The organism is Phytopseudomonas punonensis (assembly GCF_900142655.1).
Lineage (GTDB): Bacteria > Pseudomonadota > Gammaproteobacteria > Pseudomonadales > Pseudomonadaceae > Aquipseudomonas > Aquipseudomonas punonensis.
Genome location: NZ_FRBQ01000001.1, coordinates 229,177 through 286,636 on the forward strand (window position 1 = coordinate 229,177; position 57,460 = coordinate 286,636).

Below are 57,460 nucleotides of genomic sequence, written 5' to 3' on the forward strand. Positions count from 1 at the left end.
CGAGCGAGACGCGTCCTGAACGCCCCCGACCAGATGAGAACCCGCATGCGCCAACCGGATATCGAGATCTACCTGAAGGACGCCGATCACCAGGCCATCGCCGCCTGGCTGACCGAGGCCCTTGGCCCGTGCTCCGACTGGCAGCAGAAAGGCCAGACCTTCCAGTGCCGTGCCGGCGACGTGCCAGTGACCTGGCTGCCCAAAGCCGTAGGCAAATGGCACAGCCTCTACTTGGAAAGCGACGCTACGCCGTGGGACGACGACCTGGCTTGCGCCAAGGCTGCCTACGCCGCACTGGACGTGGAAATTCGCTGTGCGCCGGGTAGCTGGGAAGAGGAAGAAAGCGATGAGCAGGCCGATCAGTGGCTGCGCATTAGCGCCGATGGCGTGCAGGAAATTACCTGGCGCACAGGCTGATCGCACCAGCTACTGCAACCCAGGCATCGCTTCGCTCAACCGGAACTACGGCTTGAGCGACCAGCACCGCAGGCGCGCCATTCAGCTGCGCGCCTCATGATCAATTTGTTCGCTCCCTTCTTTTGACGAACTCCTGGCTCTTCTTCTCAACCGCTAGCAAGGTAGGCGCCTCCTGCCACTTCTGCAGCTATTTCTGGCATAGGCGAAAGCGCTCCCGAAGCGCTGTACCGACCCCGCCTATTCCGTAGCGACATTTAAAAATAACTACATAAATCTCAAAAAAAGCCAATTTCGTAGCTTTAGCCGACGATTAACGGTGCGGCATTGCGCCGCAGCACGCCTGTTAGCAAGCTAACAACTTAAAAGACATTTATTTACGATGACCGAATTTTAACGACAAATAACTGCTTTATAGTGATTTTTATTTGAATAATTCAGCATGAAAAATAACAATATCTCCGATAACTTGTAGTCATTAAAAATAAACACTCCATGAATATTGCTTACTAGCCAGCTTCGTTTGCAGAATGCCTGCCGTACGACTTTAGTCGACACGGTACCTCTGCCGCCCTCTGGGTGAATCTGCAACGATCGCAGGAGATGTAAGCGTGCACATTGGTGTTCCTCTCGAAACCCAGGCAGGCGAAACGCGGGTAGCCGCGACGCCGGAAACCATCAAGAAGCTGATTGGCCAGGGCCACCAGGTCACCGTCCAGGCTGGCGCTGGCGTGGCAGCCAGCATTACCGACACGGCCTATGTCGCTGTCGGCGCCAGCATCGGCGATGCAGCGGCGGCGTTCGGCGCCGAGCTGATCCTCAAGGTGGTCGCCCCCAGCGACGCCGAGCTGGCGCTGATGAACAGCGGCGCCGTGCTGATCGGCATGCTCAACCCGTTTAGCAATGAAACCATCGCGCGCCTGAACGCAGCCGGCGTCACCGCCTTCGCCTTGGAGGCTGCACCGCGCACATCCCGCGCACAGAGCCTGGACGTGCTGAGCTCCCAGGCCAACATCGCCGGCTACAAGGCGGTGATGCTGGCGGCCAATCACTACCCGCGCTTCATGCCGATGCTGATGACCGCCGCTGGTACGGTGAAGGCCGCTCGCGTATTGATCCTCGGCGCTGGCGTCGCCGGCTTGCAGGCCATCGCCACGGCCAAACGCCTGGGTGCGGTGGTCGAAGCGTCCGACGTGCGCCCAGCCGTGAAGGAGCAGATCGAATCGCTCGGCGCCAAGTTCGTCGATGTGCCCTTCGAGACCGATGAGGAGCGCGAATGCGCAGTTGGCGTCGGTGGTTATGCCCACCCGATGCCAGCTTCGTGGATGGAGCGCCAGGCTAAGGCCGTGCACGAGCGCGCCAAGCAGGCCGACATCGTCATTACCACCGCCCTGATCCCGGGTCGCAAGGCACCGACGCTGCTGCATGAGGCTACGGTCGCCGAGATGAAGCCGGGCTCCGTGGTCATCGACCTGGCCGCTATCCAGGGCGGCAACTGCCCATTGACCGAACTGGACAAGGTGGTGGTCAAGCACGGCGTGACACTCGTCGGCCACGGCAACCTGCCGGCAATGGTCGCTGCCGATGCCTCGGCCCTGTACGCGCGCAACCTGCTCGATTTCCTCAAGCTGGTGATCGCCCCGAGCAGCGCCTTTCACCTCAACCTGGAAGACGACATCGTCGCCGCCTGCCTGATGTGCAAAGGCGGCGAGATCGTGCGCGTCAATAAATGATGACCGCCCTCTCTTTATGGAGAGGGCCAATCACTACAAAAAAGGATCACTGCGATGGATCTGATTTCCGACGGTATCTACAACCTGATCATCTTCGTGCTGGCCATTTATGTCGGCTACCACGTGGTCTGGAACGTCACCCCCGCCCTGCACACCCCACTGATGGCGGTGACCAACGCGATTTCCGCGATCGTCATCATCGGCGCCATGCTCGCCGCCGCGCTAACCGTCACTCCATTGGGCAAGACCATGGGCACCCTTGCCGTAGCCCTGGCAGCGGTCAACGTGTTCGGCGGTTTCCTGGTCACGCGCCGCATGCTGGAAATGTTCAAGAAGAAAGCCCCGAAAGCCGCGGCGGAGAAGCAGTGAAATGAGCATGAACCTGATCACCCTGCTCTACCTTGTTGCCTCGGTGTGCTTTATCCAGGCACTTAAAGGCCTGTCGCACCCGACCACCTCACGGCGCGGCAATGCCTTTGGCATGATCGGCATGAGCATCGCCGTGCTCACTACCTTCGGCCTCATCTATAAGCTCGGCAGCGAGCTGGCAGCACAAGGCATCGGCTACGTGATCGTCGGCCTGCTGGTCGGCGGCACGGCGGGCTCAATCATGGCCAAGCGCGTCGAGATGACCAAGATGCCGGAACTGGTCGCCTTCATGCACAGCATGATCGGCCTGGCCGCCGTGTTCATTGCAATTGCCGCAGTCGTCGAGCCGCAATCGCTGGGCATCGTTGCCAGCATTGCCGACCCGATTCCAGCCGGTAATCGCCTGGAGCTGTTCCTTGGCGCGGCCATAGGCGCCATCACCTTCTCAGGCTCAGTGATCGCTTTTGGCAAACTGTCTGGCGGCTCTTTTTTCGGGGGGCGGAAGTTCCGCCTGTTCCAGGGCGCACCGGTACAGTTCGCCGGCCAGCACCTGATCAACCTGCTGATCGGCCTGGCCATCGCCGGCCTGGGCCTGTACTTCACGCTCACCGGCAACCTCACCGCCTTCGCCGTGCTGGTGGCCCTGGCCTTCGTGATCGGCGTGCTGATCATCATCCCGATTGGCGGCGCGGACATGCCGGTGGTGGTGTCGATGCTCAACAGCTACTCGGGCTGGGCGGCCGCCGGTATCGGTTTCTCGCTGAACAACTCGATGCTGATCATCGCCGGCAGCCTGGTCGGCTCCAGCGGCGCGATCCTCTCCTACATCATGTGCAAGGCGATGAACCGCTCGTTCTTCAACGTGATTCTCGGCGGCTTTGGCGGCGCGACGGATGCCGGCCCGGCAGCAGGCAGTGGTGAGCAGCGTCCGGTGAAATCCGGCTCTGCCGACGATGCGGCATTCCTGCTCGGCAACGCCGACAGCGTGATCATCGTGCCCGGCTACGGCCTGGCCGTGGCCCGCGCCCAGCACGCCCTGAAGGAACTCACCGAGAAGCTGGCGCACAAGGGCGTGACCGTGAAGTACGCGATCCACCCGGTAGCGGGCCGCATGCCCGGCCATATGAACGTGCTGCTCGCCGAAGCGGAAGTGCCCTACGACCAAGTGTTCGAGATGGAAGACATCAACGCCGAATTCGGTCAGGCCGATGTGGTGCTGGTGCTCGGCGCCAACGACGTGGTCAACCCGGCCGCCAAGAACGATCCCAAGTCACCGATTGCCGGCATGCCGATTCTCGAAGCCTTCAAGGCCAAGACCATCATCGTCAACAAGCGCTCGATGGCCAGCGGCTATGCCGGCCTGGACAACGAACTGTTCTACCTGGACAAGACCATGATGGTGTTCGGCGACGCCAAGAAGGTCATCGAAGACATGCTCAAAGCGGTGGAATGATCCGCAAAGGGGCGCAGCAGAGCGGCTGCGCCCTTTCCAGGTGCAATTTCAGACCAAGAAAAAAGCACAGCAACACTGATTGGTAACGAGAATTGGTGCTCAAAAAAGTAATGAGCTAAGCAACTATGCCGAACAATCGTAACTGTACCGCAATTAAATCACTGAAAAATTAAATAATTTCAGATAAAAAAACTGCCAAACAGGCAAAGTCACGGCAAATTCACAAACACCGGTACAGTTACAAAGTAAATTTGCACAACAGTTACAAAGCAACCTATCTAGTACCAGGCTAATTTACTGCAGCTGTGGCTACTGCAAACCCCGCGCGAGGTCGAAAATAGGCTCCAGAACTTAACCAGTCCCGCCAAAAGCGGAAGGATGCACGCCATGGAACGTACCCTCAGTTCCGATCTGCTTGTCGACACCTCGTCCAAATCTGCCACCAGCCTGCCGCTGAATATTCTCGCTACTCTGCTCCTGTGGCAGCGTCGCATCGTCAGCCGCCGCCAACTGGCGCGTCTGGACCCTCGCCTGCTGGCTGACGCCGGTATCAGCGAAAGTCAGCGTTACGCCGAACTGAGCAAACCGTTCTGGCGTTAATCGCGACACCTGAGCTTCTCCCGCAAAACCCCGCCGGCATGCAGCGCCTGTGGGGTTTTGTCGTTTCAGGGGCACAGTCATCGGACTGCCAACAACGCTACACAAACTGTGCAGGTGTTTCTCAACGGCACGCTGCAGAGCAGGTAGAATGCGGCTTTCCGTGAGCCGTAGAGACCAAGCCCATGCCCATCGTCCGCACCCTCGCCTTTGCCAGCCTGTTCAGCCTCGCTGCCAACGCCTCTGCCAGTAGCTTCATCGTCACCACCGACACCCTGGTCGATGCCCTGGCAGGCACCATCGACACCATGTCCAACGCCACCTCGTCAGTAGTCGACAACAAGGTCGTGCTGGCCGCCAAGGATGACGCCGCGAGCTTCGTCGCCACCGATGGTGCCGTACGTGGCGCGTACCTGGAAACCGCGCTGCAGCACATCCGTGCACGCATGCCGGCGGTGCAGGCCGACGACGCAAGACTGGCCCAGGCCATCCTCGCCAATTAAGCGTGTGTCATTGCCGGAACTGCGGCACAGGTTCCTCGTCCAAGCAGCCAATCAGATCCCTTTCGGAGACCATTCATGAAGCGTCCGTTGTTAGCCGCCACTGCATCGCTGGCCCTGTTCGCCGGCGCCGTTCAGGCCCAGACCCTGGTGGCCACCAGCAACATCATCGTCCGTGCGCTGGATCGCACCATCGACTTCACCTCGGACACCACTACCTCGATCCGCGATATGAAAGTGGTCATCGAAGCCCGTGACGACGCCGCCAGCTTCGTCGCCAGCGAAGGCGATATCCGCGGTGCCCAGCTGGAGGCCGCCTTCGGCGCGCTGCGCAGCCAAGTTCCCGAGGCACAGAACGCCTCCGACCAGGTACTCGCAGAAGCCATTCTCGCGCAGTGATAGCCGCACGTGGCTGGCTCCTGCTGCTGACCTTGCTGGTCAGCACGGCCAGCCACGCTCAACTGCATTTCGCTTTGGATACGTCGGGGCTCAGCAGCGCCGAACGCCAAGCCAGCCAGACCCTCCTCGACGAAGCCAACAACGCTCTACCGCCGCGCCTGCGCGAAGCGGTGGATCGTGACGTCGTGGTGCGTTGGGTCGACATGCCAGAGGACAATTACGGCCGAGCCGGGCGCCTCAGTGGCATCGAGCTCAATGCCAAGCTGCTGCCGGGCCTTACCGACGGCAGCGCAGCGAGCACGCCAAATGGCCGCCCCCACAGCACCGTGCGCCAGGAATTACTGGCCACCGTTCTGCATGAGGTGACTCACCTTTACGACCGCGGGGCTTACTGGGACGCTGAACAGCGCACCCAGCTGCGCCGCTGCCAGCGCCAGAACAGTGACCTCGGCCCGATTGGCCTGCGCGCAGAATGCCGCGGGCAGACCGAGCGTCGCTTCACCCTCAGCGACGATCCGCGCCTGCTCGACCTGGCCGGCTGGCCACAGCGGGTCGGCAAGCGCGGCGAGCGTGAGTCGAACAACGGTCAGGTCGCGCGCAGCCCGGACATCTACGAGCTGAGCAACCCGCGCGAATTCGTCGCGGTGAACATGGAGTACTTTCTCCTCGACCCCGAATACGCCTGCCGCCGCCCATCCCTGGCACGGTTTTTCAGCGCGCATTTTGGCTGGTCGCCAGCTAATCAGGCGCCCTGCGGCAACGGCTACGCCTACCTGAATGCGGGGCGTGATTTCGACAAGCAGGCGCTGGCAAACCTCGACCCGGAACGCATCTATGAGGTCGATTATCTGCTCGCCGAAGCCAACCAGAACATGGCCAGCCGCTGGGGCCACACGATGCTGCGCCTGGTCATCTGTGCACCAGGGCGCCCACGTGGGCCGGATTGCCGGCTGGATCTGGATCAGCACCTGGTGCTGTCCTACCGCGCCTTCGTCAACGATGTGCAGCTGTCCAGCTGGGACGGGCTGACCGGCGCCTACCCGTCACGGCTGTTCGTGCTGCCGTTGGCCCAGGTGATCGAGGAGTACACCAAGGTCGAGCTGCGCAGCCTGGCCTCGGTACCCCTGAAGCTTTCACGCGAGCGCCTGGAGCAACTGGTCGCCCGCGCCGTCGAACAGCACTGGAGTTACGACGGCGATTACTTCTTCGTATCCAACAACTGTGCGGTGGAAACACTCAAGCTGCTGCGCAGCGGCACCGGCCTGCCGGGCCTACAGAACCTCGACAGCATCACCCCCATCGGTTTGCTGGAGGTGCTGGAAGCCCGCGAGCTGGCCGACAGCAGCGTGCTCAACGATTCCCGCGAAGCGCTGCGCCTGGGCTACCGCTTCGACTCGTTCCGCGACCGTTACCAGGCGATGTTCAAAGTGCTGCAGCAGCGCCTGCCGATCCCGCAGGCGCGCGTCGAGGACTGGCTCGAACAGCCGTCCGAGAAACGCCGCCAATGGTTCGAGCAGGCCGACCTGCGCGCCAGCGCTGCCATGCTGCTGCTCGAACAGGCAGCCATGCGCCGCCAACTGCTGCTCTCCCAAGATGAGCTCAAGCAACGCTACCTGACCGGCCGCGCCGCCAAGGATCCGAGCCTCAACAAGGCCGGTGACGCTTTGGAGCAAATCCTCGCCAACACCGGCTTCCTGAGTCGACCGGCCGAGCTGCTCGAAGGCGGTTACGGCCTGCCGCAGCAGGAAGAATGGCAGCGCCTGGAAAGCGAAACCCGCACACGCCAGCAGCAGCTAAGCCTGCTCAGCGCCGACCTCGACGGCGAAGTGCGTAGCCTCCTGGAGCCACAGCGCCTGGCCGAGTTGGAGGCCAATGAAGCTAACCTGAAAATGCTAGGCGACCACCTGCGCAAGTTGCACAAGGAAAGCGGTGGGCTGCAGCTCTAGCAGTCGAGCATTGCGTAAAGCCACTGCAATCGCAGCAAAATGTGTCGTGCTTTGAGATTTTCAGCTTAAGTTGTACAAGCTGATTATCTCTGTAGAACTTTTCACGGTCTGTCCCAGTCGGATTTTCGCCTCCTGATTGGAATAGACGATGCCCGAATTGACTGTTCGCATCGCTGAAGTAGCCACAGGCCACGACGTGCGGTTTCCTGCCACCAGTCGCTTCAGCGAACTCACCTCCTTGCTGCACAGCCCCGTCTTCGATGTCGTGGTGCTGAGCGCCACCGATGCCGAAAACCTGGCCATGCTCCAGGCCTTGCGGCGCCAGCCGGCCTATCGCCTGAGCCTGATCTATTGCAGCAGCCAGGCGCCGCTGGCCATCGCCCTCAGCGACGGCCCGCCACCGGCACAAGCGAGCGTGATCCAGCAGGCCTGGCAACAATGGCGCGAGCGCCTTGCCGTGTTCAACAACGGTCGTGCGCCCGAAGGGCTGGAGGCGCATCTGCTCGCCTACCTGTGGCTGCGCGCACCGGGCACCCTGAAAGCGGTGCGGGCTCCCTCTTCATCCAGGCATTACGTATACCCACTGGTTGAAGCGCTTGGTGATGATCAGGTCAACGGCCTGACGCAGGTACAGAACCTGGCGCAGCGCAATCTGCTCGACAGCACCGCACTGGTCGACCGCATTCGCCTGTGCCGCGGCTGCGGCAGCGGGCACCTCAATTACGTCGACGTGTGCGTGGAATGCAATTCCCTGGATATCGCCCGCCAGCCGTCGCTGCACTGCTTCACCTGCGGGCATATCGGCGCGCAGACCGAGTACCTCAAGGATGGTGCACTGGTTTGCCCGAACTGCTTGACCCGCCTGCGCCACATCGGCACTGACTACGACCGGCCGCTGGAAAACTACAACTGCAACAGCTGCGATGCCTTCTTCGTCGACGCCGACGTGCAGGCGCGCTGCCTGGACTGCGGCGAACACCACGCACCGGACGAGTTGCAGGTGCGCGAGATCCGCGACTACCAGCTCTCCGAAGGCGGCCTGCTCACCGCCCGCCAGGGCCTGGAGCGCAACACCGATCATTACTTCAACGGCCTGTCGGTGGTCGGCGTCAACACCTTCAAGACCCTGCTCGACTGGCAACTGGAACTGATCGAGCGGCACAAGGCGCCGGCCTTCGCACTGCTCGGCATGCGCTTTCGCAACCTCGGCAGGGTGCTCGAACGCCTTGGCCCGCAGCGCGGCCATGCCCTGCTCGACACGCTGATTGAACGCATTCAAGTGGCCATCCGCGACACCGACCGCTGCACCCGCACCAGCGAAGAACAGCTCTGGCTGCTGCTGATGTACACCGACTCCGCCGGCCTGCGCCGGGTGACCGAGCGAATCAATGAAATCAGCGAGCTGTTCGTTGGCGAAGACCTGCAGGACATCCGCCTGACCACCAGCGGTTGCGTAGCGCCCTCGGGCCTGATCGAAAAGGAAGACGCCGAACTGCTGATGGCACGCCTCGCCGGAGAACTCTGATGAATGCGCTGCTCGAGCACCTGCACGCCTGGCTGGGCGAGATCTACGGCGCCAATGGCCACTGGCGGCTGTTTCTCATGGTGTTCCCGTACTTCCTGCTATTGGAAGTGCCGCTCAACCTGATGGTGCTGCTCGGTACCCTGCGCTGGTTCGTGCGCCAGCGCAGCGCCGTGCCGATCCACAACACTTGGAATCCGCGGGTATCGTGCCTTATCACCTGCTACAGCGAAGGCCGCGACGTCGAGCTGACGCTGCGCAGCCTGGCCGAGCAGACCTACCCCGGCATGATCGAGATCATCCCGATCGTCGATGGCGCGGTCGCAAACAAAGCGACCACCGAGGTGGTGCGCCGCTTCAAGGCCGAGCAGCGCATGCCGCGCAACCGGGTGATCCGCCCCATCGCCAAATGGCAGCGCGGCGGTCGGGTGTCATCGCTCAATACCGGGCTGGCGTACAGCACTGGCGAGATTCTCATCAACGTCGATGGCGACACCTCGTTCGACAACGACATGGTGGTGCGCATGGTCAGCCACTTCCGTGACCCCAAGGTGCCTGCGGTGGCCGGCAGCCTGCGCGTGCGCAATGCCCGTCAATCCTGGGTCGCGCGCATCCAGGCGCTGGAATACCTGCTGTCGATCCACATGTGCAAGATCGGCCTGGCCGAGTGGAACCTGGTCAACAACGTATCCGGCGCGTTTGGCGCCTTCCGCCGCAGCTTCCTGCAGCAGATCGGCGGCTGGGACACCCACACCGCCGAAGACCTGGACTTGACCCTGCGCATCAAGGCGTACTTTCGCCGCTACCGCCTGCGCATTCCCTTCGAACCCCAGGCCATCGGCCACACCGATGCACCGGCGACGTTGCGCAGTTTTCTCGACCAGCGCCTGCGCTGGGACGGCGACCTGTTCTTCGTCTACATACGCAAGCACCGCCACGTCTTCACCCCGCGCCTGCTCGGCTGGCCGAACTTCCTGATGCTGATGGTCAGCGGGCTGTTGTTCCAGCTGGTGCTGCCGTTCATCATCCTCGGCTACAGCCTGGTGGCGGTGATCATCCTGCCGTTCACCGCGCTGCTGTTCTATTCACTGCTGATCTACGCGCTGTACCTGTCGATGAGCACACTGCTGTACCTGGGCCTGATGCTGATGGTCAGCGAGCGGCCGCAGCAGGATCTGCGGCTGATCTGGGTGCTGCCGTTCTATCCCCTGGCGATGTATGCCCTGCGCTGCTGGAGCGTGGTCGCCATTCTCAATGAAACCCTGCGGCGCGGGCACGAGGAATCGAGCATGGCGCCCTGGTGGGTTCTCAAACGGGCCAATCGATTCTGAGGCGCTACGACTCAATGACTGCACCACGACCTTCACGTCTGCTGCTGCCGCTGCTGTGCTGCGCGCCGCTGCTGGCAGGCGCCGCACCCCTGACGCTCGAGCAGGCCCTGCAACAGGCCGGCGACAGCGGCCCGGCGGCCAATGCCGAACTGGAAGCGCGCTATGCGGCCCGCGACCAACGCGAAAGCGAATCCGGCTGGGAAATGTTCGGCAATGCCAACGTCGGCCGCTACCGCGAACTGGTGACCGATGACGTGCGCGACGATTACTACGGCCGCAGCTTCGCGGTCGGCGTGCGCTACCCGCTGCTCGGCAGCCTGCGCCGGCGCATGGATGCCGTGCGCGACAGCGAGCGCGACATTCGCCTCGCCGAAATCGAGCAAGGCTATCGCCGCGCTCAGCAGCGCCTGGCCATCCGCAGTACCTATGCGGACTGGTGGCGCGCCAGTGAAGAAAAACGCCTCTGTGAGGGCGTCGAACAAGCCGCCCGTGATGCCGAAGAGCAGGTGCAAACGCGTCTTAAAGGCAACTGGATCCTGCCTTCCGACGCGCAGTTGATGCGCAGCGAATGGACGGCAGTCACCCAGCGTTGCGCCATGCAGCAAGGGCTGCTGGAAGACATCCGCGCCAGCCTGCAAACCCTTGGCGTGCAAGTCGAGGCTAACGACACGCCGATCACCAGCCCTCTGGCAAGCGAACCGCAACCGCTGCAAGCCTGGCAGGAGCAGCTCGAAAGCAACCCAAGGGTGGCCGGGCGCAATGCCGAGCTGGCCAACGCCGAACTGGGCCGCAAGCAGCCCTGGTACAGCGCCATCGAGTCCTACGTCAACGTCGCCCAGACCCTGGAGCAGCGCAGCGGCGCCAGTGACAACGGCAGTGGGCTGAGTGCCGGCGTCACATTCTCCGCGCCCTTCGACCTGCTCGACTACGGCTCGGCCCGTGGCCGCGAAGGCGAGGCGCGCTACCAGGCCGCCGTGCAGGCACTGGAGCGTGAGCGAGGCAGCGTGCTGCGCGAACTCGGCAAGGTGCTGGAACAGCAACGCCGCGAGCTCAACGAATACCAGTGGCGCAGCGAGCGACGTGCCGCGCTAGACACCATCATCGCCGAACGCCGCCAGCGCGGCAGCCTGGATGCCGGTGAAGCCAGCCTGCGTCTGCTGCAGGCCCAGGTCGATCATTACAATGCCGGTTTCGCGCAGATCTCCGCCTGGCACGGCGCCTGGTTGCAGGACTCGGCGCTGCGCCTGTTCGGCGATGACAGCCCGGGCTTCGAACGCCTGCTCGGCAACCGCGTGGTGCAGTGGCAGAGCGACAAGACCGTGATGCCAGCCCAGGTGGCCACACAGGCGCAATGGAATCAGGGCGTGTACATCTGGGACAGCACCGCCCTGCTCGACCCGAGCCAGCGCCCGGGCCAGCTGAGCACCTTGCAGCAAGCCGGCATCAGTCAGTTGCATGTTGGGCTGACCAGCCTGCAGGTCGCCGACATCAGGCGTACTCACCAGGCAATGCGCGAACTGATCCAGGCCGCCCACGCCAAGGGAATGCAGGTCAGCCTGCTGCTCGGTGATCCGGACTGGATGAAGCCCCGCCAGCGTCACGGGCTGATCGACCTGATCGGCAAGCTCCGGGACCTGCCCTTCGCTGCCCTGCATCTGGATCTGGAAGTCGAACAGCTGGGCTGGCCGGTGCCCGACGGGCGCCTGCGCGACTGGCTCGATACCGTGCGCGAGGCCAAGGCCGCGGCGCCCTGGCCGCTCAACCTGTCCAGCCACCCGCGCTGGTTCGACGAACAGGCCAACCGCCAACCCTGCGTGCCCTGCGAGCTGCAACGCATCGGGGTTGGCGAGATCAGCCTGATGATCTACACCCGCAACCCGCAAAGCAGCGCCAACAGGGCCCTGGCCATCGCCAAACAATGGCCAGCCCTGAAGCTGCGCCTGGCGCAGAGCGTGGAGGCCGATCAACCCGCTGATTTGAGCTGGGCCGATGCTTCCCACGAACAATTGCAACAACAGGTAGTGAACTGGCAGAACGCTCTGCGCCCGGCTGGAGTGGGCGGTATCGACTGGCAATCCTGGACTGATTACCCGAGAAGCCGATGAAGATACGTTTCAATAGCCGCAAAGAAAGACACCCAACCCAGGACAACGGCATGGAGGTGCTCTACGCCCCCGGCAAACGCCTGGCCTTCCGCCTGCGCTGGTACCTGATCCTGTTTCTGATCCTGCTGCCCGCCCTGTGGTTGGCCGGTCGCTACGGGCTGGAGCTGATACGCGTGGAGGCGCCAGCACTGGTGCGTTTGCCGAGCATGGAAGTGCGCGCCATGCAGCCCGGCCAGGTGAAAAGCATCCCGGTGCAGGCTGGTGATCACGTGGATGTCGGCACGCCATTGGTGGAGCTCGACAACCCCGAATGGCGCCTGCGCCTGAACCTCCTGCAAGGCGGCGCAGCACCGGCTGCCGCGCCAGCTGGCGACCTTGGCACGCGCAACCGTGCGGTGCTGCAGAGCCTGGTCAGCCGCGCGGCGCAGCGAGTCAACGACACCCGGCGCCTGGTGCAACAGGGCGCAGCCACCCGCGGCGAGCTGCTCGAGGCACAGAACGAGCTGGACAGTCGTCAGGCCGAATTGTTGGCCTTCGAGCGCAGCCTGAGCGGCGCTGGCAGCAGTGAAAGTGAACGCTATGAGCGCCAGCAAGAGCTGGAACGCCAGTGGCTGACCGGGCAGTTGAACCAGATGAAAGTCAGCGCCAGCGAACCTGGCCGGGTCGCCGAAGTGATCACTGCACCGGGCGAGAACGTCGGCCCAGGCACCCTGCTGATGCGCCTTGAGCGCAGCGGCCCGGCGCAGTTGTGGGTGTATTTGGATCCCAAGGATGTCGAGCACGCCACCCCAGGTTCAGCGCTGGACGTACGCCTGCCTGATGGCAGCTGGATCAAGGCCGAGGTGATCAATCCGGCGGAAAGCGCCAACCCGCTGCCCAGCGATCTGCGCCAGCCATTCCGCAGCCCAACGCGCGGGCTGATGGTGCCGGCACGCTTCACCGAGCCGCTGGCCAACGAATGGCGCGTCGACTCGCTGCCCGTGCAGGTACGCTTCCCGAACGAGCACTTCCCCCTGTTCGGTATGCGCCTCTAGGCACCCGACATCCGCCTGCGCAATGCAGGCGGATGCGCCTTTCAGGTCAAAGACTCAGACTACCGCGTCAGGAAACCGGATCACCGCACTGAAGCCCCGTGGGCTGGCATTGCTGAAGCCGATGGAGCCGCCCAGGTGGCGGGTGATCATGCCGACGATGGCCAATCCCAACCCTGCTCCCTGTGGATTGCCCGCACTGTGAAAGCGCTCGCCGAGGCGCGGCAGGCGCTCCTCTTCTACGCCCGGGCCCTGATCGACGACCTGCAGGCGCACACCCTGGCCCTCCCGGCACACACGCACGCTCACCTCGCTGCCCGGCGAAGAGAAGGTCAGCGCGTTGCTGACCAGGTTCTGCAGCAGAATGACGATCAGGCCGCGGTCGCCCTGAATCAACGCGGTTTCTTCAGCATCGAGGGCCAGGTCGATACGGCGGTTGATCGCCAGAGGTGCCAGGTCGGCCAGCTCCTCGCGCACCACGGCGGTCAAATCCAGCGGTTGCAGGTTTTGCGAAGGCGCTTCCAGGCGCGCCATGGTCAGCAACTGGCTGGCGATGCGAGTGGCGCGATGTACGCCCTGCTGCAGGAATGCCAGTGCTTCGTCGCGCTCCTGCGCGCTTTCGGCCTGCAACGCGTTGCGCACATGAATATCGAGAATCGCCAGCGGCGTGCGCAGTTCATGGGCGGCATCGGCGATAAAGCGTCGCTCGCGTTCGAGCAATGCGCGCAGTTGGCTCAAGACGTCATCCAGGGCCAGGCGCATCGGTTCCAGCTCCGGCGGCAGCGGGCCGGCGGGCAAAGGCTCGAGGCTGTGTTCGGGGCGTTCACGCAGTTGCTGGGCCAGGCGCTGCAACGGGCGCAACCCCCAGCCCAGCAGCAGCCAGATGAAGGCGGCCAACAATGGCAAACAGATCAGTGTTGGCATCAGGGTGTGCTGGAGAATCTGATGGATCAGATCCTGGCGCAGATCCTCACGCTCGCCGACCCAGATGCGCAGGCCCTGAGCGGCATCCTCCAGCAGCACCCCGCACCATTCCTGATCGTTGAGAAAGAAGTCGTGGATCCCGGGGGCGGGCGGCGACGCCAGTGGCGGCGCCTGCTCGGAACGCACCAGCAGCGTGCCGTCTGCGGCCCATACCTGGAACGCCAGGTTGATTTCATAGGGATGGGAAAAGATGCCATCGGCCGAGAGGTCCAGGGCGTTGTCCAGCGCCTGCCTGACGAACTGCCAGTCGATCGGCCGGCCGTCCGGTTGCTGCAGCATGCCTTGCAGCACGCGGGCGGCCTGCACCAATTGGGCATCATAGACCGCCTCGGTCTGCCGATGGCTGTCGCGCAGGGCAAGCAGCACCAGCGCCAGGCTGCCGGCCAGCACCAGAGCGATGGTCGGCGCGAGGATGCGTGTGCGGATGGAAATCATGGCGTGCGCTCCACCAGGTAACCGACCCCACGCACGGTGCGAATCAGCTCGCTGCACAATTTACGGCGCAGGTTATGAATAAGAACTTCCAGGGTGTTGCCCGGCCCGCTTTCCTGCCAGCCATACAGGGCATTGGCCAGCCGCTCGCGGGTGACCACCACACCGGGGCGGATCAACAACTGGTGCAGTAGCTGATATTCCATAGGCGTCATCGGTACGCTGCGGCCCCCGTAACGCACCTCCTGGGTGGATGGATCGAGGCTCACGCCGGCGAATTCCAGCACCGGCTGTGCACGCCCTTGGCTGCGGCGCAGCAAGGCACGGATGCGCGCTTTCAGCTCCTCGGGATCGAAGGGTTTGACCAGATAATCGTCGGCGCCAGCATCCAGGCCCTGGATTCGATCATCCATGGCGTCGCGGGCGGTGAGCACCAGCACCGGCACGGCGTTCTCGCTACGCGCGCGCAACTGGCGCAGCAGCGTCATGCCATCCAGGCGTGGCAGGCCGAGGTCGAGCAGCACCAGGTCGAACTGTTCGCTGCGCAGGGCATGGGCGGCTTCGATGCCGTCTTCCAGCCAGTCCAGCGTATAACCTTCGCCGCGCAGGGCGACGCGGATACCGCGCGCCAGGGCGCGATCATCTTCAACCAGCAGGACACGCACGGCACACACCTCGTCATCGATAACGGCGCCATGATGCGCCGCTGGCAGCACGATTGGCAGAGGCAGATGTTACCGAGATTTGCCCGTTAAGGCTTTCCTAAGCTTCGTGTCGCAAGGTGCCTCTGACCACTACCGTCAAGGAGTCTCACCATGCGTTACGTTGCACTCTTCGCCCTGTTGCTGGGCAGCCCGTTGGCCATGGCCAGCACCGAATGCACCACCGCTGATCGCTCGACCTGGCAGGATCCTGAGCAGTTTCAGGCCAAGCTGAAAGAGCAGGGTTACGAGATCAGCAAGTTCAAGATCACCAAAGGCAACTGCTACGAGATCTACGGCTTCGACAAGGACAAGCGCAAGGTCGAGATCTACCACGATCCGGTTAGCGGCAAGGCCATCAAGACCGAGATCGAAGACTGATGCACGCGGCGACGATACGACTCTGGGATCCCTTGATTCGGCTGTTCCATGTGTCGATAGCCGGGGTCTTCGTCGCCAACTATTTCTTTACCGAGGAAGGTGACGACTGGCACACCTGGCTCGGCTATTACGCCTGTGCCTGGCTGACGGTTCGCCTGGTATGGGGCTTCGTCGGCACACGCAGTGCGCGTTGGGCGGACTTCTGGCCGACCCGCGCTCGCCTGCGTGAACACCTGAGCCGGGTGCTCAAGGGCGAGCCGCACCGCCGCCTCGGTCACTCACCGATTGGCGCTCTGGTGATGATGCTGATGATGAGCACCATCGCCACCCTCGGCATCAGCGGCTTTCTGATGCAGGAGGTCGATGCCCTGTGGGGCGCCGACTGGCCACTCACGCTACATGCCTGGGCAGCCAACAGCCTGGCGACGCTGGTGGTCATCCACATGGCCGCAGCGGTGATCGAAAGCCTGCACCTGCGCGAAAACCTGCCGCTGTCGATGATCACCGGTAAACGCCGCGCCCCTTCCGACCATCGCTGAGACTCAACCCATGCTGACCCTGCTTGCGCCTCGCCGTGCCAGCGCCCCGCGCGCCTGGCTGTCGCTGCTTGCCCTGGCCACCCTGAGCTGCGCCCTGCTGCTCGCCGATGATTTTCTGCAGCAACTGTTCACCCCTAACAACCACGCCGAGCTCGAAGCAGGTTACGTAGTGGTGCTGTGGCTGTTCAGCCTGGGGCTATGGCTGTGCAACCTGCGATGGTTGAGCATGAGCATCCTGGCGCTGTTCGCGGTGATGCAATTGATGCAGTTGGCCAATATCAGCTTCTTTGGCGAACCGCTGACCGCCATCGACATCCAGTCGCTGCTCAATGACCCCGGCGAGGTGCGCGAGACCGCAGCCCACAGCCTGGCCCAACATTGGCCGGTACTGCTCTGCGTGGGCATTCCCTACGGCCTGCTGCTGGTCCTGCACTGGCGCTTGCCTGGTCGGGTAAGCCTGCCGCAGAGCCGCTGGGCGCTACTACTGATCGCCGTGGTGCTGCTTTCCAAGCCCTACCGCGCCACCTACCGCAACCTCGACTCGTTCGCCGCCAGCCCCAGCCGCAGCGCCCTGCACAACAACCTCAACGTGTTCTCCGCCTGGGCGGTGCACCTGGCGTTCAAGCCGGAAGTCGAGCTGCCGCCCACCTCCTTCGCGCCCTATGCGCTGAGCCCGAGCATGAGCGAGGCGAAACACGTCTGGCTGGTGGTCGCCGATTCGCTGCGCAGCGATCGCCTCGGCGTGTTCGGCTACGACCGGGATACCACGCCGAAACTGGCCGCCTACCTGCGCGACCATCCCAGCGCCTTCGTGCGCCCGGGCATTGCCGCCGGGGTGGCCACTGATGTAAGCCTGCCCTACCTGATCAACCCGATTCGCGAGCCCGGCAAGGACGCGCTGCTGCGCACCGGCGACATCAACCTGTTCCGCTTCGCCAAGCAGGCGGGCTTTCGCACCCACTGGATTTCCTCCCAGGAATCCAAGCTGCTGGCCAACCTGGGCAGCCGTTACCTGGACCTGTCGATCACCCGCGAAGACCATCCGTTGCGCTTCCTCAAACAGCAGGATCGCGCCCTGCTCGACGTGCTCGACGCCCAGCGCTGGGCCGAGCGCAACTTCGTGGTGCTCAACCTGCGCACCGCGCACCTGCCCTACGCGCAGAACTACCGCCATGAAAAGACGCCGGCGCCCTGGGTTGATGAAGGTCCGAACGGCCAGAGCAACGCCTACGACAACTCGGTGCATTACCTGGACAGCCTGCTGGCCGAGGTGATCGCCGACTTCGACCGCCTGGAGGGCGAGCGCTACCTGATCATCACCGGCGACCACGGCCAGCGCCTCGGTGAGGGCGGCAACTGGGGCCATAACGACCTGGTGCCGGAAGTCAGCGACGTGCCGGTGATCGTCATCGGTCGCGAGGCGAAACCCGAGACCATGGCGACGCTTTCAGCCGAGCGCTGGATAAGCCATTACGAAGCCGGTAAATGGCTGGCTGCGCGCCTTGGCACACGCATCCACAATCCCAACCTGCGCACCAACGAGCACTTCGTGCACGGCAAGCTGCTGTTCACCGACAACTTCATCCAGCGCGTTTGCGAAACGCCGAATGGCCTGGTTCACCAACCGCCGCAACTGCTGAGCATGCTGCTCAAAAGGCCAGAGCAAAGCTGCTAGACGCCGGTGCGGCGCACCTAGCCTTTGGCCGAGCGCAGGGTGATGCGGGTGATCTCGGAGGGCTTGCCCAGGCGTAGCGGAAAGCCGTTCCACAGCCCGGTGCCGTTGCTCACGTACAGGCGCATGTCGCCCACCGCATATTCGCCCGACACGTAGCCCTCGTTGAACGCCTGGGTGACCCAGTGCATGCCCAGCACCTGGCCGCCATGGGTGTGCCCGGATAGCTGCAGGTCGACACCGGCCAGGGCATTGCGCGCAGCGGCCAGGGGCCGGTGGCTGAGCAGGATCACCGCAGCGTCTTTCGGTACGCCGGCCAGTGCCGCGTCGATATCCGGCAGCGGTTGTCCGAAACGACTGGCAGCAGGATCGGTGATGCCGGCCAGCACCAGGCTGGCGCCACGGTCCTCGATGGTCACATGCTCGTTGAGCAGCATCGGCAGGCCGAGCTTCGCGAAGTGCTCCAGCCAATGCTGATACTCGGCGTAGTACTCGTGATTACCCGCAATCGCGTAAACACCCAGGCGCGCGCGTAGCTCGCGCAAGGGCTCTACATCGGCAGTTCGCGCAGCCACGGTGCCGTCGACCAGGTCACCAGTGATCACCAGCAGGTCCGGCTTAAGGGCATTGGTCTTGGCCACCACCGCCTCCATCCACGGGCGCTGCAAAAGGCGGCTGGCGTGCAGGTCAGTGAGCTGAACCAGCTGCAGACCGTCCAGCTCGACGGGCAACTGCGCCAGGGTGATTTCCACCTCGCGCACATCCGGCACGCGCACTGCCTGCCAGACACTCAGCGCCGACAGCAACAACGCAGCGACGCCAACACCTGCGCGCAGTCGAGGCGCGAAAACCACGGCGCGACACCGCGGCAGCAGCGCCAGAATATCCAGCACCAGCAGCACCACCGCGCTGATCAGCAGCGCCCCGAAGGCGCAACCAAGCAGCATCAGCAGCCAGCCCGGAATTTCTGGCGAGGCCATGCTGCCGAAGAAATAGCGGGTCAACAGATGATGCTCCGCCGCTGCCAGAATCAACACGCCGAGCAGCGCCTTGATCGCTCGCGGCCAGCGCTGCAGCCACACCATTCGCCAGAACACATACAGGGCCACAACGCCCGTGATCAGATGGAACACCGTTATCTCGCCCCTTCAGGATGGATCGAAAGCCGCCCACTCTGACATTGCTGCCACCTGCAGGTGCAGTCCGCATTCGTGACATTTTTCGCAGGCAAAAAAAACCGCCTCATCATGGAGGCGGTAACCAAAGGTTGATGAACCGGAGAGACCACCGGCTTCTCTCGAAAGCCCATGGTGTTGAGTTCATCGAGGTGTAGGGTATCGGTAAAGGTCTGAAGCACCGCATCATTTGCGTCGATAGTGATAATCGAGAGCTGCCGTTTGCGGCTACCTTGATGCGGCCAGCAGGGCGCGAACACGCTGCAGGTCTTCGAGGGTGTCGATATCGGTGACGATGCCAGGGTCGTCGACATCCAGCTTCACCACTCGCCCTGCAGCAGCATAGTGGCTAACGACAGCTGCGCCGCCCGCCTCGCCCGCCAAGGCTAGCAGCGCATCGCGGCATTCACGGGAAAACCCTACCGGATGGCCTTTTTGGCCCTGATAGCACGGCACCGCTACGGAGTGGTTCGTCAGCGCCTCGGCAACGCTGCGTATGCTGTCAACGCCAACCAGGGGCAAATCACCCGGCAGCACCAACCAACCGGCAGCGTCGCGGGTTGCATTCACGCCAGCTGCAATCGAATCGCCCATGGCATCACCTGCGGCCTGCTCCACCAGCTGAACCGCCAGGCCGGATCGCTCGACTGCGGCCAGCACGTGTTCGAGTACGGTCATGCCATCCAGATCGGCGTGCAGCTTGCTGCCACCACCACCGGACGCACGAAAGCGTGAGCTGCGCCCGGCTGCCAACACGATCACCACCGGTAGATGTGCTTGCATGGCTATACCGCGCTACGCTCGATGCTGTTGGCGACCCGCAGTACATCGGCCATGGTCGCCAGGGCGATTTCTGCGGGTGACTTGCTGCCCAGCTGCAAGCCGATCGGGGCATGGATGCGCGCGACGTCATCCGGCTTCAAACCGCCAAGGCGCGCCAGCCGTTCCAGGCGTTTGCCACTGGTGCGCTGGGAGCCCATGGCACCGATATAGAACGCTTCGGTGCGCACTGCTTCGATCAGAGTTGGGTCATCCAGGCGCGGATCGTGGGTCAGGGCCAGAATCGCCGTGGCGCAATGCGCGCCCTGCTCCGCGATAAAACGCGCAGGTAACATTTCGAGGGCCTGCACGCCGGGCACCGCCACGTCGGCGATCACCTCGGCACGCGGGTCGCAGACGATCACCTCATAACCCAGCGCCACGGCAAAGCCGGCGCAGAACTCGGCGACCGGCGACCAGCCGGCGAGGAACACGCGCAGCACGGCACCGACGCGGATCGATACCTGCCCGGCACTGCGCTGGATCTTCACGTCGCTCATGCTGCCCGGCCGGCAGCGGCAGCAGCCCTGGCCCAGCGGCACCTCACGCACCAGCAACTCGCCACCGCCGAGCGCCTGCTCGACCTGACGCAGCATCTGCAGCACGGCCTCGCCAGGCGCGAGGTATTCGATCAGCACATCCAGCACGCCGCCGCAGGGCAGCGCGCGAGTCGGCGTCAGGCCGCCCTCGCCGTAACGCACGATTTGATTGCAGGGGGCGAACGAGGCGCTCTGCACGCGCTCGAGAAAGTCTTCTTCCACGCAGCCGCCGGACAGCGAACCACAGGATGCACCAGAAGGCAGCGCCACCAGCATCGCGCCTGGCGACCGCGGCGCCGAACCGAATGTCGAGAGCACGGTGCACAGCCAAACGGCATGCCCCTGCTCCAGCCAACTGCGGGCCTGCTGCACCACCTGCAGGTCAAGTTGCTTCATCGACACCACCTCAGCCATCGCACCCCGCGCGCCAAAATCGGCGTGCTATCGGGCATGCAAGTTGGTAGGTCAGGCCATCGCTTCGGTTCAGTTTTTTTGCGACCAGCCTGCATAACGCAGGCTGCAGTGAAGGGCTTAGAACCTGTTCAAAGTCTACTGCGCGTCGGCACTGCGGCGTTAAAAACATGCTCGGACTGCTCATTTACAGCTCGTAAACTCCGCGTCCTCGCCTATTTTTGCGGGGCCGCCTAGGCCTTGCATTGCTCTAGCTCGCGAGACTTTGAACAGGCTCTTAGACGAAGGCCTGACGCGAGGCGCCGCGTGGCAGGCGATTGCGCCCAGGCAGTTGCTCGAGCTTTTGCTGCCAGGCAGCTTTCACGCTGACGGTTGCCGCCGGTGCCGGCTTGGCCGCTGGCGCCTTGGCGGCACGGGCTGCAGCGCGCAGCTCGGCCAGGGTTGGGGTGCGGTTAGCCGCCACAGGAGCGGTCGTCTTGTCCAGCGAACGCAGGCAGAGTTTGCAGGAAACCTGCGCCTGATCCTCGGTGGTGCTCAGGCTTGCGCCGCTGCGGCCACAGGCAATGGTGTTCGAGGAAGGCGAGTAGTGAATGGCCAAGGTGACATCTCCAGCAGTAAAACGGGGCGGCGATTTTACATATCCGTCGCGGTTTCTGCGCAGTCACTTGTCATGGGATGCAACGAGTGTTCGCTGCCGGGCATTCAGCCCTCGGAAATACCGGGTTGCGGCGTCTTTGTCGGGGTCATCGCTGCGCACATGGCGAGCAGTTGGTCGACGCTCCAGGGCTTGGGAATGACGGCCACGTTGAGGCCATCGAAGTCAGTGGTGCCTTCGAGGAACCCCGAGGAAATGATGATCGGCAGATCCGGGAAACGGTCGCGAATCAAGTGCGCGAGAAAGATCCCGTCAATGTCGCCGGGCATGCTGAAGTCGGTGAGCACCATGTCCACCTGGCCATCGCTGCTGGAGAGAAACTCCCAGGCGTCGTCAGCACAGGGGAAGGCTTTTACCTCGTGGCCTTCGTCTTCGAAGATTTCCACGAGCAGCTCTCTGATCGAGCGTTCGTCTTCGGCTATGACTATCAGTGGCATTGCGCGGATCCGGCAGTAAGGGTCACGCTCTGACCTGCCCGATCGGGCAAGATTTCATTAATTTTTCGTGGCACCGACTGGCGGCCTACAAGGGCCGGATCGCCGCCCGCCGTTGCAGCGGGCGACGACTGGCCAGAACGATCAGGCCAGGCGGAAGCGGCTCACCAACTTCTGCTGATGATCAGCCAGTCGCGCCAGCTCCTGGCTAGTGACGACAGTCTGCTCAGCACCGGAGCTGACCTGGATGGCAACGTCGTTGATTTCCACTACGTTGCGGTTGATGTCTTCGGCCACCGCACTCTGCTCTTCGGCGGCAGCGGCGATCTGCATGTTGCGGTCGCTGATGCTACTCACGCCCGAGGCGATCTCAGCCAGCAGGTCGCCGGCGCGGCCGATATTGCTCGCGCCCGCACGTGCCTTGCCCAGCGTTTCCTCCATGGATTGGGTAGCCAGGTCGGAGCCGCGCTGCAGGTTGGCGATCATCTCCTGGATGTTGCCGGTCGACTCCTGGGTCTTCTGCGCCAGGGTGCGCACCTCGGAGGCCACCACCGCGAAACCGCGGCCATGGTCGCCGGCGCGCGCCGCTTCGATGGCCGCGTTGAGGGCCAAGAGATTGGTCTGGTCGGCGATGCCGCGAATCACGTCGAGCACCGAGGAGATCGAATCGCTCTCGTGCTTGAGGTCGCCAATGATCCGCGCAGTGTCGTCGGCCTGGGTCGACAGTTCACGAATCACCTCGACGGTACGCTCGATTTCCTGACGGCCCTGGGTGGTGCTGATGTTGACCTGACGCGACATTTCGGCGGCGTCATTGGTGCTCTGCGCCACCTCACGAACCGTGGCGCTCATCTCGTTGATGGCGGTGACCACAAGCTCGGTGCCCTGGCGCTGACGCTCCAGGCTGTTGCTGGTCTGCAGGGTGACCGCCGAGCACTCTTCGGCAGCGGTAGCGACCTGAGCCGTGGCCGAGCCGATTTCCTGGACGATCTGCGTCAGCTCTCCAGCCATAGTGTTGAGGTTGCGGCTGATCTCGCCGAACTCGTCTTTGCCGACATAGCCAGAACGGGCCGTCAGGTCACGCTGCGACAGCGACAGCAAAGCACGATTGGCCTCGCCCACCGCCAGCTTGATGTTGCTAATGATCAGGTAGGAGAGCACGGCCACGATGGCCATGGCGACCAGCACGCTGATCGACGTCATCCACAGCATCGCCGACGCTTTGGCACGCGCTTCGGTAGCCAACTCATAAACACTGCCGCCCAATTCGCTTTCCACTTCGCCCATCAGGTCGATGCGGTTGGTGGAGGTCTGGAACCAGTCAGTGGCCTTGACGCCCAACGGCTGGCCAAGCGGCGTTTCGAAAGCCAACTTCTGCAGGCGGGCGACTTCGAGGGCACTGGGCTGCTGCATTTTTTCATCGAGCTTGCGCATGAAGTCGGCCGAGGCATTACGGCGGAAGCCTTCGGAATACGCGGTGAACTCACCCAGGTTGCGGCTGAATGTCGAGAGCAGGTCGGCATCGAAACGATCCTGGTTGAACACTACACCGAGCATGGCGCGTTCGCGGCCGGCGCGCTCCTTCATCTCGATGAACTGGTTGAGCGACGACAGGGCGCGCGACAGTGTCGGGTCGGTGACCGAGCGCTCGACGGCATGGGTGTAGCCGATCAGCTTGCGGATGATATCGGTGAAGCGCGCGCCGGATTCGCGGTTGTTGATCGCCAGCTTGTCGATTTGCCCGCGCATGGCATCCAGGCCGCTCAGCGCGGCCAGGGCTTCACTCAGCCCCGTATCGACATTGCCCAACGAGCGCGCATCGGCCAGGGCGGTATCAGTCTGGCCGCGCATGCGCAGCAGCACGTCCTGCATGTTCTTGCCCTGGCTACCGAGGAAAACGCCACTGGCGCCGCGCTCGCGCTGCAGCACGGTGATCAGCTGGCTGACTTTCTGGGCAACCTCGCTGGCCTCCTGTGTTTGCTCCATCTCCTGCAAGGTCTGGTAGCTGTCGCTGACCTGCAATGCGGCGAGCCAGAGAAAGCCCAACAGCGGGAAAGCGAGGATCAGCAGGAGCTTGAGGCTCAACGGGATGTTTCTGAGCACGGTGTGTCACCTATTCAATGAACTTCGACAGTTTGCTGGCGAAGCGAACGAATTACCTGCTGTCACACCGTCTGCGCGGTACGTTGAACAGGGAGACGCATTTGGCATGCGGCACGAAAAGCAATAGACGAGGTACTAGGCGGTAATCGGCGCGCGACAGGCATTCTTTAATGAAGTTCATCCCGCCATCTGAAAGAAGGCAGTTACTAGCGCCCTAGTCGATATGTTCCTGCCGCTCGTGCGGCAACTGGGGGTCGACTTCTAGCCAGGGCAGCCGGCTCTGCGTCCATATATGTCGGTCGGCGGCGGCCTGCTCGGGGTGATCCAGCGTGGCGATGGTCACGTCCAGGCTGTGCGGGCTGAGGGTGGTGAGCAGCGCCAGGTGTGCGCCGCACGTCGCGCAGAAGTAACGCTCGCAGCTTGGCGAGGAAGCGAAGCGCGCCGGCTCACCCCGTAACCAGGTAAAGGCGGCCAGCGGCACGGTGATCCAGGTGACCAGAATGCCGCCGGTGCTGCGCCGGCAAATCGAACAATGGCAATGGGCGATATCGCGCAACGGCGCCTGAAAGCTGTAACGCAAGGCACCGCACTGGCAGCCACCCTCATGCAAATCACTCATGGCACTCTCCCTGAAATGCTGTGGTATCCCTGCTTGCCTGATCGTACAGCGCTGGCGAAGATGCACGCTCACCACCACCGGGGGCTCCCGTGACCGACCTGCTCTTGGCCCTCTGGCCACTCTTCGCGCTGATCGTCGGCGGCTATGTACTGAGCCGTCGCGGCTTTCCCAACGAGGCCTTCTGGCCCGGCGCCGAACGCCTCAACTACTTCATCCTGTTCCCGGCCTTGCTGTTCAACAGCCTGGCCACCGTACCGTTGGACAACCCACAATTGCCGCGCATGGCCCTGGCCGTGCTGCTTGGTCTGGGTATCGCCTGGCTGGCCCTGTTGCTCGTGCGCCGCCTGCGTGGCTGGCCGGCGGCGCGCTTCGGCGCGTTCAGCCAGGGCATTCTGCGCTTCAACACTTACCTGGGCCTGGCGGCGGTCGGCAGCCTGTTCGGCCAACCAGGCCTGACGCTGGCCGCCTTGATGCTGGCGCTGATGGTGCCGACGGTCAACGTACTTTCGGTCTGGTCGCTGACCGCCGAGCGCGGGGTCAGCGTGCGCAGCCTGTTGCTGCCGATCATCCGCAATCCGCTGATTCTGGCCTGCCTGGCCGGTGCGCTGGTCAACCTGAGCGGCCTGGGCTTGCCCGGCGGCAGCGGTCGCTTGCTCAGCCTGCTGGCCGCCGCGAGCCTGCCGCTAGGCCTGCTGTGCGTGGGCGCCGCGCTGAAGCCCGAGCAGCTAAGCGGCGAGGTGCCGGCCCTGGCTTGGAACAGCCTGCTGCGTCTGCTGCTGATGCCACTCCTGGCTCTGGCCGTGGCTTATGGCCTGCAGTTGCCGAGCATGGAAAGCACCGTGCTGGTGCTGTTCTTCGCCCTGCCCACCGCTCCGACCGCTTATGTGCTGACACGCCAGCTCGGCGGCGACGCCAATCTGATGGCTGGCATCATTACCTTGCAGCACCTGCTGGCCGCCGCTTCGCTTGTTGGCGTGTTGCTGCTGCTCGAAAGACTGCTCTAGCCCGCGGCTCGCACGGGCTACGTAGTCTGTGCGAGCCCGCATGCCTCCCCTCGATTACCTACCTGCAACGAAAGCTGGCTGAAAGCTTCGTGCTCTAGCATCTGCTCACTGACCGACACAGATCGGTCGATGAGCTGCCGCCAGTGAGGCCCGCAGCTGCCGTCAACAAGAACAAAACAGGTAATTAACCATGTTCCGCCCTAGCTCCTCACGCTTGCTCCCTCTCCGCTCGCCTCAACGCTAGCTCCCTCGCGCCTTACCCGCACCTAGCCGAATAACGTCCGGAGAAACACCATGCTCACATTCCTTGGCTTCGCCATGGTCTCGACTTTCATGTACCTGATCATGAGCAAACGCCTGTCGGCGCTCATCGCTTTGATCATCATCCCGATCATCTTTGCCCTGATTGGCGGCTTCGCCTCGCAGATCGGCCCGATGATGCTCGAAGGCATCAGCAAGCTCGCGCCCACTGGCGTGATGCTGATGTTCGCCATCCTCTACTTCGCCATCATGATTGACTCGGGCCTGTTCGACCCGCCCGTTCGCCTGATCCTCAGGATGGTTAAAGGTGACCCGCTGAAGGTCGCCGTCGGCACCGTGGCCCTGGCACTGATCGTGTCGCTGGATGGCGACGGCTCGACCACCTACATGATCTGCGTCGGCGCCATGCTGCCGCTGTACAGCCGCCTGAAAATGAGCCCGACCATCATGGCCGGCCTGATCATCATGGCCGGCGGCATCATGAACATGACGCCCTGGGGCGGCCCGACCGCTCGCGCCGCCAGCGCCCTGCACGTGGATCCGTCGGACGTCTTCGTGCCGATGATTCCGGGCATGATCGTCGGCGCCATCGTGCTGTTCGGCGTGGCTTATCTGTATGGCCTGCGTGAGCGAAAGCGCCTGGGCGTGCTGCAACTGCCCGAAGGCAAGATCACCCAGGACGAGATCAGCGTCTCCCAGTTCCCGGAAGCCCGTCGCCCGAAACTGATCCTGATCAACGCCCTGCTGACCATCGTGCTGATGACCACACTGATCGCCGGCCTGCTGCCGATGCCGGTGCTGTTCATGATCGCCTTCAGTATCGCCATGATCATCAACTACCCGTGCCTGCAGCAGCAGAAAGACCGTATCTCTGCCCATGCCGGCAACGTGCTGGCGGTGGTCGGGCTGATCTTCGCGGCCGGTATCTTCACCGGCATCCTGACCGGCACCGGCATGGTCGACGCCATGTCCAAGAGCCTGCTGGCGGTGATCCCGGACGCCCTCGGCCCGCACCTGGCGGTGATTACCGCACTGGTGAGCATGCCATTCACCTTCTTCATGTCCAACGATGCCTTCTACTACGGCATTCTGCCGGTGCTGAACCAGGCCGCTTCCGGCTACGGCATCAGCGCCGTGGAAATGGCCCGCGCCTCGATCGTCGGCCAGCCGGTGCACCTGCTCAGCCCGCTGGTGCCGTCCACCTACCTCCTGATCGGCCTGGCGAAGATCGAGTTCGGTGACCTGCAGCGTTTCACCCTCAAGTGGGCGATCCTGATCTGCATGACGATCCTCGCTGCAGCCCTGGTGCTTGGCGTGTTTCCGCTGTTCGGTAGCTGATCCGAAAATATTTTGACGAAATTTTCACATCGCTGGCGCTAGACTTCGGCATCCATGCCGATGGCTCGCGCCAGTTTTCTATCACCCACAAGGAACCTCTAATGGAATGGCTTACCAACCCGGAAATCTGGGTTGCTTTCTTGACTCTGACCGCCCTGGAAATCGTTCTGGGCATCGACAACATCATCATGATCGCCATTCTGGTGTCGCGCATGCCGCAGCACATGCAGGCGCGTACCCGCTTCTTCGGCCTGGCCCTGGCGATGGTCACGCGCATCCTGCTGCTGCTCTCCATCACCTGGATCATGCGCCTCACCGCCGACCTGTTCCACGTGTTCGGCCAGGGCATCTCCGGCCGCGACCTGATCCTGTTCTTCGGCGGCCTGTTCCTGCTCTGGAAGAGCAGCACCGAGATCTACCACGGCCTGGAAGGCGAGGAAGAAAGCGCTGAGCAGCCTACAGGCGCCGGCAAGCAGTTCCTCGGCACCATCATCCAGATCGCCATTATCGACATCGTCTTCTCGCTCGACTCAGTCATCACCGCAGTGGGCATGGTGTCCCACGTACCGGTCATGGTTGCGGCCATCGTAGTAGCCGTCATCGTGATGATGATCTGCGCCGGCACCATCAGCGACTTCATCGAGAAACATCCGAGCCTGAAGATTCTGGCCCTGTCGTTCCTCATCGTGGTCGGTACCGTGCTGATCGCCGAGAGCTTCGAAGTCCACGTACCGAAAGGCTACGTCTACTTCGCCATGGCCTTCTCCCTGGCCGTGGAAGCGCTGAACATCCGCATGCGCACCGCCCGCCGCCGCGCCGAAGGCAAGGACGATGTGGAGCCGGTAAAACTGCGCAAGGACGTTCCTGGGCAGTGATCGGCTCGAGTTGATGCGTGAAAAGAAACGGGGCCTTCGCGGCCCCGTTTTTTTTGCGCTAGCTTGATCCAAGACAGGCTCAAAGAACTCGGCTAGGTTTTCTCAATTACCTAGACGTGATCAGCACTCTCCAAAGCAGCACTGCCATGCTCAGCGAGAAAAACACCAGAACGAAAATCGGCCCCCAGTGGCCGACCCAGTGCTGCAGCATTTCCAGCACCACTCCCACCAGCCGGGTGCGGTGACCATCGTAGGATGAAGCCACGTAAGCACCTCGCTGCCAGGTCTCATAAGCCGAGTGCAGCGGCAACAGAGTAAGCGGCAGGAGCAGCAGACCTAGCCAGAAGCCCAATCGGTTAGCACCTCTTGCATACGCCGGCCGGTAACCCTCCTGAATCAGGCGCAGGGTGCATAGCGAAATAAAACTGAAAGCCAGCAGCATCAGATAGGCGCCCAGGGATGCCGGTGACCTGTAGATCGCCAATGCAGCCAACGGCACCGTAACGCCGGTAAAGACCAGCCACAGCAGTAGAAAAAAGTACTTCATCCTTGCCCTCAATAGCGGCACGAAACGCAACTCCCCCGAGACCGGAGTACGTTTTTAAAAGGCCGAAGAAGAACGATTCCTGACCGGGTCTGATTCCTTACAACTATATCAATCGGATGCACCCGAAGCTGCCATTTGGCAAACTCCGGATCCACAGCTACAGCTAACCAATGAGTGCTCGCGAGCTCAGCTGTGACTGGCACCTATCGCATTTCGTCCATCGGCAGTATCCCAAGTACAGGGATCGAATCTGCATATCAGGGAGATGCGTGATGTTGACGTTGCTCAATCTATTATCCGCCATTGCCCTGCTCATCTGGGGCACTCATATCGTGCGTACCGGCATTCTGCGGGTGTATGGCTCGCAGCTGCGCCGTGTGCTCAGTCACAACGTCGGCAAGCGGCCGATGGCCTTCGTTGCCGGTATCGCCGTGACCGCGCTCGTGCAGAGCAGCAACGCGACGGCGCTGCTGGTCACCTCGTTCGTCGGCCAGGGCCTGATGGCGCTGACTCCGGCGCTGGCGATCATGCTCGGCGCCGATGTCGGCACCGCGCTGATGGCCCGGGTGCTGACCTTCGATCTCAGTTGGCTGTCGCCGCTGCTGATCTTTCTCGGCGTGGTGTTCTTCCTTTCCCGCAAGCAGACGCGCGCCGGCCAGCTTGGTCGCGTGGGTATCGGCCTGGGTTTGATGATCCTCGCCCTGCAGTTGATCGTTGCCGCCGCCACGCCGATCACCGAGGCCAAGGGCATTCACGTGCTGTTTGCCTCGTTGACTGGCGACCTACTGCTCGATGCAGTGGTCGGCGCGCTGTTCGCGCTGATCTCCTATTCCAGCCTGGCTGCGGTGCTGCTCACCGCCACGCTGACCGGCTCCGGGGTGATCGGCTTGCCGGTGGCCATCGGCCTGGTGATCGGCGCCAATATCGGTAGCGGCATATTGGCCTTCCTCAACGCCAGTATGCAAAGCCAGGCCGGCCGCCGCGTGGCCCTGGGCAGCCTCTTGTACAAGCTGATCGGCCTCGTGCTGGTGATTCCGGTACTCGACCCGCTGGTGCATTGGCTGGACAGCCTCAAATGGCACCCGGCGGAACTGGTGATCGGCTTCCACTTGCTCTACAACACTCTGCGCTGCCTGCTGATGCTGCCGACCCTCGGCCTGATGGCGCGCTTCTGCAATTGGCTACTGCCAGATCGCCCGGACATGAACGCCGTCGCCAAGGCCCGCCACCTCGACCCTACGGCGCTGTCTACACCGAGCCTGGCGCTGTCCAACGCGGTGCGCGAAACCCTGCGTATCGGCGACTTGGTCGACAGCATGCTCGGCCATCTGCTTGATGCCCTGCGCGGCAGCCAACCGATTCTCGCCAAAGACCTGCGCCGCATCGATGACGATATCGACGCCCTCTACACCGCCGTGAAGCTCTACCTCGCCCAGGTGCAGCAGGAAGACCTGAGCGAAACGGACAGCCGCCGCTGGGCCGAGATCATCGAATTTTCCTCGAACCTGGAGCGCGCCGGTGACCTGATCGAGCGGATGCTCGGCAAGATTCAGGACGAGAAGACCGCCCAGCGGCATGCCTTCTCCGACAGCGGCCTGGAAGAACTCACCGCGCTGCACGAACGCCTGCTAGGCAATTTGCGCCTGGGCCTGTCGGTGTTCTTCTCCGCCGACGCCGATGCCGCGCGGCAATTGCTGCGCGAGAAACGCCGTTTCCGCATCCAGGAGCGCCGGCTCACGCATTTACATGTCGAACGTCTGCATAAGCAGGTGGTCAAGAGTCTGGAAACCAGCTCACTGCACCTGGAACTGATCGACGACATGAAACGCCTCAACTCGCTGTTCTGCGCAAGTGCCTATGCCGTACTCGGCAACCACGAAACCGGTGCCCTGCTCGCCGAAGAAGGTGGCGAATAGTGCTTTCTGCCGGGCGCTCACTGGCGCTGCTGCTGAGCTTTTTGCTGTGCAGCCAACTGTGGGCGGCAGACCGCCTGAAGGTCGAAGGCTACCCGTTGGACAACGGCTTGCAGCTGATCCTCAAGCCCACCAGCGAGCGCGGCCATGTGTCGATCCGCCTGGTAGTCGGCGTCGGCTTCAACCAGTTCGATTGTCGCCAGAAAGAACTGCCTCACCTGCTCGAACACCTGCTGTTCAGCGGCATCGACGACAGTGGTGAAGCCGGGCTTGAGGAACGCATGCAGGCCCTCGGTGGCGACTGGAATGCTTTCACCCGTGACAGCGACACCACCTTCGTACTCGAGGTGCCCGCTGCCAATCAGCGTGCCGCACTCGATCTGCTGCTCGCCGCGCTGTTCAACACCGAATTCACGCCTGAGCGCATCGAGGCGGCCAAGCGGGTGATCGTCCACGAGAACGGCGAACACCCTGCTGCCTGGCAACGGCTGCTGGGCGCCTCGGCCAAACGCAACGACGCCACCGAACAAGTGGCCACCGAACTCGGCCAGGCGTGCACCGAGCAAGACTCCCTCGACGCGCTGGACACCGCCGCCCTGGAGCGCCTGCGCGAGCAGTGGTACGTGGCCAACAATATGACGCTAATCATGGTAGGCGACCTGGATCGCCGACTGCCCGCCTACCTCGAACGCCGCTTCGGTGAACTGCCGCCTGGCCCGATGCCAGAGCTGCGCGAATTGCCAGACAGCACCGGCCACGCCGAGCCTGAACGCACGCTGACCACCGGCCTGGTCGGCGACACGGCTCAGGTAAATCTGATCTTCACCGAGCCATGGGTCGGCGAACTCGACCAGGGCACCTGGCAACTGCTGCGCGACTACCTGCAATGGTCGGTGTACCGCGACCTGCGCCTGGAACACGGCCTGGCCTACAGCCCCAACGTAGAGCGCAGCGCCTACGGCAGCAGCAGCTTCTTCACCATCACCGCCGAGGTTGCACGCGGGGATGTCGAACAGACTGGGCAGCGCCTGCACGATCTGCTGCACACACTCGCCAAGAACGGCCTGAACGACGCCACCCTCGAGCGCCTGCGAGACGTCGCCCTCGCCCGCCCGAACTGGATGGCCCAAGGCAACAGCGCCCTGGCCGATACCTACTGGAGCTCGCTCGGCAGTTACGAAGAAGGCCGCTTCGCCGACCCGGCACCAGAACTGCGCAAGATCCAGACCGCCCAGCTCGATGCGGCGCTGAACCTGCTGCTCAAGCAGCCGAGCTATCTGCGCGTGAAACAACCATTACTGAGCACCACCGGCTTGTATGTCGTAGGTGCGGTGGCGGTGGTGATTCTGTTGCTGGCGCTGATCGGTCTGGTCAGCCTATTGCGGCGCCGCTAACAAAAAGCCCCGGATAAACCGGGGCTCTACGATGCAGGAAACGCGGTCGCAGCTTACTCGATGATATTGAACTCGCTCAGGTACTCCTCGGAGATCTCCAGGCCCAGACCGGGCTTGTGGTCGTCCAGTTGGATGTAACCGTTGACCGGCGCGGGCTCCCCCTTGAACACGTAGTAGAACAGCTCGTTGCCGACCTCGACGTCGAATACCGGGAAGAACTCGGCCATCGGCGAAGCAGTGGTCGACATAGTCAGGTGGTAGTTGTGCATCTGCCCGGCATGGGGGATCACGGGCACCGACCAGGCTTCGGCCATGGCGTTGATCTTGCGCGCCGCAGTGATGCCACCCACACGGTTGGTGTCGTACTGGATCACGTCTACGGCGCGACGCTCCAGAAGGTCCTTGAAGCCATAGGAGGTGAACTCGTGCTCGCCACCGGAGATCGGCATGATGCCCATCTTCTTCAGCTCGATGTAGCCTTCCAGGTCGTCGGCGATCACCGGTTCTTCCAGCCAGCGAGGCTCGAACTCGGCAAGCTTGGGCAGCATGCGGCGGGCGTATTCCAGGGTCCAGCCCATGTAGCACTCGAGCATGATGTCCACGTCCGGCCCCGCCAGTTCACGCAGTGCACGCACCTGCTCGATGTTGCGGCGCATGCCCGCAGGGCCGTCTTTCGGGCCGTAGCCGAAGCGCATCTTCAGGGCGTTGAAGCCCTGGCTCAGATAGCCCTGGGCCTCTTCGAGGAACAGGTCGAGGTTGTCGTTGGCGTAGAGCTTGGAGGCGTAGGTCCAGATCTTTTCCTTGGTGCGCCCGCCGAGCAGTTTGAACACCGGCTTGTTCACCGCTTTGCCCATGATGTCCCAGATGGCGATGTCGATCGCCGAGATCGCCGCCATGCCGATGCCCTTGCGGCCCCAGGCGTGGCTCTGGCGGTACATCTTCTGCCAGATGTATTCGTTGTCGAAGGGGTCTTCACCGATGGCGATGGGCGCCAGGTAAGTGTCGATGATTTCCTTGGCCACACGCGGCGCCAGGGCGCAGTTGCCGATCCCGACGATGCCGTCGTCGGTCTCCACTTCCACCACCAGCCAACCGTGGAAACGGAACGAGCCCATGGCATCGCCCTTCTCGAAGAGGATGTCGCTGGCGTTGGTGCAGAAATGCGCCTGGGGCGGCACGACCTTGCCCTTCCACTCGAAAACACGGGTGCGGATGGATTTTATTTTCATGGTACGGCTCCTTTCACGATAGACGGGCGACCGACAGAGACTGGCTCTCGGCGATACGACGGGGTTGGTTGAGCGGGAAATTGAAAAGAAGTGGCAAACACAGCGAAGCCAGCGCTCTGGCCGATGCCATCGGTGTCATGGTCGATTCCTTGTTGCCGCTTTTTGCCCTGGCGATCAGGGCCGGCTTCTTGTTGGTCTACGGCGGCAGCCGAGCTGCCTGTTGCCGACGACTCTAGCCATGGCGCACGGCGGCGGATAATCACTTATGCGCATTCGGTGATAACCACAGGAAATGCCTGGAGCGGCAAAAGGCGTTCGGGTGTTATCGCCTGTCAGTTCGGAAACTCCACTATTGGCAGCAACCGAGAGCTGGATGCAGGCTTAGGCCGATAGCCAATAACTAGGAGGCGGGAAGCAGGATTTTGGACTTATCGTGGGAGTGCGCAGATCAGCGAAGATATGCCTCTACGCAAGGTGCGTAACGATAATTCTTTTAGAATTATTAAGTTAAATGCTCTGATCGCGTTCATCACAAAGTTCGATTGAGAAGAAGCTTGGAGAAATTGCAGCTTTTGTGGGCCATCTGAGCGACATAGCCGTTCAACCCCATCTGACGATCAAGGCGGTACATGGCTGCATAACGGATCAAGGGCAACCCTGGTTTGGTCGAGATGATGCTCAGCGTTCCCGCATCGACAAGATGTGCAAGACACTGCTTCGGTAGATAACTGATACCAAGCCCTGAAAGTGTTAGCCCTACCTGCACCAGCAGGTTATGACTGGTCAACGTGCGAGGCATCTGTACGTTATGGCTGGAGAGCCAGCGCTCGTAAACCAAGCCCGTACCCGAGCTGGAACCCTGAGTCAGGACTGTGTAGGAGCCAAGTTCCTCCAAGCCAATAGGCGAGCTTGCAGGAGCCATATGTGGCGCGCACATCCAGGCGTTCTCTACGGCTTTCAGTGGCGTAACTATGAACCGTGCATCGTCATAGACATCAGGCACGATGATGAGATCGAGTTGATCGTCACCCAGCTTTCGGAACAGATCACTGCTCAATTCAACCGAAGGCTCTATGTGCACCCGGGGATAGGTCTGGCGAATTCGCTCCACCAGGGCCGGCAACCAAGTCAGTGCCGTTAGTTCCGTCACCCCTAGGCGAAAGCGCTTGACCAAGACCTCGCTTGAGCTGACTCGCTCCACCAGCAGGTCCCTTTTCTCGAGGAGCTCCTTGGCATACTCCAGCAACTCACTGCCCTTTTCCGTCAGCCTGGCCTGGCGCTTGCTGCGGTCGAACAGCTGCACGCCGAATGAATCCTCAAGCTCTTGAATCCGCTTGGATATTGCAGATTGCGACATATACAGCTTGTTCGCCGCTGTTTCAAAACTACCGAGCTCGGCAATCCAGTAGAGCGCCTCAAGTTGCTTGAAGGTAATCATGCCGACTTTCTCATGAAAAAAATCGATCTTACCGCATCATAAAATATCGCTAAAACTATCTTTTTATCCCTCCTAACATCGAGACACGGCCATCAGCCCGATACCGATCAAGGAGAATAAAAATGTTACCCGGCTTGAGAATTCAACCCGCCCCAGCTCTTGCGCCTACCCATCTCGTGGAGGCATTTCGAGATGTGGTTACTCCTCATATCAGTGACAGCATTGGACGTCATATCGGCGCTCGCGGGCTAAAGCGCTACAACCAAACCGGCAAGCTGGTCGGCACCGCCCTGACAGTCAAGACGCGGCCAGGCGACAACCTGTTTATCTACAAAGCCATGACCATGATCCAGCCAGGCCACGTTCTGGTAATCGATGCCCAGGGCGATACCCTGAATGCGGTGATCGGCGAGCTGATCAAGCTGTATGCGCAAAAGCGAGGCTGCGTGGGCTTTGTGGTCAATGGTGCCATCCGCGATGTTGCCAGCTTCGACAGCACACCTTGTTATGCCCTGGATGTGATTCATTGCGGCCCCTACAAGAGCGGCCCAGGCGAGATCAACGTACCGGTGAGTATCGGCGGCATGCTGGTCAACCCGGGGGATATCGTTGTTGGCGATGAAGATGGTGTGGTGGCATTCGCCCAGGAACACGCCGAAGAACTCCTCGCGGCAGCGCGCACGCATGCCGCTCACGAGGAGCGGATCAAGGCAGAGATTGCGACAGGCAACCCGCAGCAATCCTGGCTAGATGCCGTGTTGGAAAAGCACGGACTTACGGTGTGAGGAATTGATCGATGACCACTCAATTGCTTTCCTCGCGCCTGCTCAGCATCCAGCCATCGCCCAGCATCGCAGCCAATGCGCTGGCCAACGAGTTACGCGCTCAAGGCCGCGACATCATCAACTTCACCATTGGTGAGCCTGACTTCGACACCCCGCCGCACATCATCCAGGCCGCCTCTGCTGCCATGCAACAGGGCGACACTCACTACACCGACACCCGTGGCAGCCTAGCCCTGCGCCAAGCCATCGTGAGCAAGCTATTGCGCGACAATGGGCTGGTTTATGACCTTGACGAAGTGATTGCCGGCAGCGGCGGCAAGCACATCATCTATCACGCGCTAGCAGCCACTCTGAACGCGGGTGACGAAGTGATCGTGCATGCCCCCTATTGGGTTTCCTATCCAGATATCGCCCGCCTCAATGCAGCCACTCCGGTGATTATTCCAGGCGATGAAAGCAGCGGTTTCAAACTGACTGCGCAGGCACTCGAGCAGGCCATCACGCCGCACAGCAAGTGGGTCATCCTCAACACACCGAACAATCCATCGGGAGCCGTATACAGCCGCGAAGAATTATTGGCCCTGGCCGAGGTGCTACGTCTACACCCTCAGGTGTTGATCATGTCTGACGAGATCTACGAGCATTTCGTGTACGACAACGCGTGCCACCTCTCCATCGTCAATGTTGCGCCGGATCTCAAGGCTCGTACCTTGATCGTCAACGGTGCCTCCAAAGGTTATGCGATGACCGGCTGGCGTCTAGGCTTTGCTGCCGGCCCCAGCGTATTGATCAAGGCAATTGGCAAGCTGATATCGCAGACCACCACCTGCCCTTCCTCGATCAGCCAGGCTGCTGCAGTGGCCGCATTCGCAGGTGACCAAACGCCCATTGCACAGATGCGCGAAATCTATGCCCAGCGCCGGCAACGAATGCTGGAGAACCTAGATGGAATCGCCGGGCTGCGCTGCGCGTCACCACAGGGCGCCTTCTACATCTTTGCCAATGTAGCAGGACTACTCGGCAAACAATCTCCACAAGGCCAGTACATGGCCAGCGATACAGACCTGGCGAACTACCTGCTGCAAGAAGCCAATGTGGCCACTGTGAGTGGCGAGGCATACGGCATGTCTCCTTACTTGCGCCTCTCTTTTTCCAGCCCTATGGACGTCATTGACGAAGGCTGCCGTCGAATATCCGCAGCCTGCCGAACACTGCGATAACAACAGCTGATAACAGCAAAAAAGCACAAGAATAAAAAAGGACACCCCTATGACTATCAGTCTGGATCTAATACAGACCATTGGACTCGCCGTACTTGTTCTCTACCTGGGCAAGTATATGAAAGAGCAAGTTCCATTCTTCAAAAGGTATTTCATACCTGCGCCGGTCATCGGCGGACTGATCTATTCGATGGCAATTCTTGCCGGAAGACAGACAGGGTTATTCAGCATCAGTCTCAACCATGGTCTGGATGACTTCTTGATGGTTCTTTTCTTCACCTGCACAGGCTTCATGGCCAGTATCCATGTGATCAAAAGAAGTGGGAAACAGGGTCTGACATTAGCGATTGCCGCCATAGCCGTATTGTTCTTGCAGAATCTGCTGGGCATGGGGGTGTCGAGCTTGATGGGTATTCACCCTCTGCTTGGCGTCAGCATGGGCTCGGTATCGATGTCAGGTGGAATAGGATCGGCAGCGGCATTTGGGCCTTCATTCGAGGCATTGGGTGCAAACTCAGCCACTGTCATAGGCATCGCCGCTGCGACCTTCGGCCTTGTCATGGGTAGCCTGATTGGCGGCCCGGTTGCCAAGCGCCTGATCGAGCGCATGCGACTGGAGCCTTCCTCCACCGGCACCTCGATCAGTTTCGCTGAGCAAGAGCCAACGCCGAACACTAGCTCTGCGCTAAGCAGCGTATCGACAATATTGATCACAATGGGCCTGGGCTCAGTTCTTGTTCTGCTGTTAAACAAAACCGGCATCACCTTTCCCTACTACGTCGGCGGTGTCTTTGCTGCAGCCCTAGTAAGGAATCTACTGGACATGACCGACCACAAGATCAACATGAAGCATATCGATCTGGTTGGAAATATTGCCTTGGCCTTATTTCTGACACTGACGGTGATGTCGCTGAAAATATGGGAGCTTTTCGCCCTGGCGCTGCCAATGCTGGCCGTGCTGGCTTGCCAAACCCTCCTGATGATTCTGTTCGCTTATTTCGTCACGTTCAAACTAATGGGCAAGGACTACGAAGCAGCGGTCATGGCGGCTGGTCATTGTGGTGTTGGTCTTGGACAAACACCGAATGCCATTGCCAATATGTCGACTGTCATTGACAGATACGGCCCCGCGCCCACGGCCTGGGTCATGCTACCCGTGATAACCGTCATCATCATCAACATATGCAACCCATTCGTTATCACCCTATTCATGAATCTATTCAAATAACGTCCACTGTCTTCAAACCCTATAAATAGCAAACTGAAACTCACATAAAAAAACGCCAAGGGATTGGCCCACAGCAGAACTGCCTAATACAGCACTAGAACAATTCAAACTAGAAAGAGGCATTCAAAGATGACAATTATGCGTCTCGCTTCACCTCTCAACTCGCTATTACAGAGGGGGCTCCGGATATGAAAGGTATCAAACTATCTTTCGGGCTCTCGACCAAGATATTCGTCGGCTTCGTTTCCGGCATGCTGTTTGGCCTAGTCGCTCCCGAGTGGGGCGTTGCCCTCAAGCCGTTAGGTGATGCCTTTATCCGCGCCATACAGATGTTGATCATCCCCATCGTTTTCTTCAGCGTGTCGGCAGGCATCGCCAACATGGGTGATGTAGCCCAACTCAAGCGTGTGGGTGGCAAAACGCTGGTGATATACACGGTGATGACCATGCTTGCGGGCTTGGTGGGGCTGGTTGTCGCCAATTTGCTACAACCCGGCGTTGGCTTCGCTGGAAACGGCAACTCAGTTACGCCTGTGGGCGACGTACCAACCATTGGCCAGTTCCTCCTTGGCATGATCCCCTCGAACATCTTCGATGCCATGGCCAAAGGCAGTGTTATCCAGATCATCCTGGTTGCGGTTCTGGTTGGCGTGGCACTGGTTTTTCTTGGGGATAAGGCCAGCGGCATCAAGACCCTATGCACCCAAGCCTCAACCTTGATCTTGAAAATTCTAGATATGGTCATGGCGCTATCGCCTTACGGCATATTTGCGCTGATGGCCTACTCCATGGGCAACTATGGCTTGGATATTTTCAGTCAAGTCGGCCAATTCATCCTTGCCGACTACGTCGGCTTGTTGGTCGTGCTGATACTAGCGTCAATGGTGGTAGTGGCCTACACCAAGATCAATCCGCTGTATTTATTCAAGAAAATTGCGAAGGTCTGGATGGTTACATTGTCCACCACCAGCAGCGCTGCCACATTGCCGATGAGCATGCATGTAACCAAAGAGGACTTTAAGGTTCCAGAGTGGATAACCTCATTCATGCTGCCCCTGGGAGCCACCATCAATCTGATGGGGGCTGCGGTTTACCTCTCCGTATTGGTGGTATTCGCGGCAGGCTTCTATAACGTCGAACTGAGCATCGCGCAGATGGTTAACGTGGTACTGGTCGGCACGTTATTGTCTATGGCGGCGCCCGGTATCCCAGGTGGCGGCATCGTAATGGGGACGTTGATGTTACAACTCATGGGGTTGCCATTCGAACTGGTTGGCGTCATTGCCGGTATATACCGAATCATCGATATGGGACATACGACCCTGAATGTCACCGGTGATGTTTTCGGCGCCTTGCTGGTCGCCAAAAGCGAAGGGCTGCTGCAGTACTCAGAAGATGGCACGCCACTCGCCACTGTTTCAACTGAGACAAATGCTGCCTAATATCTGATTAAACGTTAAAACTCATCACAGCCTTGTTGGGAGTACACTCCCAACAAGCCAAAAAAGGGGTGGTTTTATTTATTTGTATCTAACTCACGAGACAGCAAATGCGCCCCATACCTGATGTCACTGAATGAAACGTGGCGATACACCAAACCCGTGGCGAGCCCCGCCCCCCTCTCTGCTGGCAAGTGACGAACATGCAAAGAGAGTAGGCGTCAGAACGAACCGCGCCAAAACCGTATCTTTCTCTCCCGACTTAGTCTGTTATCACGCTTCCTGCGATGAGAAGACCGGCGTTGATCCGCCGGTACAAGACTCCAAAGCGGCCCTTCAACTCTCAGCACGCCCGAATGTAAGCCGTTAGTCGCGCACCTCAATCCGATAAAAATCCCGGGCATTGCGCCAGAAGAACCCATCGCGCTGCGCCTCGTCGTAGCCAGCGAGGATCGTCTGCAGCGTCGTGACCAGCTCGCCATAACCGATACGCAAACCCGCCACCGGGTAGTTGCTGGCGAACAGGCAGCGCTCGATGCCGAACAACGCCAGAGTTTCTTCGATCACCCCGCGGTTGCCTTCCAGCGTCCAGGGTTGGTCACGCAGGCCCAGTTCGGAGACTTTCACGCAGACGTTGGGCTGAGCGGCCAGCGCGGCCATGCCGGCGCGCCAGCCGTCGAGGCCAATCGGGCTGCGATCCCAGGGAAAGCCCATGTGGTTGAGTACGATGGGCACCTCGGGAAAGGCAGCGGCCACCTCGGCGGCTTCCTGCAAATGCCAGTACGGCACACGCAAGTCCCAGGACAACCCGTTCCTGGCCAGCAGTTCGAAGCCGCGCAACCAGGCCTCGTCCTGCATGCTGCCGCTCTGCCCACGCACGCTGGCGGCCAGCTCCGGCCGCGCGGCCGTCACCGGTTTGCTGCGGATGCCGCGCAGCAGTGGGAACTCCAGGTGCCGCCCCAAGACCTCCTCGCATTCCGGGCGGTGGAACCAGACGTGGGCAACCACCGCATTGGGGAAGCCGTAGCGTGCATGCTGCTGGTGCACCCAGCGGGTTTCCGCCACCTGATCAGCGCGGTCGTGCTCGGCCTCGCAGTGCACCGTGGCCAGCACCTGCTGGCCGGCGCTGTCGGCCAGGTAGTCCTCGGGCAGGTAGTTACGGCGCAGGGCGCTGTAGTCGCCGAGAAAGAACCCTGGGTCGACTTCATCCTGCAGCCAGGGGTAGCAATGGGTATCGAGGTTCCACAGGTGGTGATGGGCATCGATCAGCCGCTGCCCGCCTGCCGCATACGGCAGGCCGAGGCGCTGGTGCAGGCAGGCGGTCATCTCAGTGGCTCTCCCGTACACGGGCAAGCTCGGCCTGCCAGGCCTGGACGAACTCGGCGTCGATGCTGCCACTCACCTGTTCGGTGACCACCTTGGCCTGCTCGACGAAGCGCTGACGCTGCTCATCGCTCAGAGCATTGACCTGCATGCCGGCGTCCTTGAGTTCGGCCAGTTTGTCCTGGTTGGCCTTGCGGGCGATGGCGCGCTGTTCACCTCTGGCCTGCTCGGCGGCCTGGCGTACCTGAGCGCGCTGGGCATCGTCGAGGGAGTCCCAGGTCTTCTTGCTCATCAGCAGCACGTAGGCGGTGTAAATGTGCTCGCTCAGGGTCAGGTACTTCTGCACCTCGTTGAAACGCTGGGTGGCGATCAGCGAGATGGGGTTTTCCTGGCCGTCGATGGCGTGCATTTCCAGGGCGCCAAACACTTCGTTGATCGGCATGGGCTGGGCATTGGCGCCCAGGTGCTCGAAGAAGGTACGGAAGATCGGGCTCTGTACGGTGCGGATTTTCAGGCCCTTGAGGTCTTCCCACTTCTCGATGGGGCGCTTGCTGTTGGTAAGGTCACGGAAGCCGATTTCCCAGAAGCCCAGACCGACCAGGCCCTTTTCTTCCAGCTTGGCCAGTAGCTGTTGGCCCATCGGCCCATCGAGCATGGCGTCCACTTCAGCCGGCGAGTTGAACTGATACGGCAGGTCGAGCACGCCAAACTCCTTGACCAAGCCGACCAGCGTCGGTGCGCCGACCAGGGCGAACTCCACCGTGCCGGCCGGCAGCGCGCCAAGCATCTGCACGTCGTTGCCGATCATCGCCGAGGGGAACACCTTGACGTTGAGGGTACCGTCGCTCGAGGCCTTCAGGTGCTCGGCGAATAGCTTGGCGCCCTGCGGGCCGGGTGCGTCGATAGGGTCGCCGGCGCTGAGTTTGAAGCTGCGCTCTTCAGCTTGGGCGGCAAGACCCGGCAACAGGAGGGCCAGACCGAGAGCGGCCAGAGTGCGAGTGAATGGCTTGTTCATCTTATTGTTCTCCGTTCAGCGCACGATGACCTGGGATACATCCGGCTCGAGCAGGGTGTGGAAGTAGCGAAGAAAACTGTAGGTGTTGAGGTCGAGCATGCCGACGCGCTGATCCTTGAGGGTGACGAAGGCCAGGTCGCGAGTCGGATGCAGGCTCATGGCGATGGCGTGGGTGTCCAGCTCGATGCGGTGGATTTCCTCCAGCTCGGCGTTGAACACGGAAATCGAATGCTCGGCGTAGTTGGTCACGTACAGGCGATTCTGACTGTCGCGGTAGATGCGCGTCGGGTCGGCGCCGGTACGGCCGCGGCGAGTCACTTGCAGCGTCTCGACATCCACGGCGACGATGCTGTTGTCGCCACGGGTGGCGACATACAGGGTGCGCTCGTCGGCGCTGTAGCAGTTGCCCTCGGGCATGCTGCCTGGCTGAACCGGCACCGGAGCGATGGTTGGATCCTGCGGTTTCAGCCGGGTGATGGTGTTGCTCAACAGGTTGAGGGCGAAGGCGGTTTCGCCACTACGGGTCAGCGCCACCAGATGGCTCTTGTAGCCGCCAGACGGAATGGCGCGGTCCGGGGTGTCCTTGAGGTGCGGCTGATCGAAAATCAGCAGAGTCGAGTTGCCTTCGCTGAGCACGTAGAGGCGATCCTCGTCGTCCATAGCCAGGCCATGGGGACGACGGAACGGCCAGATGCTCAGGGTACGCACGTGCTCGCCCTTTTCCAGGTCGATGACAAACACCGAGCAACCGCCCTCGCCTTCATGGCTGGAGGTTTCGATGCCGTAGTGGCCGACGTAGGCGAAGCGGTTCTGCGAGTCCACCACGAATTCGTGGGGGAAGTCCGGCAGACGGATGTGCTTGATCGCGTCACCGCTCTCGACGTCGTAGAAGCTGAAGGTGTGGGCGCATTTCTGCACCAGCAGCAGAATTTCCTGACTCATGATCTCGATTCCTCGAGGCGGCGCACCGGGCGCCACCGGATTGATGGGTTCAGCGCAGGGCGTCGATGGCGTCCAGCAACTGGCTGCCATGCTGTTTGATGAAGGTGTCGCGCACGGGCTGGGAAACTGCCTGGCGGAAGGCTTCGCGGTCGACGTTGGGCTCGATCTGCATGCCCTTCTCGGCGAGCTCGGCCAGGTACTTGCTGTCGTTCTCGGCATTCATGCGGCGCTGCGCCTGGCCTGCGGCGCGGGCGGCATCGACCAGCACCTTCTGCTGTTCAGCCGGCAGGGCGTCGAACTTCTGCTTGTTCATCACCAGCACCAGCGCGGTGTAGGCGTGGTGGGTCTGCGACAGGTACTTCTGCACCTCGTAGAAACCCGACGACCAGGTGATGCTCAGCGGGTGTTCCTGGGCATCGACGGCCTTCATTTCCAGCGCGTTGTACAGCTCGGCCAGCGGCAGCGGCTGCGGGTTGGCGCCGAGCAGGCGGAACGCCTCGATCTGCGCCGGGTTGCTGGAGGTGCGGATCTTCAGGCCCCTTACGTCCTCGGGCACACGCACGGGTTTGCGCGAGTTGGTGATGTCACGAAAGCCCACTTCCCAATACGCCAGGCCCTTGAGGTTGTGCTCGGCCAGGCCGTCGAGCAGTTGCTGGCCGATCTCACCATCGAGCACCCGGTAGGCATGGGCGCTGTCGGCAAAGACGAACGGCAGGTCGAGCACCGACATGCGCGGCGTCAGGCCGCTGAAGTTGGGCGTGCCGGACATTTCCAGGTCGATAGTGCCGCCGCGTACACCGGCGATCATCGCCTGGTCGTTGCCCAGCATGCTGTTGCCGTAGGCGCGTACCACCAGCTCACCGTTGCTGCCGTCCTTGACCCGCTGGGCAAACTCCTTGGCGGCCAGGCTCTGGGTATCGCTGTCCGAACCGGCGAAACCGAAACGCAGGGTGGTGGCCGCCTGGGCCTGCAGAACGGAGCAGCCCAGCAGCAACAGGCAGCCGAGGGTACGCAGCGCTTTCTTATTGTTTTTCATCGTTACTTCCTTGCTGTGAGTGAACGGGAACATTCAGGGCAGGAACCAGCGCATGGGCGTCATCACCAACTGCGGGAAGATGATCAGCAGCGCCAGCACCGAAAGGTGCGCGAACAGGAACGGCAGCACGCCACGCATCACGCCATCGAGCGGCACCTTGCCGACGCCGCTCATCACGCTGAGCACGTTGCCGATTGGCGGAGTGATCAGGCCGATGGAGGTGTTGAGAATGAACAGGATGCCGAAGTACACCGGGTCGATACCGGCCATCTTGATCACTGGCATGAACACTGGCGTGAGGATCAGCACGATCGGCATCAGGTCCATGGTGGTGCCGACCATCAGCACGATCACCATGATCACCACGAGCAGCAGTTGCGGGCGGTCGATCAGCGGTTCGAGCAGGCCACTGACCATCATTGGCAGTTCGGCAATGGTCATCAGCCAGGACGACACCAGCGCTGCGGCCACCAGGAACATCACCACCGCGGTGGTACGCCCTGCGTCGAGGAACACCTTGAACAGGTCACGAACCTTCAGTTCGCGATACACGAACAGCGAAATGAACAGCGCATACACCGCCGCCACGGCAGCCGCCTCGGTCGGCGTGAAGATGCCCATTTTCAAGCCGCCGATGATCAGCACCGGCAGCAACAGTGCCCAGATGCCCTCGAGAAACGCCTTCCAGACTTCGCTCAGTGGCGCTTTTTCACCACAAGGCAGATCGCTCTTGCGTGACAGCCACCACCAGGTCGCCCACAAAGCCAGGCCCATCATCAGCCCCGGCACGATGCCGGCCATGAACAGCTTGGTGATCGATACACCACCAGCAACACCAAACACCACCAGAGGAATCGACGGCGGGATCACCGGCGCGATAATGCCGCCCGCAGCAATCAAACCAGCCGAACGGTTCGGGTCATAACCGGCCTTGCGCATCATCGGCATCAGCATCGCCGCCACGGCTGCGGTATCTGCCACGGCCGAGCCGGACAGCGACGCCATGACCATCGCCGCGATGATCGCCACGAAACCCAGGCCGCCACGCTTGTGGCCAACCAACGCCATGGGCAGCGCAACGATGCGCCGCGACAGGCCGCCGGCATTCATCAGCTCACCGGCCAACATGAAGAACGGGATGGCCAGCAGCGGGAAGCTGTCGGCGCCGCTGATCAGGTTCTGGGCGAGAATCTGCGCGTCAAAGGTGTCCAGCTGGATCATCAGCGCCACACCGGCTACCAGCAGGGCAAAGGCCACAGGAATACGCATGGCCATGGCGCCCAACAGGGAGCCGAGGAATACCATGATGGTCATTTCGACACCTCGGAAATCAGTGCATCTTCAGGGCTCTGCGGCATGACCTTGTCCGGATCGACATGGCAGAAGAGCAACAGGTACAGACGCTTGATCATGATTGCCGCCATCCCCAGGCTGCACACCACGCCAGCGGCGTACATCAGCCCCAGCGGCAGGTTGGCCACCGGTGACAGGTTGTCCATGTTGATCACGGTCTGTTTGTAGCTGCCGATCAGGAACAAGCTGACGCAGAACAGCATCATCAGCTCGGCCACTACCGCGCAGATACGCTGGCCGAAGGCAGGCAGGCGGCGATACAGCAGGTCGACACCCAGATGCGCGTTATCCCGCAGGGCGACCACCGCGCCGATAAAGGTCAGCCACACGAACAGGTAGCGCGCGCCTTCGTCCGACAGGGCGATACCGGAGTTGAAGCCGTAGCGCAGCACCACGTTGAAAAACACCAGAATCACCATGGTGCCCATGCAGAACACCACGATGCTTTCGAACAGGCGGGACATCAGCAGGGTCAGCAGGCGCATGGCAGACCCTCCTGATTCTGTACGCCGCGCACAGGGCGGCTCACCGACGGCAGCCGAGGCCGCCGATCGTTGCGGTATGCAATAGCCATGACTGGCTCCTTGTTATTGTTGTTCTGGATAACAGCGTTGTTGAATCAGCCCCGCTGACGACTGCCCATGCGGCAGGCGATTTCGAAGGCCTGGCGGGTCGCGCCGACATTGGCCTTTCCCTGCCCGGCGATATCGAACGCCGTGCCGTGAGCCGGCGTGGTGATGGGGATCGGCAAGCCGCCCTGCACGGTCACGCCGCGCGAGAAGCCCATCAGCTTGATCGCGATCTGCCCCTGGTCGTGGTACATGGTCACCACCGCATCGAAGGCCTGGCTGTCGCCCTGCACCTTGAGAAAGATGGTGTCGCCGGGATACGGCCCAACGGCATCGATGCCCTGCTCGCGCGCCAGCTCGACTGCCGGGCCGATGATGTCCTGCTCTTCACGGCCGAAGCTGCCGTTGTCGCCGTTGTGCGGGTTGAGGCCGCAAACGCCGATGCGTGGTTTTTCCAGGCCATTGCGCTTGAGCGCGGTGTCGATCAGGCGGATCGCTTCCACCACACGCGTCTGGCTCAACATGCCCGGCACTTCGGCGAGTGCGACGTGGGAGGTAACGCGCGAGGTCCACAGGTTATCGAGCACGTTGAATTCGCAGAACGGGCCGTCGAAACCCAGGTACTCGGCGAACCAATGCAGCTCATCGCTATGGCCCATACCGGCCATGTGCAGCGAGGTCTTGTTTAGCGGGCCGAACAAGATGGCATCGGTAGCGCCAGCGGCGGTCAGGCGTAGCGCCTGCTCCAGCGTGTCGAGGCTATAGCGCCCGCCGATCACACTGGCTTCGCTGCGCGGAAATTCGCCCTCGGCGCGACCGCGAAACGGCAGCAGCAGCGGCGTGTCGTCCGTGAACGATAGCGTATCGGTCGACTCGATGAGGCGGTACGGAAACGACACACCGGCGATGTCCATGCCTCGGCGCACTTCCGCCTCGTCGGCGATCAGCACAACCTGGGCCTTGCGGCGTACCTCCGGCTCGGCGAGCAGGCGGGCGATCAGCTCCGGGCCAATGCCAGCGGGATCGCCCAACACCATGGCCAGGCGGGGAAGAGTCGAGTTGCTCATGTGGTTGTCCTCAGGTCGGATAGTTCCGGAATACGAATGACGTCGGCCACGGTGCGATAGAGGCGCCGTGCGTTGTCGTGGAAAAGCTGTTGCTGCTGATGGCGTGGCAGATCCGCGACAATGCGTTTGAAGCCGCCATAGATGTCGTCGAACGAACCACAGAGGCTGTCGACCGGGAAGTTGCTGGCGAACATCACCCGCTCGGCGCCAAAGATGGCGATGGTTTCGCGCACGATCCAGGCGTTGTCTTCGACGCACCAGCGCCGGCCCGGCAGGCCGATGCCGGATACCTTGACGGCCACGTTCTCGCATTCGGCCAGTTTCGCCATCGCCGCGTGCCAACCGGACAGGCCCTGTTCGCTGCGATCCGAAGGCAGGCCGGCGTGGTTGAGAATCAGCTGGGTGCCGGGAAAGTCGCGGGCCAGCTCGATGGCTTCGGGCAGGTTCCACCAGGGCGTCTGCAGGTCGAAGTGAAGACCATGGCGTGACAATTCGGTGTAGCCACGACGCCACCCCTCATCACTCATCAGCGTGCGCTGGGTGCCGACTTCGGCCGGCGAGGCAGGGCCACCAGGCTTGTGGCGCACGCTGCGCACGCGCTGGAACGCCGCCTGGGCGGCCAGCACTTGGGCAGCATCCGGCGCATCCAGCCAGGCCTGGGCGACCACCGCATTGGGTGCGCCATAGCGCAGGGCGACTTCGTGGATGAAAGCGGTTTCGCCAATCGGGTCGCGCGGGTCCCACTCGGTTTCCACATACACGGTGGCTACCACCTGGTGCTCGCCGGCATCGGCCATGTAGTCGTCCGGGTAGTACGGGCGCTTGATGGCGCTGTAGTCGCCGTAGCGAAACGGGATGTTCTCCGCCCCCGACAACCAGGGGTGATGGTTGCGCAGCGGGTCCCAGAAATGGTGGTGGGCGTCGATGATCGGCCCGTCGTAGAGATCAGCCATGGGCCACCTCGGTCTTGTCCAGGGAGATCAGCAGCGTGCCGGCGATGAACACACCCGAGCACAGCGCGAAGAAACCTAGCACCGCGCCGTAACCACCGGCGTGTTGCAACAGCAGGCCGACCAGGATCGGCACGGCGATACCGCCTAGGCTGCCGGCCATGTTCATCACGCCGCCGATCAGACCGACCCGCGCTGGCGATGCCAGCAGTGCCGGGAAGCTCCAGTACAGGCTGCCCCACATCAGAAAGAACGCGGTCAGCGAAAGCAGGCCCACCGCCATGTAGGGGTCGCTCAAACCGGGCAGCAACAGGAAGGCGATCAGCGCCACCAATCCGGAAAAACTCAACAGGCCCTTGGCTGCCAAGCCGCGGCGCATGCCTTTGCGGATCAACAGATCGCACAGGAAGCCGCCCGTCAGCGAACCTGCAGCACCGCACAGAAAGATCACGAAGGTGGCGGCGCCAATGCCCTTGATATCGAAACCGCGGGCCTGAGCCAGGTAGCTTGGCCCCCAGGTGAGCAGGCCGAAGAACACCATCGCCCAGCTGGCACGACCGAGCAAAATACCGATCAGCGAGTGGCGTGCGATGCCCAGGCCACGCACGGTCTGCCTGGCAGCTTCGGCCATACTCACCAAGCGACCTTCGTTGATTGTGTCGAGCTCGGCGTCGTTGACATCCGGGTGTTCGGCGGGGTTATCGCGCAGGTAGCGCCAGGCCAGCCAGGCCATGGCGAGCGTGGCGATACCGGCGATGAAGAAAGCGGTGCGCCAGGAGCCCAACACGGCGATCAGGTAGGCGATGATCAGCCCGCCGAGGGCTACGCCCAGTGGCCCGCCACAATCCATCAATACCGCACCGCGGCTGCGCTCGCCGCTGCCCAGCCACAATGAGTTGAGCTTGCCGCCAGCGGGAAACAGCGGTGCTTCGGCAGCGCCCAGCGCCACGCGAGCGAACATCAGCGACAGGCCGCCGGTGGCGAACGCGGCGAGGGTCTGGAAGGCGCCCCACAGGCCGGTCGACCAGCCGATCACACGGCGCGGGCCGTAGCGGTCGATCAGCCAGCCGCCGGGAATCTGCAACAGCGCATAAGCCCAGAAGAAGCTGCTAAGGATCAGCCCCTGCATGGCCGGGCTCAGGCTGAACTCCCCGGCGATCACCGGCATGGCGATGGACAGGGAAACACGGTCGATCAGGTTGATCACCGTGAGGGCAAAAATGATGGCGAAGATGCGCCAGCGTACCCGGGACGGTTTACCGACTCGAACAGCGGCCGAAGGGGTGCGTACCGGCAGGGCGACAGGTTGGGCCTGAGCCATGGGGAGTACCTCTGTATTGTTGTTTTTTTAGTAGCGGGCGACGAACGGTCATCCGGGCTGAGCGAACTATCTGCCTGCTCAACGATAACCGTCTAATCAAAGCTTCTCATACGGACATAGCCTGGAGTTATCGCTAAGCCCATGTCGGCGGCATAACCTGAGGCTATCGGAGTATCAGTTCTTTTGAGTAGACGCTTATCGACCGGCTTCGCAGACTCAGGGCAACCCACAAGAACGACAACAATGAGGTAGCCCCATGTTCAGTCCCCGCACCCGTCATGTTTCCACAGTGCTCACTGCCCTGCTCTGCGTCGCGCCCTTAGCTGCATTGGCCGACTGGAAACCCGAAAAAAATGTGGAGATCGTCGTGGCTGGCGGCCCCGGTGGTGGCACCGACCAACTCGGCCGGATAATCCAGTCGGCGATCACCCAGCACAAGCTGCTCGACGTCAACACCGTGGTACTCAACAAGGGCGGCGGCAACGGCGCCGAAGCCTTCCTGGAGATGAAACTGGCCGAAGGTGATGCCAACAAGCTGGTGATCGGCACCAACAACGTCTATCTGCTGCCGCTGGTAGCCAAACTGGGCTACCAGTGGACGGACCTGACTCCCGTCGCAGCAGTTGCCGAAGACGACTTCATTCTCTGGACCTATCAAGGCTCACCATGGAAAGACGCCGCAGCCTTCAAGGCAGATCTGACCAAGAATGCCGCGAAGATGCGCATCGGCGGCAGCCAGTCCAAGGACGTCGACCAGACGCTCTCTCTGCTGCTAGGCCAGCAGGCCAACACCAAGATCACTTACATCCCCTTCAAGAGCGGTAGCGAAGCCTCCACTCAGTTGGCCGGAAAACACATCGCCGCTAACTTCAACAACCCGGCTGAGAGCCTCAGCCAGTGGCGCGGTGGCCAGGTCGTACCCCTGTGCGTATTCAGTCAGGAGCGCATGGGTTACACCCAGAAAGTCACCGACACCCAGTCCTGGGCGGACGTACCGACCTGCAAGGAACAGGGTCTGGGCATCGACCAGTACCGCTTCCCACGCACCGTATTCATGCCTGGCGGCGTCACTGACGAGCAGCGTGCGTTCTATGTCGAACTGATGCGCAAGGTCAGCCAGACCCCGGAATTCAAAACCTACATCGAGCGCTCTGCCCTGGCACCGACCTTCCTGTCCGACGATGAGCTGGTGAGCTATATCGAGAAGGATCGTGAGCGCGTTACCCCTGTGTTCAAGCAAGCCGGCTGGCTGCGTGAGTAAATCGCGCGCCCCTCTAGTCCGGTGCGCAACGGCGCCGCCGGGCAGCCCTGCACACAGGAGGAACCCCCCATGTCCAACACCACGGATACGCCGCTGGTTGCCACCCGCCCGGTGGAAATCGGCCTGGCGCTGTTCACCGCCGGCCTCGGCAGTATCGTCATGGTCGGCGCCGTCGACATCGGCATTGGCTGGGGCGATAGCGGCCCGGAAGCCGGCTACTTCCCCTTCTATATCGGCTTGCTGATGAGCGCGGCCAGCGTCGGAAACCTGATCCTGGCACTTTTGCGCACGCCGGCGATGAGCGCCGCGTTCGTCGGCCGCCAGGCGTTTCGCCAGGTGCTGGCGGTGTTCGTGCCGATCGTCCTGTACGTGATCGCCATGCCCTTTGCCGGCATCTACCTGGCCTCGGCGGTGTTCATCGCCTGGTTCATGTGGCGTGATCGCCAGCGCAGCAAGCCCTACGGTATTGCTCTGATCGCGACCATCTCCTGCGGCGCGGCGCTGGCCAGCTACCTGATCTTCGCGCTGTGGTTCAAGGTGCCGCTGGACAGCGGCGTGCTCGGCGACCTGGTGGCCGTTGCCGGAGGGGCGCTGAAATGAGCGAAATCGACTCACTGATGCAGGGCATGGCCCTAATCCTCACGCCATATCACATCGGTTTGATGGTCATCGGCGTGCTGCTTGGCATTCTCGTCGGTGTGCTGCCCGGCCTCGGCGCTCCCAATGGCGTGGCGCTGCTGCTACCGCTGACCTTCACCATGGAGCCGGTGTCGGCGATCATCCTGCTCTCGTGCATGTACTGGGGCGCGCTGTTCGGCGGCTCGATCACCTCGATCCTGTTCAATATCCCCGGCGAGCCATCGTCAGTGGCAACCACTTTCGATGGCTACCCAATGGCCCGTAATGGCCAAGCCGGCGAAGCGCTGACCGCCGCCTTCACCTCGGCGCTGCTCGGTGCGCTGGTCGGCGTGCTGCTGCTGACCTTCCTGTCGACGCGTATCGCCGAGTTCGCCATGGCGTTCAGCTCGCCCGAGTTCTTTGCCGTGTACCTGTTGGCGTTCTGCACCTTCATCGGCATGAGCAAGAACCCGCCGCTGAAAACCGTGGTGGCGATGATGATCGGTTTCGCCATGGCCGCTGTCGGCATGGACACCGTATCCGGGGAGCTGCGCCTGACCTACGACCAACCCTGGCTGCTCTCCGGCCTGAGCTTCGAGGTGGCGGTGATCGGGCTGTTCGGGATCGGCGAGATTCTCTGCACGGTCGAGGAAGGCCTGGTGTTTCGCGGCGAACGCGCACGCATCACGCCGATGACCATCCTGCGCACCTGGGCCAAGCTGCCACGCTACTGGCTGACCTGGCTGCGTAGCGCTCTGGTTGGCTGCTGGATGGGCGTGACACCTGGCGGGCCGACTGCTGCTTCGTTCATGAGCTACAGCCTGGCACGACGTTTCTCGAAAAACCGCGACAACTTTGGCAAGGGCGAACTGGAAGGCGTGATCGCTCCGGAAACCGCCGACCACAGCGCTGGCACCAGCGCCCTGCTGCCGATGCTGACCCTTGGCATCCCAGGCTCGGCCACCGCTGCGGTGATGCTCGGTGGTTTGATGATCTGGGGCCTGCACCCGGGGCCAACGCTATTCGTCGAGCAACACGACTTCGTGTGGGGCCTGATCGCCAGCATGTACCTGGGCAATGTTGTAAGCCTGATCGTGGTGCTGGCCACCGTGCCGCTGTTCGCCTCGATCCTGCGTATTCCGTTCTCGATCATCGCGCCGATCATCATCATGATCTGCTCGATCGGCGCCTACTCGGTGCACAACTCGATGTTCGACGTAGGTCTGATGCTGATCTTCGGCGCCCTGGGTTATCTGTTCAAAAAACTCGGCTACCCAATCGCACCGCTGATTCTGGCGGCAGTGCTGGGCGACAAGGCCGAGGACGCGTTCCGCCAGTCGATGCTGTTCTCCGATGGCCAACTGTCGATCTTCTGGTCCAACCCGCTGGTCGGCAGCCTGACCAGCGCCGCGCTGCTGATGCTGTTCTGGCCATTGCTGGCCCGCGGCCTCAAGGCGCTGTTCGGTGCCCGACAGGAGCAGCCTCGCCATGTCTCGTAATCGCCAGCAGGCCGGCTCTTTCCTGGCCACCGCAACCGGGCGCTCGCTGATGACTGGCGAGCGCCGCGATTTCTTGTCACCCTTGGCCAACTCCCCTGCCACGAGCCGCGCCATGTCCCGCATTCCAGACGCCAGCATCATCCACAGCCGCCTGCGCCTGCGGCAGTTGCGTCTGATGCTGGCCCTGCAGGAATTTGGCTCGCTACGCCGGGCTGCCGAAGAAATCGGCATGACCCAGCCAGCAGCGACAAAGATGCTCCATGAGGCGGAAAGCCTGCTTGGCGTCGAACTGTTCGAGCGTTTGCCACGGGGCATGCGCGCCACGGCGTTCGGCGAAACGGCGATCTACTACGCGAAGATGATCTTCGCCGAGCTGTCGGGCATGCGCGAGGAATTCGCCGCGCTGGAGTCCGGTAACCTCGGCCGGGTCACCATCGGTGCCATTCCGGCCCTGGCTTCGGGGCTGCTGACGCGCACCATTGCCACGCTGAAGAAGAGCCACCCGCGGCTGTCGATGAGCATCCAGGTCGATACCAGCGACGTGCTGGTGCAGGCCCTGCAGCAAGACCAACTGGACGTGGTGCTGGGGCGGATTCCCGATGGTGCGCGCACCGATGACCTGCTGTTCGACAGCCTTGGCGAGGAAACCCTGTGCGTAGTCTCGGGCGCGCAACATCCAATGGCCGGCGCCAGCAAGCTGACCTGGCACGAACTGCAGGACATGACCTGGGTGCTGCAGCAGCACCCCAGCCCGATGCGCACCATCATCAACCAGGCATTCCACAATGCACGGGTCGACATCCCTAGCAGCATCGTTGAAACCACCTCGATCATGACCTTGTTGTCACTGCTGCAGCAGACCGACATGATCGGCGTGACCCCGGTCTCGGTGGTCAACGACTACCCAGGCAAGCACCTGCTCAAGGTACTGCCGATCACCTTCGAACCGCGTTTGCCGCCCTACGGCTTGATTACCCGCCGCCACCGCATTCAGTCCTCGGCCATGCAGGCATTCATCAATGCCGTGAAGGGCGAACACAGCAACCTGTGATCGCTCGGTGTGCGGGCCTCGTGACTCACGGTGTTCACCAGAATGGAGAAGCGCGGCTTGCCCACAACCGCACTTTTCGCAACGAAACGGTAACTTTTACAAGATTTTGCCGACAGAGCGACGATCCGGCACACTAACGGCCCCGAGCCCCGGCTCGCCGTCGCAGCCAGATCTCGTATGACCCGCTCCCCGCTTCGCCGTCTTGCCTTCGGTACCCTGCGCCGCCTGTTGTACCTGTGGGTGCGCTCGGAGACCATCAACCAGTCGGCCTTCACGCTCAAGCTCGACCGCAGCAAGCCGGTCTTCTACGTGCTGCAGCAGCCGTCGGTGAGCGACCTGGCGGTGCTAGATCACGAATGCACCAAGGCCAACCTGCCGCGCCCGGTGCTGCCCGTGGCGGTGGGCGATCTGATCGAACCGGCGGCGTTTTTCTATCTCACGCCGGAGCCCGACTGGCTCGGCCGCCAGGACAAGCGCGGTATTTCGCCAACTCTGCAGCGCATGGTCAGCGCGCTGAGCGAGCAAGCGGTCGAGCAGGCGCAGATCATTCCAGTCAGCGTGTTCTGGGGGCAATCGCCAAACCGGGAAACCAGCGCCTGGAAATTGCTGTTCGCCGACAGCTGGGCAGTGACCGGCCGCCTGCGCCGCCTGGTGAGCATCCTGATTCTGGGCCGCACCACCCGCGTGCAGTTCTCCACGCCGATCCAGCTGCGCGAGTTGATCGAGCAGAACAAGGGCCAGGAACGCACCCTGCGCATGGTGCATCGCATCCTGCGTGTGCACTTTCGCAACCAGAAGGCCGCGGTCATCGGCCCGGACGTGTCGCACCGCCGCAACCTGGTCAAGGGCCTGGTGCACGGCCCGCAGGTTCGTCAGGCGATTGCCGATGAGGTCGAGCGCGAGAAAATCTCCGTTGAGAAAGCTGAGGCGCTGGCCCTGCGTTACGGCAACGAGATTGCCTCGGACTACACCTACACGGCGATCCGTTTTCTCGAGCTGATCCTGTCGTGGTTCTGGAACAAGATCTACGACGGCATCAAGGTCAACCATATCGAAGGCGTGCAGGACATCGCCCAGGGTCACGAGGTGATCTACGTGCCCTGCCACCGCAGCCACATCGATTACCTGCTGCTGTCCTACCTGCTGTTCCGCAATGGCCTGACTCCGCCGCACATCGCTGCCGGCATCAATCTCAACATGCCGATCATCGGCGGCCTGCTGCGCCGTGGCGGTGCCTTCTTCATGCGCCGCACCTTCAAGGGCAACCCGTTGTACACCGCAGTGTTCAACGAATACCTGCACACCCTGATCAGCAAGGGTTACCCGGTCGAGTACTTCGTCGAGGGCGGCCGCTCGCGTACCGGGCGCATGTTGCGGCCGAAAACCGGCATGCTCGCCATCACCCTGCGCAGCTACCTGCAGAGCCATCGCCTGCCGGTGGTGTTCGTGCCGGTATACATCGGCTACGAGCGCGTGCTGGAAGGCCGCACTTACCTGGGCGAGCTGCGCGGAGCGACCAAGAAGAAGGAATCGATCTTCGATATCTTCAAGGTCATCGGTGCGCTCAAGCAGCGCTTCGGCCATGTGTGGGTCAATTTCGGTGAGCCGATCAAGCTCGACGCCTTTCTCGATGCCCAGCAGCCCGACTGGCGTGAGCAGGATCTGGGGCCGGACTATCGCCCGGCCTGGCTGAACGACACCACCAACCGCCTCGGCGAGCGGGTGGCTCAGCGCCTCAACGAGGCGGCGGCGATCAACCCGGTCAACCTGGTCGCATTGGCGCTGTTGTCGACCAGCAAGCTGGCGCTGGACGAACGCGCATTGGTGCGCATCCTCGATCTGTATCAGAGCCTGCTGCGCCAGGTGCCTTATTCACCTCACACCACCGTGCCGGAAGGCGATGGCCTGGCGTTGATCGAGCATGCGCGCGGCATGGAACTGCTCTCCGAACAAAAGGACGCGCTGGGCCGCATCCTTTATCTGGATGAGCAGAACGCGGTACTGATGACCTATTACCGCAACAACGTGCTGCACATCTTCGCCCTCCCCGGCCTGATCGCCAGTTTCTTCCAGAGCAGCGGGCGGATGAGCCGCGAGCAGATCCTGCGCTTCGTGCGTGCGCTGTATCCGTACCTGCAGGCCGAGCTGTACATCCGCTGGTCGGCTGAAGAACTCGAAGCAGTCGTCGATCAATGGCTGGCGGCCTTCGTCGATCAGGGCCTGCTGAAGCAGGAGAACGATGTATATGTGCGCCCGGCACCCAGCTCGCGCAGCTTCGTGCTGCTGACCCTGCTGTCGCGCGCTATCGCCCAGACTTTGCAGCGTTTCTACATGGCCAGCGCTCTGCTGCTCAACGCAGGGCAGAACACCATCAGCGCCGAGGAGCTGGAAGACCTCTGCACGGTCATGGCCCAGCGCCTGTCGATCCTGCACGGGCTCAACGCGCCGGAGTTCTTCGACAAGAGCCTTTTCCGCCACTTCATCCAGACATTGCTCGACCAGGGTGTACTGCGCGCGGACGAAGCCGGCAAGCTCAGCCATCCCCCAGCGTTCGCCGAACTGGCCGAAGGTGCGGCCAAGCGCGTGCTGCCCGCCGAGATTCGCCTGTCCATTCGCCAGGTGACCATGGATCGTAGCGAGGAGCTGCTGGACGGGCTCTGACTCCATGCGCCTGGCCACTGAGTCAACGAGTGCGCCGGGCGTTATTGAGCTTTGCCGCTGCAGCCCCTAAGATGCGTCGTTGGGGCCATCTAGGGCAGGGATTTTCGTGCGTTATCACACACTATTAGGATCATTGGCGATCGTGGTTTCGGGTTGCGCTATGCAACCGTCCACATCGACCACTAACGAAGAAAAGCCGGCGCAACCGGCTCCAGTCGCGCAGCAAACCGCACCCGCCACCGCACAGCCGGCAGCACAGCCAGCCGTTGCTGCGACGCCGAGCGCGCCTGCGCCTGCCGCAGCGACGCCAGCCCGCGAGCCCCAGGAATACGAAATTCAGCCCGGTCAGTGCTGGGTTCACGCCCAGGTTCGACCACGCCCGGTGCAAAGCACCCAGGAAGTGGTGGTCAAGGACTCGGTCAACAAGATCACCGTCACCCCTGCCGAGCTCGAAAAAGGCTTCAAGCAGGTGGTCACCCGCGAAGGCACCAAGACCTACCGCATCGAGCCGCCGACTTATCGTGTGGTCTCCGAGCAGGTGAAGATTCGCCCGGAAGTGAAGCGCTACATCGTGGTACCGGCCGTCTACGAAGACGTCAAGGAAACCGTGACCCTCGAAGAAGCCAAAACCGTGCTCGACCAGTGCCGCGCAGCCGGTACCCGTTATTCGAGCGGTACCGGCGCCATGTCCTTCTGCGCCCGCCAGGTGCCGGCCAAGCAGGAAGTGGTCAAGGTCAAGAAGCTGGTTTCGCCGGAAACCGTGCGGGTGGAAACCGACCCTGCGCAGTACAAGAGCGTGACCCGCTGGATCGTCGACAAGCCGGCCCAGGCCGTGGAAGTCACCCTGGATCCGGAATACACCAAGGTCGCCTCCACCGAAGTGGTGCGCCCGGTGGAAGCCAACCAGATCATCCTGCCGGAAGAGAAGCGCCAGCTGCAGGTCACCCGCTTCGAGGGCACCGCTCGTATCGTCTCGCGGCAGACCATTTGCGACCCGGACATCAATGACGACCTGGTCACCCGCCTGCAGCAGAGCCTGGTCAAGCGCGGCTTCAATCCGGGCCGTGTCGACGGCAAGCTCGGCAAGCGCACCCTCGATGCGCTGACCGAGTTCCAGACCGCCAACGGCCTGGCTGTCGGTGCCCTGACCCTGGAAAGCCTGACCGCCCTGGAAGTCCAGTAACGCCGAACCGGCACGCCTGCCAAGGGCGTGCCGTCATCCCCGCTGCATCCCCCTCCTGCGCTCAACCTTCGCCGAT

52 protein-coding genes (1 of these 52 cut by a window edge) are annotated in these 57,460 nt (G+C 61.9%); 31 read left to right on the plus strand and 21 right to left on the minus strand.

Annotated features, from left to right (window positions below; translation table 11 throughout):
• The 13 genes from BUC40_RS01040 to BUC40_RS01100 form a co-directional block, all read left to right on the plus strand.
• Positions 1 to 19, plus strand: the 3' portion of a protein-coding gene (locus BUC40_RS01040) for a putative RNA methyltransferase (RefSeq protein WP_073261756.1). The gene continues 791 nt to the left of window position 1, outside the view; 19 of the gene's 810 nt are visible here — the last part of the coding sequence; its start codon lies off the left edge, out of view; it ends in the stop codon at positions 17 to 19.
• Positions 20 to 45: 26 nt separating this feature from the next.
• Positions 46 to 417: a hypothetical protein gene (locus BUC40_RS01045; RefSeq protein WP_073261758.1), complete on the plus strand. Its 372-nt coding sequence runs from the start codon at positions 46 to 48 to the stop codon at positions 415 to 417.
• A 608-nt stretch (positions 418 to 1,025) separates the two neighbouring features.
• Positions 1,026 to 2,147, plus strand: a complete 1,122-nt coding sequence (locus BUC40_RS01050) for a Re/Si-specific NAD(P)(+) transhydrogenase subunit alpha (protein WP_073261760.1) — start codon at positions 1,026 to 1,028, stop codon at positions 2,145 to 2,147.
• A 54-nt stretch (positions 2,148 to 2,201) separates the two neighbouring features.
• Positions 2,202 to 2,516 (plus strand): NAD(P) transhydrogenase subunit alpha part 2, encoded by a 315-nt coding sequence (locus tag BUC40_RS01055; protein WP_073261762.1) that lies wholly within the window; start codon positions 2,202 to 2,204, stop codon positions 2,514 to 2,516.
• A gap of 1 nt (position 2,517) precedes the next feature.
• On the plus strand, positions 2,518 to 3,969 hold the full coding sequence (locus BUC40_RS01060) for an NAD(P)(+) transhydrogenase (Re/Si-specific) subunit beta (protein WP_073261764.1): 1,452 nt from the start codon (positions 2,518 to 2,520) through the stop codon (positions 3,967 to 3,969).
• A 387-nt stretch (positions 3,970 to 4,356) separates the two neighbouring features.
• Positions 4,357 to 4,569 (plus strand): DUF1127 domain-containing protein, encoded by a 213-nt coding sequence (locus tag BUC40_RS01065; protein WP_073261766.1) that lies wholly within the window; start codon positions 4,357 to 4,359, stop codon positions 4,567 to 4,569.
• 182 nt (positions 4,570 to 4,751) lie between these two features.
• Positions 4,752 to 5,069: a DUF2388 domain-containing protein gene (locus BUC40_RS01070; protein ID WP_073261768.1), complete on the plus strand. Its 318-nt coding sequence runs from the start codon at positions 4,752 to 4,754 to the stop codon at positions 5,067 to 5,069.
• 75 nt (positions 5,070 to 5,144) lie between these two features.
• Positions 5,145 to 5,465 carry a DUF2388 domain-containing protein gene (locus BUC40_RS01075; RefSeq protein WP_073261770.1) on the plus strand — a complete coding sequence of 107 codons (321 nt, stop codon included), beginning with the start codon at positions 5,145 to 5,147 and terminating at the stop codon, positions 5,463 to 5,465.
• A complete protein-coding gene (locus tag BUC40_RS01080; RefSeq protein WP_073261772.1) occupies positions 5,462 to 7,411 on the plus strand; it encodes an Lnb N-terminal periplasmic domain-containing protein in 1,950 nt (649 codons plus the stop codon). The genes BUC40_RS01075 and BUC40_RS01080 overlap by 4 nt, the downstream gene beginning before the upstream one ends.
• 148 nt (positions 7,412 to 7,559) lie before the next feature.
• Complete coding sequence (locus BUC40_RS01085; RefSeq protein ID WP_073261774.1) at positions 7,560 to 8,936, plus strand: TackOD1 domain-containing metal-binding protein; 1,377 nt, start codon at positions 7,560 to 7,562, stop codon at positions 8,934 to 8,936.
• Complete coding sequence (locus BUC40_RS01090; protein WP_073261776.1) at positions 8,936 to 10,264, plus strand: glycosyltransferase family 2 protein; 1,329 nt, start codon at positions 8,936 to 8,938, stop codon at positions 10,262 to 10,264. Before BUC40_RS01085 ends, BUC40_RS01090 begins: the two co-directional genes overlap by 1 nt.
• A gap of 14 nt (positions 10,265 to 10,278) precedes the next feature.
• Complete coding sequence (locus BUC40_RS22590; RefSeq protein ID WP_073261778.1) at positions 10,279 to 12,369, plus strand: TolC family protein; 2,091 nt, start codon at positions 10,279 to 10,281, stop codon at positions 12,367 to 12,369.
• Entirely contained in the window at positions 12,366 to 13,403 is a 1,038-nt protein-coding gene (locus BUC40_RS01100) for an HlyD family secretion protein (RefSeq protein WP_073261781.1), read from the plus strand. Before BUC40_RS22590 ends, BUC40_RS01100 begins: the two co-directional genes overlap by 4 nt.
• Positions 13,404 to 13,457: 54 nt before the next feature.
• Here BUC40_RS01100 and BUC40_RS01105 read toward each other — a convergent pair whose 3' ends face one another.
• The gene (locus tag BUC40_RS01105; RefSeq protein ID WP_073261783.1) at positions 13,458 to 14,819 is read right to left on the minus strand and encodes an ATP-binding protein; all 1,362 of its coding nucleotides are present in this window, start codon (positions 14,817 to 14,819) and stop codon (positions 13,458 to 13,460) included.
• Positions 14,816 to 15,481: a response regulator gene (locus tag BUC40_RS01110; protein ID WP_073263814.1), complete on the minus strand. Its 666-nt coding sequence runs from the start codon at positions 15,479 to 15,481 to the stop codon at positions 14,816 to 14,818. The genes BUC40_RS01105 and BUC40_RS01110 overlap by 4 nt, the downstream gene beginning before the upstream one ends.
• A gap of 150 nt (positions 15,482 to 15,631) precedes the next feature.
• On the opposite strand from BUC40_RS01110, the gene BUC40_RS01115 reads away from it, so the two are divergent.
• The 3 genes from BUC40_RS01115 to BUC40_RS01125 are packed head-to-tail and all read left to right on the plus strand — an operon-like array spanning position 15,632 to position 18,112.
• Positions 15,632 to 15,898 carry a PepSY domain-containing protein gene (locus tag BUC40_RS01115; protein WP_073261785.1) on the plus strand — a complete coding sequence of 89 codons (267 nt, stop codon included), beginning with the start codon at positions 15,632 to 15,634 and terminating at the stop codon, positions 15,896 to 15,898.
• On the plus strand, positions 15,898 to 16,437 hold the full coding sequence (locus BUC40_RS01120; RefSeq protein WP_073261787.1) for a cytochrome b/b6 domain-containing protein: 540 nt from the start codon (positions 15,898 to 15,900) through the stop codon (positions 16,435 to 16,437). The genes BUC40_RS01115 and BUC40_RS01120 overlap by 1 nt, the downstream gene beginning before the upstream one ends.
• Before the next feature lie 10 nt (positions 16,438 to 16,447).
• The gene (locus BUC40_RS01125) at positions 16,448 to 18,112 is read left to right on the plus strand and encodes a phosphoethanolamine transferase (protein ID WP_073261789.1); all 1,665 of its coding nucleotides are present in this window, start codon (positions 16,448 to 16,450) and stop codon (positions 18,110 to 18,112) included.
• Between the two features lie 17 nt (positions 18,113 to 18,129).
• Here BUC40_RS01125 and BUC40_RS01130 read toward each other — a convergent pair whose 3' ends face one another.
• From BUC40_RS01130 to BUC40_RS01160, 7 genes are all read right to left on the minus strand, one after another.
• Positions 18,130 to 19,242 (minus strand): metallophosphoesterase, encoded by a 1,113-nt coding sequence (locus BUC40_RS01130; RefSeq protein WP_073261791.1) that lies wholly within the window; start codon positions 19,240 to 19,242, stop codon positions 18,130 to 18,132.
• Positions 19,243 to 19,512: 270 nt separating this feature from the next.
• Positions 19,513 to 20,067 (minus strand): nucleotidyltransferase family protein, encoded by a 555-nt coding sequence (locus tag BUC40_RS01135; RefSeq protein ID WP_073261793.1) that lies wholly within the window; start codon positions 20,065 to 20,067, stop codon positions 19,513 to 19,515.
• Between the two features lie 2 nt (positions 20,068 to 20,069).
• A complete protein-coding gene (locus tag BUC40_RS01140) occupies positions 20,070 to 21,038 on the minus strand; it encodes an XdhC family protein (protein ID WP_073263816.1) in 969 nt (322 codons plus the stop codon).
• 292 nt (positions 21,039 to 21,330) lie between these two features.
• Positions 21,331 to 21,651: a hypothetical protein gene (locus tag BUC40_RS01145; protein ID WP_073261795.1), complete on the minus strand. Its 321-nt coding sequence runs from the start codon at positions 21,649 to 21,651 to the stop codon at positions 21,331 to 21,333.
• A gap of 104 nt (positions 21,652 to 21,755) precedes the next feature.
• The gene (locus BUC40_RS01150; RefSeq protein ID WP_073261798.1) at positions 21,756 to 22,145 is read right to left on the minus strand and encodes a response regulator; all 390 of its coding nucleotides are present in this window, start codon (positions 22,143 to 22,145) and stop codon (positions 21,756 to 21,758) included.
• A gap of 141 nt (positions 22,146 to 22,286) precedes the next feature.
• Positions 22,287 to 24,245: a methyl-accepting chemotaxis protein gene (locus tag BUC40_RS01155; protein ID WP_073261800.1), complete on the minus strand. Its 1,959-nt coding sequence runs from the start codon at positions 24,243 to 24,245 to the stop codon at positions 22,287 to 22,289.
• Between the two features lie 214 nt (positions 24,246 to 24,459).
• Positions 24,460 to 24,864: a GFA family protein gene (locus tag BUC40_RS01160; protein ID WP_073261802.1), complete on the minus strand. Its 405-nt coding sequence runs from the start codon at positions 24,862 to 24,864 to the stop codon at positions 24,460 to 24,462.
• Between the two features lie 89 nt (positions 24,865 to 24,953).
• On the opposite strand from BUC40_RS01160, the gene BUC40_RS01165 reads away from it, so the two are divergent.
• The 3 genes from BUC40_RS01165 (at position 24,954) to BUC40_RS01175 (ending at position 28,342) form a co-directional block, all read left to right on the plus strand.
• Positions 24,954 to 25,868, plus strand: coding sequence for an AEC family transporter (locus tag BUC40_RS01165; protein ID WP_073261804.1), 915 nt, complete (start codon positions 24,954 to 24,956; stop codon positions 25,866 to 25,868).
• Between the two features lie 294 nt (positions 25,869 to 26,162).
• A complete protein-coding gene (locus BUC40_RS01170; RefSeq protein ID WP_073261806.1) occupies positions 26,163 to 27,467 on the plus strand; it encodes a CitMHS family transporter in 1,305 nt (434 codons plus the stop codon).
• Between the two features lie 101 nt (positions 27,468 to 27,568).
• Positions 27,569 to 28,342, plus strand: coding sequence for a TerC family protein (locus BUC40_RS01175; protein WP_073261808.1), 774 nt, complete (start codon positions 27,569 to 27,571; stop codon positions 28,340 to 28,342).
• Positions 28,343 to 28,448: 106 nt separating this feature from the next.
• Here the strand turns inward: BUC40_RS01175 and BUC40_RS01180 are convergent, their stop codons facing one another.
• The gene (locus BUC40_RS01180) at positions 28,449 to 28,910 is read right to left on the minus strand and encodes a hypothetical protein (protein ID WP_139272093.1); all 462 of its coding nucleotides are present in this window, start codon (positions 28,908 to 28,910) and stop codon (positions 28,449 to 28,451) included.
• 251 nt (positions 28,911 to 29,161) lie between these two features.
• On the opposite strand from BUC40_RS01180, the gene BUC40_RS01185 reads away from it, so the two are divergent.
• Together BUC40_RS01185 and BUC40_RS01190 are read left to right on the plus strand one after the other, a co-directional pair.
• Entirely contained in the window at positions 29,162 to 30,805 is a 1,644-nt protein-coding gene (locus BUC40_RS01185; protein ID WP_073261812.1) for a Na/Pi cotransporter family protein, read from the plus strand.
• A complete protein-coding gene (locus BUC40_RS01190; protein ID WP_083593285.1) occupies positions 30,805 to 32,196 on the plus strand; it encodes a M16 family metallopeptidase in 1,392 nt (463 codons plus the stop codon). Before BUC40_RS01185 ends, BUC40_RS01190 begins: the two co-directional genes overlap by 1 nt.
• A gap of 53 nt (positions 32,197 to 32,249) precedes the next feature.
• Here the strand turns inward: BUC40_RS01190 and BUC40_RS01195 are convergent, their stop codons facing one another.
• Positions 32,250 to 33,425 carry an L-rhamnonate dehydratase gene (locus BUC40_RS01195; RefSeq protein ID WP_073261814.1) on the minus strand — a complete coding sequence of 392 codons (1,176 nt, stop codon included), beginning with the start codon at positions 33,423 to 33,425 and terminating at the stop codon, positions 32,250 to 32,252.
• 529 nt (positions 33,426 to 33,954) lie between these two features.
• On the minus strand, positions 33,955 to 34,863 hold the full coding sequence (locus tag BUC40_RS01200; RefSeq protein ID WP_073261816.1) for a LysR family transcriptional regulator: 909 nt from the start codon (positions 34,861 to 34,863) through the stop codon (positions 33,955 to 33,957).
• A 122-nt stretch (positions 34,864 to 34,985) separates the two neighbouring features.
• Here BUC40_RS01200 and BUC40_RS01205 point away from each other — a divergent pair, with 122 nt between their 5' ends.
• The 4 genes from BUC40_RS01205 to BUC40_RS01220 all read left to right on the plus strand — a co-directional run bounded on the left by BUC40_RS01205 (position 34,986) and on the right by BUC40_RS01220 (position 39,538).
• The gene (locus tag BUC40_RS01205) at positions 34,986 to 35,648 is read left to right on the plus strand and encodes an RraA family protein (RefSeq protein WP_073261817.1); all 663 of its coding nucleotides are present in this window, start codon (positions 34,986 to 34,988) and stop codon (positions 35,646 to 35,648) included.
• Positions 35,649 to 35,659: 11 nt separating this feature from the next.
• Positions 35,660 to 36,868 carry a pyridoxal phosphate-dependent aminotransferase gene (locus tag BUC40_RS01210; RefSeq protein ID WP_073261819.1) on the plus strand — a complete coding sequence of 403 codons (1,209 nt, stop codon included), beginning with the start codon at positions 35,660 to 35,662 and terminating at the stop codon, positions 36,866 to 36,868.
• A 49-nt stretch (positions 36,869 to 36,917) separates the two neighbouring features.
• Positions 36,918 to 38,096 (plus strand): sodium/glutamate symporter, encoded by a 1,179-nt coding sequence (gene gltS, locus BUC40_RS01215; RefSeq protein ID WP_073261820.1) that lies wholly within the window; start codon positions 36,918 to 36,920, stop codon positions 38,094 to 38,096.
• A gap of 188 nt (positions 38,097 to 38,284) precedes the next feature.
• Positions 38,285 to 39,538, plus strand: coding sequence for a dicarboxylate/amino acid:cation symporter (locus tag BUC40_RS01220; protein ID WP_073261821.1), 1,254 nt, complete (start codon positions 38,285 to 38,287; stop codon positions 39,536 to 39,538).
• A gap of 363 nt (positions 39,539 to 39,901) precedes the next feature.
• Here BUC40_RS01220 and BUC40_RS01225 read toward each other — a convergent pair whose 3' ends face one another.
• From BUC40_RS01225 to BUC40_RS01265, 9 genes are all read right to left on the minus strand, one after another.
• Positions 39,902 to 40,861 (minus strand): amidohydrolase family protein, encoded by a 960-nt coding sequence (locus BUC40_RS01225; protein ID WP_073261822.1) that lies wholly within the window; start codon positions 40,859 to 40,861, stop codon positions 39,902 to 39,904.
• A 1-nt stretch (position 40,862) separates the two neighbouring features.
• Positions 40,863 to 41,873 (minus strand): TRAP transporter substrate-binding protein, encoded by a 1,011-nt coding sequence (locus tag BUC40_RS01230; protein WP_073261823.1) that lies wholly within the window; start codon positions 41,871 to 41,873, stop codon positions 40,863 to 40,865.
• A gap of 15 nt (positions 41,874 to 41,888) precedes the next feature.
• Positions 41,889 to 42,815, minus strand: a complete 927-nt coding sequence (locus BUC40_RS01235) for a YncE family protein (RefSeq protein ID WP_073261825.1) — start codon at positions 42,813 to 42,815, stop codon at positions 41,889 to 41,891.
• 49 nt (positions 42,816 to 42,864) lie between these two features.
• Positions 42,865 to 43,851: a TRAP transporter substrate-binding protein gene (locus BUC40_RS01240; RefSeq protein ID WP_073261827.1), complete on the minus strand. Its 987-nt coding sequence runs from the start codon at positions 43,849 to 43,851 to the stop codon at positions 42,865 to 42,867.
• A gap of 33 nt (positions 43,852 to 43,884) precedes the next feature.
• Complete coding sequence (locus tag BUC40_RS01245; protein ID WP_073261829.1) at positions 43,885 to 45,165, minus strand: TRAP transporter large permease subunit; 1,281 nt, start codon at positions 45,163 to 45,165, stop codon at positions 43,885 to 43,887.
• Positions 45,162 to 45,689: a TRAP transporter small permease gene (locus BUC40_RS01250; RefSeq protein ID WP_073261831.1), complete on the minus strand. Its 528-nt coding sequence runs from the start codon at positions 45,687 to 45,689 to the stop codon at positions 45,162 to 45,164. Before BUC40_RS01250 ends, BUC40_RS01245 begins: the two co-directional genes overlap by 4 nt.
• A gap of 134 nt (positions 45,690 to 45,823) precedes the next feature.
• On the minus strand, positions 45,824 to 46,840 hold the full coding sequence (locus tag BUC40_RS01255) for a 4-hydroxythreonine-4-phosphate dehydrogenase PdxA (protein ID WP_073261832.1): 1,017 nt from the start codon (positions 46,838 to 46,840) through the stop codon (positions 45,824 to 45,826).
• The gene (locus BUC40_RS01260; protein WP_073261834.1) at positions 46,837 to 47,793 is read right to left on the minus strand and encodes an amidohydrolase family protein; all 957 of its coding nucleotides are present in this window, start codon (positions 47,791 to 47,793) and stop codon (positions 46,837 to 46,839) included. Before BUC40_RS01260 ends, BUC40_RS01255 begins: the two co-directional genes overlap by 4 nt.
• Positions 47,786 to 49,111 carry an MFS transporter gene (locus BUC40_RS01265; protein ID WP_139272094.1) on the minus strand — a complete coding sequence of 442 codons (1,326 nt, stop codon included), beginning with the start codon at positions 49,109 to 49,111 and terminating at the stop codon, positions 47,786 to 47,788. The genes BUC40_RS01260 and BUC40_RS01265 overlap by 8 nt, the downstream gene beginning before the upstream one ends.
• Positions 49,112 to 49,367: 256 nt before the next feature.
• Between BUC40_RS01265 and BUC40_RS01270 the strand changes: the two genes are divergently transcribed.
• From BUC40_RS01270 to BUC40_RS01295, 6 genes are all read left to right on the plus strand, one after another.
• Positions 49,368 to 50,372 carry a Bug family tripartite tricarboxylate transporter substrate binding protein gene (locus BUC40_RS01270; protein ID WP_073261836.1) on the plus strand — a complete coding sequence of 335 codons (1,005 nt, stop codon included), beginning with the start codon at positions 49,368 to 49,370 and terminating at the stop codon, positions 50,370 to 50,372.
• 69 nt (positions 50,373 to 50,441) lie between these two features.
• The gene (locus tag BUC40_RS01275; protein ID WP_073261838.1) at positions 50,442 to 50,972 is read left to right on the plus strand and encodes a tripartite tricarboxylate transporter TctB family protein; all 531 of its coding nucleotides are present in this window, start codon (positions 50,442 to 50,444) and stop codon (positions 50,970 to 50,972) included.
• Positions 50,969 to 52,489, plus strand: coding sequence for a tripartite tricarboxylate transporter permease (locus tag BUC40_RS01280; protein ID WP_073261840.1), 1,521 nt, complete (start codon positions 50,969 to 50,971; stop codon positions 52,487 to 52,489). Before BUC40_RS01275 ends, BUC40_RS01280 begins: the two co-directional genes overlap by 4 nt.
• Before the next feature lie 112 nt (positions 52,490 to 52,601).
• The gene (locus BUC40_RS01285; RefSeq protein WP_073263822.1) at positions 52,602 to 53,540 is read left to right on the plus strand and encodes a LysR family transcriptional regulator; all 939 of its coding nucleotides are present in this window, start codon (positions 52,602 to 52,604) and stop codon (positions 53,538 to 53,540) included.
• Between the two features lie 177 nt (positions 53,541 to 53,717).
• Positions 53,718 to 56,201: a glycerol-3-phosphate 1-O-acyltransferase PlsB gene (gene plsB / locus BUC40_RS01290; protein WP_073261842.1), complete on the plus strand. Its 2,484-nt coding sequence runs from the start codon at positions 53,718 to 53,720 to the stop codon at positions 56,199 to 56,201.
• 160 nt (positions 56,202 to 56,361) lie between these two features.
• Complete coding sequence (locus BUC40_RS01295; RefSeq protein WP_073261844.1) at positions 56,362 to 57,384, plus strand: peptidoglycan-binding domain-containing protein; 1,023 nt, start codon at positions 56,362 to 56,364, stop codon at positions 57,382 to 57,384.
• The last annotated feature ends 76 nt before the right edge of the window (positions 57,385 to 57,460 follow it).

Bases quoted from the DNA above. Each gene is read 5' to 3' on its own strand.
- BUC40_RS01045 (WP_073261758.1), top strand. From the start codon at position 46: ATGCGCCAACCGGATATCGAGATCTACCTGAAGGACGCCGATCACCAG.
- BUC40_RS01055 (WP_073261762.1), top strand. From the start codon at position 2,202: ATGGATCTGATTTCCGACGGTATCTACAACCTGATCATCTTCGTGCTG.
- BUC40_RS01060 (WP_073261764.1), top strand. From the start codon at position 2,518: ATGAGCATGAACCTGATCACCCTGCTCTACCTTGTTGCCTCGGTGTGC.
- BUC40_RS01065 (WP_073261766.1), top strand. From the start codon at position 4,357: ATGGAACGTACCCTCAGTTCCGATCTGCTTGTCGACACCTCGTCCAAA.
- BUC40_RS01070 (WP_073261768.1), top strand. From the start codon at position 4,752: ATGCCCATCGTCCGCACCCTCGCCTTTGCCAGCCTGTTCAGCCTCGCT.
- BUC40_RS01075 (WP_073261770.1), top strand. From the start codon at position 5,145: ATGAAGCGTCCGTTGTTAGCCGCCACTGCATCGCTGGCCCTGTTCGCC.
- BUC40_RS01085 (WP_073261774.1), top strand. From the start codon at position 7,560: ATGCCCGAATTGACTGTTCGCATCGCTGAAGTAGCCACAGGCCACGAC.
- BUC40_RS01090 (WP_073261776.1), top strand. From the start codon at position 8,936: ATGAATGCGCTGCTCGAGCACCTGCACGCCTGGCTGGGCGAGATCTAC.
- BUC40_RS22590 (WP_073261778.1), top strand. From the start codon at position 10,279: ATGACTGCACCACGACCTTCACGTCTGCTGCTGCCGCTGCTGTGCTGC.
- BUC40_RS01100 (WP_073261781.1), top strand. From the start codon at position 12,366: ATGAAGATACGTTTCAATAGCCGCAAAGAAAGACACCCAACCCAGGAC.
- BUC40_RS01105 (WP_073261783.1), bottom strand. From the start codon at position 14,819: ATGATTTCCATCCGCACACGCATCCTCGCGCCGACCATCGCTCTGGTG.
- BUC40_RS01115 (WP_073261785.1), top strand. From the start codon at position 15,632: ATGCGTTACGTTGCACTCTTCGCCCTGTTGCTGGGCAGCCCGTTGGCC.
- BUC40_RS01120 (WP_073261787.1), top strand. From the start codon at position 15,898: ATGCACGCGGCGACGATACGACTCTGGGATCCCTTGATTCGGCTGTTC.
- BUC40_RS01125 (WP_073261789.1), top strand. From the start codon at position 16,448: ATGCTGACCCTGCTTGCGCCTCGCCGTGCCAGCGCCCCGCGCGCCTGG.
- BUC40_RS01135 (WP_073261793.1), bottom strand. From the start codon at position 20,067: ATGCAAGCACATCTACCGGTGGTGATCGTGTTGGCAGCCGGGCGCAGC.
- BUC40_RS01140 (WP_073263816.1), bottom strand. From the start codon at position 21,038: ATGAAGCAACTTGACCTGCAGGTGGTGCAGCAGGCCCGCAGTTGGCTG.
- BUC40_RS01150 (WP_073261798.1), bottom strand. From the start codon at position 22,145: ATGCCACTGATAGTCATAGCCGAAGACGAACGCTCGATCAGAGAGCTG.
- BUC40_RS01160 (WP_073261802.1), bottom strand. From the start codon at position 24,864: ATGAGTGATTTGCATGAGGGTGGCTGCCAGTGCGGTGCCTTGCGTTAC.
- BUC40_RS01170 (WP_073261806.1), top strand. From the start codon at position 26,163: ATGCTCACATTCCTTGGCTTCGCCATGGTCTCGACTTTCATGTACCTG.
- BUC40_RS01175 (WP_073261808.1), top strand. From the start codon at position 27,569: ATGGAATGGCTTACCAACCCGGAAATCTGGGTTGCTTTCTTGACTCTG.
- BUC40_RS01185 (WP_073261812.1), top strand. From the start codon at position 29,162: ATGTTGACGTTGCTCAATCTATTATCCGCCATTGCCCTGCTCATCTGG.
- BUC40_RS01195 (WP_073261814.1), bottom strand. From the start codon at position 33,425: ATGAAAATAAAATCCATCCGCACCCGTGTTTTCGAGTGGAAGGGCAAG.
- BUC40_RS01200 (WP_073261816.1), bottom strand. From the start codon at position 34,863: ATGATTACCTTCAAGCAACTTGAGGCGCTCTACTGGATTGCCGAGCTC.
- BUC40_RS01205 (WP_073261817.1), top strand. From the start codon at position 34,986: ATGTTACCCGGCTTGAGAATTCAACCCGCCCCAGCTCTTGCGCCTACC.
- BUC40_RS01210 (WP_073261819.1), top strand. From the start codon at position 35,660: ATGACCACTCAATTGCTTTCCTCGCGCCTGCTCAGCATCCAGCCATCG.
- gltS (WP_073261820.1), top strand. From the start codon at position 36,918: ATGACTATCAGTCTGGATCTAATACAGACCATTGGACTCGCCGTACTT.
- BUC40_RS01220 (WP_073261821.1), top strand. From the start codon at position 38,285: ATGAAAGGTATCAAACTATCTTTCGGGCTCTCGACCAAGATATTCGTC.
- BUC40_RS01225 (WP_073261822.1), bottom strand. From the start codon at position 40,861: ATGACCGCCTGCCTGCACCAGCGCCTCGGCCTGCCGTATGCGGCAGGC.
- BUC40_RS01230 (WP_073261823.1), bottom strand. From the start codon at position 41,873: ATGAACAAGCCATTCACTCGCACTCTGGCCGCTCTCGGTCTGGCCCTC.
- BUC40_RS01235 (WP_073261825.1), bottom strand. From the start codon at position 42,815: ATGAGTCAGGAAATTCTGCTGCTGGTGCAGAAATGCGCCCACACCTTC.
- BUC40_RS01240 (WP_073261827.1), bottom strand. From the start codon at position 43,851: ATGAAAAACAATAAGAAAGCGCTGCGTACCCTCGGCTGCCTGTTGCTG.
- BUC40_RS01245 (WP_073261829.1), bottom strand. From the start codon at position 45,165: ATGACCATCATGGTATTCCTCGGCTCCCTGTTGGGCGCCATGGCCATG.
- BUC40_RS01250 (WP_073261831.1), bottom strand. From the start codon at position 45,689: ATGCGCCTGCTGACCCTGCTGATGTCCCGCCTGTTCGAAAGCATCGTG.
- BUC40_RS01255 (WP_073261832.1), bottom strand. From the start codon at position 46,840: ATGAGCAACTCGACTCTTCCCCGCCTGGCCATGGTGTTGGGCGATCCC.
- BUC40_RS01260 (WP_073261834.1), bottom strand. From the start codon at position 47,793: ATGGCTGATCTCTACGACGGGCCGATCATCGACGCCCACCACCATTTC.
- BUC40_RS01265 (WP_139272094.1), bottom strand. From the start codon at position 49,111: ATGGCTCAGGCCCAACCTGTCGCCCTGCCGGTACGCACCCCTTCGGCC.
- BUC40_RS01270 (WP_073261836.1), top strand. From the start codon at position 49,368: ATGTTCAGTCCCCGCACCCGTCATGTTTCCACAGTGCTCACTGCCCTG.
- BUC40_RS01275 (WP_073261838.1), top strand. From the start codon at position 50,442: ATGTCCAACACCACGGATACGCCGCTGGTTGCCACCCGCCCGGTGGAA.
- BUC40_RS01280 (WP_073261840.1), top strand. From the start codon at position 50,969: ATGAGCGAAATCGACTCACTGATGCAGGGCATGGCCCTAATCCTCACG.
- BUC40_RS01285 (WP_073263822.1), top strand. From the start codon at position 52,602: ATGTCCCGCATTCCAGACGCCAGCATCATCCACAGCCGCCTGCGCCTG.
- plsB (WP_073261842.1), top strand. From the start codon at position 53,718: ATGACCCGCTCCCCGCTTCGCCGTCTTGCCTTCGGTACCCTGCGCCGC.
- BUC40_RS01295 (WP_073261844.1), top strand. From the start codon at position 56,362: ATGCAACCGTCCACATCGACCACTAACGAAGAAAAGCCGGCGCAACCG.